Below are 56,653 nucleotides of genomic sequence, written 5' to 3' on the forward strand. Positions count from 1 at the left end.
TGTGCGGCCACTTCCAGACGGTGTCCTCCATACCTACTCGAATGTGCAGGCCGAGTGTGGCCGCGACCGTTGCGAGATAGATCGAGGCGCGCCCCGCCGCGCACACCAGGATCTTCGCTTCTGGATCCACGTCCCGGATGAGCGACGTGAAGCGCATGAGACCGTCGATCATCTGCCGGGGATTCTCCATCGGACTGCACCCCGGAAGCCCAGGAAGCACGCACCAAATCTGACCGGAGCCGAGCAGACCGCTGCGGAAAAGGTACCTGTCCGCGTTGTTCACATCGGCGTCCGTGTAGGTGGCGATGATTGGCGTAGACCCCGACTCGAGGATGAGCCGTGTCTTCTCCAGGAGCAGCGGCACCGGCTTTGCGAAGAGCGAATCTCCGTTGTAGACCGCGGTGGTGTTGACCGGGACACCATCGAGGATGTTGGCATTGAGGCAGCGCTTCATCTCGTCCCACTCGCCCTCCAGGGCGGTGACGTAGCATCCGTCAACGGACAGATCGGGGAACTCTTCACGCAATGGTTCAACCACGGCTTCGAAGCGCTCCTGGGAGAGGGTGTTGTATCCATTGTCGTCTCGCACATGAAGATGAATCGCGCTCGCCCCCTCGAGAAGACAGGCCCGCGCTTGCTCGCGAATCTCATCTACCGTGATGGGTTGATTTGGGTTCGCGTGCCTGGTGAAGAAGGCACCGGTGATAGCCGGCTGCACGATGATCTTGTCCGGGATGTCCCACGCGGGTTGGATTCCCCCGCTGTGGAACGCTGAGTTCTCGGGGTCGATGATCTCTGGGAGACCATACGGCTTCCAGATCATGCGACCCTTCGCCCGCTCGACGCCTTCGGCGACTCGACTCCAGTTGACGGTGTTCTCGGTCATAGGTTTCAGCCTCTCTTAGGTGCAATGGGGAGCAGCTCGGAGATGCCCAACGGACGTAGGGCATCTCCTATGTATTCGCCGTCGAGTATGTAGCGAAGTGGTTTCCCGTCATCGATCTCTTCGACGACGTGAGCCATCAGTCCAGGAAGCACTGACAAGACTGCGAACGCTACGGTCTGGTTCGCCGACCATCCGAGGTCCCAGCCCACGGCAGCCATGCCGCCGTCGATGTTGATCGGAATGCCTGTCTTGCCCGTGGAAGCGACGAACGCGATCAGCAAGGCGCGATACTGCGCTATCCCCTCGCCCGCGAGGTCCAGCTCTTCGGCGAGGTCGAAGATGATCTCTGCCCGAAAGTCGCTGGACTTGTGGACAGGGTGCCCGAAGCCTGGCAGGCGACGGCGATCGCTGGCGTACTCGGCGACGATGAGTTCGGCAGCCCCCTTCGCATCCAGACCGTGCTCCGCTCGCAGCATCTGCGCGTGGGACAGGAGTGCGTACGAATGCTCGGGAGAGAGGGTGTTGCTCCCCGCTGCAAGAAGCCCTCCGGCGGTCGCTGGAATCATCTGCGGATTGCCGGACGCGATGTACCGCGCCGCTGTGATGGTGGAGGCCACCCAGCCGTGATCGAGCAGACTGGTGAGGATCGCATCGCACAGTCGCGTCTCTGCGGCCGACGGCAGCCGGCCCAGAAGCGACAGAAATGCGCCCTCGGTGTATGTGAGGCTGCGCATCACGTCCTCGAGCGAGTAGCCCCGAAGGTTTACGACGCCGGCGGTCACCTCACTGACCCGGGTCCGAAACTCAGACATCCTTCGCTCCTCTCTGCAGGACACTTGCCACGCAGCTACCCCAAGGCGTCATCGCAGCGCACCGCCGGCATCGATCCTGGTCCGCAGGAGTGTGAGCTCGGCTCGAGTGGGACCGTCCGTGATCGGGACGCTGTCCGGGATCGCGAACTCGAATCCCGTGCGCTGAACGATTTCGTCGACCTCGACGCCGGCGTGTCGGGATTTGAGGCGCGCGCGACGGGTGTTCTCGTCGAAGTCGAAGATGCAGAGGGGTGTCAGGATCGATGTCGGACCAGGATTCTGAAGTCCGAGACTCTCTCGAAGGTCACGCTCCCCGCGTCCGTATCCGAGCGCCGAGACGTAGTCGACCCGCTCGACGAGTGTGCGCGGATCGTGCGACATCGTGACGAGATGCCATGTCCCTACCTGGACCGTGGCGTTGCATGTGCCGATCGCGCCGGGACCACGGAACCGGAGTTTCCGATAGTCGTCGCCGATGCCGATCAGATTGGAATTGCCGTACGCATCGATCTGCAGGCCCCCGCAGAAGAAGACGCCGTTGGCACGATGGCGCTGGTTGTTGAGGAGCTGATCGTGTTGGTAGTACGCCTCCGCCCAGCGCATCGCGCGCACGTCGGTGATGAACTCGAACTCGTCAATGACCGGCTCATCGCGGAGGTAGGCCTTCGTCATCGCGATCATCACGGTCATGTTGGGACCATGAGTGAGATGTGCGAGGAGTGCGCCGGCACGAGGGACCGGGAGATTCGCTCCCACCTCGACCCATTGCCCGTCGAGCAGGCCATGGGCGATCGCGGCCGCCATTATCTCGTGTGGTGCGGCGACATCAGTCTCGGCGCCGAAATCAGTCTCAACCGTGGTTTGCATGTGCGTGTCCTCAGTACTCGTGGAGTGTCAGGAGGCGTTCGATGCCTACACGGGATAGGTATTCCGAATGCGTGGGCGCAGTGAACACATAGGTCTCGAGGTAGCTGTCGAGGTCGCGGCGCTCGCCGGTCTTGAGCCAGCTGGTCGCAGCTCCCAGGTACTCGCCGATGTGCTCAGTGTCCGGGCCGTAGTGGCCGTCGGCCGAATAGGGGTGCGCGCCGTATGGCGCGCGGACGATCCCGGTCGCGCCCCCGATCGAGGTCGCCAGAGGATTCGCCCGGATCTGTTCGGTCGATACGACGTTCTCCACCGACACGAATGTCTTGCTGGATGCCGCGTGGATCGCCGTGTCGCCGTAGCGCGTGCCGTTGTGCTGGACATTTCCGTAGGCGTCGCTGACAGATGCATGCAGCAGGGCGACATCGATCTCAATGGCCGGGATCGCCAGCAGAAGCTCAGAATTGATGGGGTCGCGGAACTCCTTGAGCGCTGGATTGACTCTCGGAAAGTCCGTTCCGACTCCCGCACGCCAAGGGTTGAAAGGGAGGCGCTGGGCTGACGCGCGCAAGCCCGCGTAGAAGTGCGCCTCGTCGAGTTCGAACACTCGGATGAGGCCCTCCTGAGCCGACTTGCGGAACGCCGGTCCGATTCCCGCCAACCCCTCCGCCCCGACATAGGGGGATACGACCTCCGATACACATCCGGCAGCGATAAGGAGGTCGACCTCCAGGCCCGAGGATGCGGCGCCGACCACTCTGAGCTGGCGTCGACCGTCGAGGATGAGCTGTCGTACCAGGCTCATCGGATGACCGGAGTTGATGAAACCGCCGACTCCGACGGTCATGCCGTCCGCAACGCTGGCTGCCGCATCGGCCACACTCAGGATGCGACTCTTCCGCTCATGCACGACATTCACATCGCTCATCGCCCAGGGCTCCAGACATCCTCGTGCGCTCGACGATGGTCGGTGAAGTACCACCGCGGATGCCCGTGGATCGTCTGACCACCATCGATCGCGATGGCTGCTCCGGTGATGAATGAAGCGTCATCGGAGAGGAGAAAAGTGACGAGTGCTGCGATGTCCTCGGGTCTTCCCAGCCTCCCAACCGGTGTGTCTGACAGCAGCGCTGCCCGGAACGCATCACCATCGTCGCCGGACAGCATCGGACCCGTCATCGCCGTCTCGACCACTCCGGGCATGACACTGTTGACGCGGATCCGGTGATTGCCCAGCTCGGACGCCATGCCGCTGGCGAGCATCCGCAGGCCCGACTTGGTGGCGCAGTAGGCCGACAGGAGGTCGGTGTGCTGGATAGCGCCAGAGGAGGCATTGATCACGATCGCTCCGCCCATAGCGCGCTCCACCATTGCGCGTGCAACGACCTGACAGATGTTGAACGTTCCGGTGAGGTTGACGTCGACGTGCCGGCTCCATTCGCTGAGCGGCTGCTCGAGGAAGGTCGCGAACTTCCCATATCCGGCGTTGGCGAAAAGCGCATCCACTGCGCCGAGCTCTGCGACGATCTTCAACACGCCACTCTCAACCGCATCGCGGTCCGTCTGATCGATAGCGACCGAGAGGACTGCCTGGCCGCTGGCCTCGTGGCAGAGCCGAATCGTCTCGTCGAGGAACTCGGCTTTGCGATCGACCAGCGCGACCGTCGCGCCTTCCGAGACGAGTCGGATCGCGGTGGTCTGCCCGATGTCGCCGGCAGCACCGGTCACAATGGCCGTACGGCCGGTGAATCTAGTCATTGGGCTGTGTATCCCCCATCGAGATGGATGACGTTCCCGGTGAGAAACGCCGACGCGCCTGCGGCGAGGTAGACGACGGTTGACCCGATCTCCTCGGGCTCTGGAACACGCCTCTGTGGCACACGTCGGAGAAGCGCCTCCCGCGCGGACTCATGCGTGAGCACTTCTGCAGGCATGTCGGTGTTGAAGTACCCCGGAGCTATTGCGTTGACGCGAACGTGCTGTGGCGCGAGTTCGACAGCGAGCGCACGAGTAAGGCTCTCGACTGCGCCTTTGCTCGCGCTGTACGCAGCCTGATTCCGAACCCCCGCTGTTGCGGCGAGCGAGGAGATGTTTATGATCGTTCGCTGCCCAGGATGTGATTGGCGAATGAGTGCTCGCGAAGTCAGGAAGACGCCTCGAAGATTGGTCGCGATGACTGCGTCCCACCGCTCGACGGAGACATCCGAGAGCGCAGCCTGATCGGCGATGGCGGCATTGTTGACGAGTACGTCGACGGGACCGCGCTCGGACTGGATCCAGTCGAATAGTCCCTCGACTTCCGATTCCTGTGCGACATCGGCGACGCGGGCCAGGGCGGTGCCGCCGGACGTCTCGATCTGTTCGACGACTGCGGCGAGCGCGGACTCGGACCGACCCGCGAGGACGACGATCGCACCCGCTTCAGCGAGCGCGGCAGCAGCCGCAGCTCCGAGCCCTCGGCCCCCTCCCGTGACGATGGCCGTGCGGCCGCTAAGACTGAACTGCTCCGGAAGGCTCACAGTCTTGCCCCCATCGAACGAGCGATGATGATCTTCTGAATCTCCGAGGATCCGCCTCCGATTTCCAGGTACTTGCAGTCCCGGTAGTGGCGCGAGACGGCGAATTCGTCCGTGAACCCGTATCCCCCGAAGATCTGGACGCCCTCGCGCGCCGCACTGACGTAGGAAGTCGTCGCGTGGAGCTTTGCTATCGATCCCGCGATCGCGGCCCCTGAGTCGCCGGCATCCACGAGTGCTGCCGCGCGCTGGACGAGCGCGCGTCCGGCGTCCAGCGCTACGCGTATATCGACGAGCTTCTCGGCCACCAACTGGTGACTCGCGAGGGACTTGCCGAATGAACGTCGCGCCAGGGCGTAGTCGGTGCAGCGGCGAAGGATGTCAGCATGTGCGCCGACACTGATTGCGGCAAGACAGACTCGTTCAATGGCGAGCCCGTCGAGAACCACATTCCAGCCACTGTCCAGTTCACCCAGCACGTCGTCGTCGGGCACGAAGACCGACTGAAGGAACACTTCTGAGAGATCTATTCCCCTCAAGCCCATCTTGGAGAGCTTCCGAATCTCGACCCCATCAGCTGTTGGATCCACGAGGAGAGTTGTGATGCCCTCCCGCTTGCCGGAGCCCGTCGATGTGCGCACGGCCGTGATGATCACGTCCGCGATCGCGGCACCGGTGATGAACACCTTCTGGCCGGTGACCGACCAACCGCCTTGGACTTTCGTCGCCTTGGTCACGAGCGCGGCGGCGTCGGATCCGGAGTCGGGCTCCGTGAGTGCGAAGGCGACGAGGGAGCCATCTTGCGCTATTCCGCGTAGCCAGCGCTCCTTTTGACTTGTGGTGCCATGTTCGGCGATCGCGAATCCGCCGAGCAGCCACATCGAGAAGAACGCCTGCGCTACGACGAGGCTGTGCTCGGCGAGAGTCTCCAGTACGACTGCGATGTCGCTGACGCTGGCCGCGGAGCCACCGTGCTCCTCGGGTACGACCATGGTGGCCCATCCCTGTTCGCGCAGTGCCGACATGACCCTCTCCGGGTACGCGGCTTCGGCGTCAACCCGCTTGAGATACTCGTCATCGATCAAGGCACCGCACAGCTCATCAAGCGCAGACGCCATGTCGGCCTGTTCGGCGGTCCATAGCGAGTCGGTCAGCGGCACCCTTGCCTCCTCGTCACGACGCCCATATGGCTAGAGCGTATGTCGACTCTTCCATCGTGCTCGCCCTTTGTCAACTCATGAGTCAACAACTGTACTTCTGGTCATATGTGAACTCAGAGAGCCAGTGCCGCCTTGATCTGCGCCAGCTCGTCGAAAACAGACCGCGGCAACAAGTACCCCTGGTTGTCCTCGATCGAAGGGAGGTTGGCTGCGATGTCCTCGGGTCCCGGTGCGGCCGTTGACGCCACCCATCCGGTGGTGAGACCTGTGATCACCTCGGAGTACCGTCCCCCAGCTGCCGAGTACACGCGGCCCGTTCGGTCACACTCCTTGCTGGCCAGGAACACCACCATCGGAACGACGGATTCCGGTCCGAGCCGCTGCACAAACTCTCCGAGCACATCCTCCGTCATGCGCGTGCGCGCGACCGGCGCAACGACATTTGACGCTATGCCATACCGTTCGCCTTCGATCGCGAGCACTCGTGAAAGTCCGAGCAATCCCGCTTTGGCGGCGGCGTAGTTCGACTGGCCGAAGTTTCCGAACAGGCCGGCGTTCGAGGTCGCATAGACGACCCGCCCGTAGCCCTGAGGTCGCATGATCTTCAGCGCCGCGCGCGTCATGTGAAACGCTCCTCCGAGGTGAACGTCGACGACCCCCTGCCATTCGTCCGTCGTCATGTTGTGGAGCGCTCGATCGCGGAGAATCCCCGCGTTGTTCACCAGCGCATCGAGACGGCCGAACTCATTCACAGCCGTCTCGACGATGGCGTCCGCGCCAGCCTCTGTGACGACTGACTCGTACGACGCCACGGCCTTGCCGCCGAGCGATCGGATGAGCTCAACGACCTGGTCGGCAACCGCGGGCTCGCCGTCGCTGCCGTCGACGGCGGAGCCTGGATCGTTCACCACCACCGCCGCTCCGCGGCTGGCGAATTCGAGTGCATAGCTTCTGCCAAGCCCTGCGCCGGACCCCGTGATCACCACGACTTGACCTTCGAACCGTACGCCCACCGTTGCCTCCTAATACTCCGCGTGACAGGGGATTACTCGGTGCGTTCGATGATCGTGACGTTCGCCTGGCCGCCGCCCTGACACATCGTCACAAGTCCGAACCGGAGGTCTGCGCGTTCGAGTTCCTCCAGCAGGTCGATGATGATGCGCGCACCGGTTGCCCCCAACGGGTGTCCGAGAGCGATTGCCCCGCCATTGACATTCACCTTGTCGTGCGGGATTTGCAGTTCGCGCATCCAAGCGATCACGACGGGTGCGAACGCCTCGTTGGCCTCGAAGAGGTCGATGTCCGTCACATCCAGCCCCGCCCGCTCGAGAGCACGCGCGGTCGCGGCAATGGGTGCGGTGAGCATCATGACCGGGTCATCCGCGAGGACCGTGAGCTGCCTGATCTTCGCCCGCGGTTTGAGATCGTGTCGCTCGACGCCGGATGGTGCCGCAATGAGGATCGCGGCTGCGGCGTCGGAGATCTGACTGGATACGGCTGCCGTCACAGTTCCTCCGTCGCGAAGCGGCTGCAGGGCGGCCATCTTCTCGAGAGTGGTGTCCCGACGAGGCCCTTCATCAGTATCGAAAGATCCGTATGCGACGATCTGCGAGCTGAATCGCCCTCCGTCGATTGCACGGATGGCGCGGGCGTGGCTTTCCAGCGCGTACTCCTCCATCGTTGTCCGGGAGATGTCCCATTTCTGAGCGATCATCTCCGCGGCCCGAAACTGCGAGATCTCCTGGTTCCCGTAGCGCCGCTGCCATCCATCGCTCGTCGAGAGAGCGTCAGGATGTCCGAATTGCTCACCCAGGTAGGAGGAGGCCATCATCGGCACCGTGCTCATGTTCTGGGTTCCGCCCGCGACGACCAGGTCCGCGGTACCGCTGAGGACGGCTTGGGCAGCGAAGTGGACGGCCTGTTGAGACGATCCGCATTGACGATCGAGGGTGACTCCCGGCACGCTCTCCGGAAGACCCGCAGCAAGCCAGCTTGTCCGTGCGACGTTCGCCGCCTGAGACCCGATCGGATCGAGGCAACCGAAGATCACGTCGTCGACGGCCCGTGGGTCGATGCCGGTGCGTTCGACGAGGGCGGACAGGACATGTCCGCCAACATCAGCGGAGTGCGTCTGTGCGAGCGCGCCACCCCGCTTCCCCACGGCAGTGCGTACTCCATCGATGAGGTACGCCTCACGCGATCGAAGCTCCACGTCGTCCTCCTCAGCGCAGATTACAGAACTGACTGCTGAGTCGGTACTCTACCATTGGGTCACTGCTCGGAGCGCGCACCGAATACAGCCCGACCTCCAACGGAGCACGAGCGGAGTGATGCGACCCTCGTGGCGGTCAGGCCTGTATCGGCGATGTAATCGGAAGTACCAGGCGCATCAGCGTGGATGTTATGTCTTCAACGACGACAGCACCGCGCTTGCCGCCCAGCTTGTCGCTGTACCAGGTTGGTACGAGGTTCATTCCACCTTGCAGAGCCATTCGTGCGATCCGCTCGTCAGCGACCTGGAACTCTCCCGCGACCACTCCCTCGTGGATGACATCGCGGAAGATTTTGCCGTGATCGCGCTGTGCCTGCAGCACCGTTTCGGCGATGGCCGGCGGCCAATCAAGCGGCTGAACGAAGAGCCTTGCGACCTCGACGGCCTCCACGGCGATGAGGTTCACTTGGGTGCGAATGAGCTGCGCCAGTCGTTCTGTCGGAGTTCCGTCAGATGCGGCTGCTTCCTGGAGCCTCTGCTGGACATAACTCGCGCAGGATTCGAGGGTCGCCGTGACGAGCGCCTCTTTGCCGTCGAAGTAGTGGTAGATCGAGGCCTTGGAGAGGTCCATACGTTCCGCGATCTCGTCGAGGCTGGCCATGTGATAGCCGTTCTCCGAGATCACCTGCGCGGTGTAGGACATCATGTCGCTGAGCTTGCGCCCCCGACGTCGCTGCTGCCGGTTGACTGAGGTGCTGTCCGGGGCCCCCGACCACAGCGTAGGGACGCTCGACTCCGCCATGTGCTACTCATCTCGTCGAGGAGCCCTTACGACTCCGATGATCGTGTGGACAGCCTACCGTGAGCCATCCGGTGATTCGAATACCGCACGCCGGGACGGGAATTGACCGGCCGGGCATCGCGAGTGGACAGCGATGTTTAGCGTGCTCCATACTACTGGCAAGTCAGAATACGAACACGACGTTAGGTTGGCTGGTGACGAGTGCGGTGAGCGCGGAAATGGCTGCGGCGATCGGCTCCGTCTACCTGCGGGACCAGAGCTATCCCGTCTCCGCGTCCGACATACGCCGTTGGGCGATCGCCGTTCACTGGCCGGACGGTCCTCCGGCTCGGTTCCTGAGTCGAACCGTCGAGAAGCTGGTAGCGCCAGAAGAGTTCAATCCGTTCGCCTGGGCAGTAGCATCACGATCTCCCGATCCAGAGGAGTTCGGATTGCGGGAGGACGAGATGATCGCAGCTGATTGCCAGGAGAGGCTACTGGGAATCTCTCCGCCCGCGATGTCCACGGGGCTGTTCGGCGCTTACTCGGTCTCCTACGGCGTCCCGATATGCGAAGGCGACTCGATCGCGAGTCAGTCTTCCCTGCGAGGCTACTCGGAGCGTGAGAGCCGAAGGGGACTCTTGTTGACGACCACCCTCGAGGACCGCTGGATCAATCAGCGCGGAGAGTTCGTCAAGTCGGTCGTACGCGAGATCGTTAGGTACTGAGCAGCCGATGACCAGCGGAGGTCATTTCGACGCGGTGAGCGTGGGCACGCGGATCGGTCCGATGCGGCGCAGTACCGGGCTCGCCGAGTGGAATCGCTACGCGGCGATCAATGACGAATTCATGCCCATGCACATGGATGACCGAGCCGCGCAGGTCGCCGGGATGTCGGCAGCGTTCGGTCAGGGAAATCTGCAGATCTCATACCTTCACACCCTGCTCAGAGATTGGCTCAATGAATCGGGTCAGATTTCTCGCCTGACTGCGCGCTTTCTCAAGCCGATGTTCGCGGGCACAGTGACTGTAGCCGCCAGCGTCGCGGGGGTGAGATCGAGCGCTGCGAAGGACGAGATCGACCTTGACCTCACGATCTCAGACGAGGACGACATCGTGCTCACTGTTGGGTCGGCCACCGTCACAGTGCCGGCATCTGGGTCGTCCCGAGATTAATCACCGCGTCATGGCGATCGGCCTTGGCTCTAGGCGATGCGCCGTGGGTTCTCGAGCAGAGCCGCGAGAACCCACGGCATCCCTCACTTGGCGGGATCGAACGGGATGAGTCCGAGCTCGATCGCTCTGATCTGGAGCGCAAGGGCATGCGAGTAGTAGCGGGCAATCGCGACGAAACCGGTAGCGAACCAGAGACCCGGCTGTCCGGAACGGCGCCAAGTCTCGCTGTACTCACCGTCCTCGGCGAGGCCGTACACCTTCGTGACCTTCTCCGCGGACGCGCCCAGGAGGGTCTTGATGCTGTCGAACAGCGGTTCGTAACCCGTCGCGAAGATGATCGCGTCGGCATCGAGTTCGGTCCCGTCTGATAGCACGATGCTCCGCCGCTTGGCTGATGCGATGGTGACGCCATTCTGTACGGCGATCGACCCATCGGCGATCAGCTCCGACGCTCCGCAGTTGATTTGGTAGCTGTCGCGCCCTTCGAAGAGGTGCTTGCCGATGAGCCCCGTCCCGTCAGGGCCCCATTCCAGCTTGAAGCCATGAGCCTCCAGCCCGTCCAGAAGTTCCTTGTCGATCTCCTTGGCTTGAGCGACGAGCGACTTATTGAGGTCCCACGTTGTCTGCAGAGGCATCGAGTGGAACACCATGTCGGCGAACTCGATGGGGATTTCGCTGTCCGGACCGAAGATGCCGTACCACAGCTCGGTGAAGGTCGTGAAGTTGATCACGTAGGTAGCGCTGCGCTGCAGCATGGTGACCTCGGCGCCATGCTCGTGAAGGTCGTGCGCGATCTCGTGCCCGCTGACGCCTGAGCCGACGACGATCACCTTCTTGCCTTCGAAATCAGCGCCGCCCTGAAACTCCCCTGAGTGCTCCACGACACCCGTGAAGGATTCGAGCTTGTCTACGTGGGGGATCCTAGGCTTTCCGTTCAGCCCGGTGGCGAACACGACATGCCGCGGGTGGAGGGTTCGCAGGGTTCCATCCGGTCGACGCAGTCGAAGGTTCCAGCGCTGCTTCGGCTCATCGAAGGCGATGTCCACGATTGACGTCCCCGGCCAGACGGCGAGGTCCATCGCGTTCGCGTACGACTCCAGATGGTCGGCGAACTTGTCCTTCGGCGTGTGCTCCGTCCAGGAGGGAGGGAACGGGTAGTAGGCCAAATGGTCGGCGTTCATCAGGCTGTGCAAGGCCAGCGACTGGTAGCGGGTCCGCCAAGTGTCGCCCACGCGCGCGACCTTATCGATGACCAACGTGGGAACCCCGAGCACCTTCAGTTGAGCAGCGACGGACAGCCCGTTGTGGCCCGCGCCGACGACGACGACGGATGGATCAGTGCTGCTGAATGCACTCTCCTCCGTCCGATCAGCGCTCCAACGTGTGCGCCCCGGAACATAGCCATGCACTTTGCCCTGGACACGATTCCGTCCGGTTGCCTTCGGATGGTCGATGAGATCCTCGGCCTGCGTCAGGACAGTGCTCGCACGCCAGACGCCATCCTCATTCTCATCGAGTCGCGCATACCCGCGCGCGACACGGTCCTGGGTCTCGAAGTCGAAGAACACGAGTACGCCGCCGAAGAAGCTCTGAGGCAGCTGGCGCTTTGTGATGGCGATGTTCCTCGGTCGAGCGGTCGATCTCAACGCCGCCAGCCCATCGACGATCGCGTCGCGGCCGACGTAATTCGTAAACTCCCAGCTCAACGCGAGGACGTCGCGCCAGGTCGCGTTCTCTCCGATGACGTCTTCGGCTCCGACGCCCTCTTCGAGAAAGTGCGTCAGATCTTCGAGCCAGCTCGCCCCCAACTGGACGGCGGTCAGCTCCTCTTCGAGCAGTGTTGCAGTTGTCATTTCTATCCCTTCGATCGGTGATGATTCGTTGCCAGAGGTTGATCGGCCGGTGGCGTGGCCTCGGCGATCGCGCCGGTGCGGTCCTCGATCTGACCGGCTGCGACTCCAGCCATGTAGCCTCCGTCGACCCACAGGACCTGTCCCGTCAGATAGGCCGCATCGTCGCTGCCCGCGAAAGCCATCACGGTCGCCTGCTCCTGTGGGAGCGCCGGGCGGCCGAGCGGGAGTGGAATCGACTCGAGGAAGGCGTCGCCACGCGCTGCTCGCGTGGCGGCCAGGATAGGCGTGTCCGTGACTCCTGGCGCAACGCAGTTGATGCGGACTCCTCGGGCAGCGAGGCGGACGGCACGCTCAATCGTGTACCACACGACGGCGTCCTTCGATAAGGCATACCCGCTGCCGAGCCGCGCCGCGTTGCGATCACACCACGCCAGTCCCTCGGCACGACCATCACTCGCGAGAAGGCCCGCGAGCAGTTCGCGCCTCGAGGCGAAACGCGACGCGGCTGTTGAGGCTGTCGTTACGACGGCACCGCCCGGCCGCATTCCCGCGACGACGATCTCGGTCAGTTCACGCATCCCGAGGAAGTTGATAGAAATCACGGACGCAGGGGGCAGAGCACCTGTCACGCCGGCGACGTTGAACAGTCGATCTACGCCGTGCTGCGTCAGCACTTCAGCCCCATGTCTCGTCGACCTCTGGTCGGCCAGATCGATCTCGATGAACTCGTTGACGGCGCCTGTCGCCGGCGGGTTACGATCCAGACCGATCACTGTGGCGCCTCTGTCGCGGAGGACCACCGCGAGAGCCTGACCGATCCCCGATGAACAACCCGTGACGGCAACCTTTCTCCCGGCGTAGCTGAAACCGGAACCCGCTCGGCTCGACGCAGTCATCGGATCGTCTCATCAACCCGACGCCCAGCGTCGTCACCACGGAGAGCATCCATCGCCGCGATGTAGCCCCAAGTCAGGCCGGGTCCGATGGTTCCGCCTGCGCCCCCGTACGCCTTGCCGGTCACGCCGGCCATGACATTCCCTGCGGCGTAGAGGCCCGGCAGAGGACCTCCGTCGATTCGCTGCACGCGCCCATGTTCATCAGTCTGCGGGCCGCCCTTGGTGCCCATCGATCCGATGGTGAGCCGAACTGCGTAGAAGGGAGCACTCTCGAGCGGGCCGAGAGTCTGCCCGGCCGTCGTCGGGGCGGAACGGTCGCCCCACCATCCGTCATACGCGCTGGAGCCGCGACCGAACTGAGGATCAGCGCCCGCGACTGCCTGAGCGTTCCATTCCTCCACCGTCCGGAGTAGTCCGTTCGGCTCTACGCCGATCTTGACCGCCAAGTCTTGAAGGCTGTCGCTCGCGTGCATCCAGTCCGGGAGTCTCTCACCGGCGTGATACCCGAAACTTCCGTACTTCACAAGGTGCTCGTGGTCGAATACCAGCCAGCCTGGATCGTTGACGTATCCATGGACCGGATCGAGGACGTGGAAGGGACCACCCATCGAGTTGTAATCCCCTGCCTCGTTCATGAAGCGGCGACCCAGGCGGTTGACGACGATACTGCGTGGCCGGGTGCGCTCAAGCCGGATGCTGCGGCTGCGCTGGTGGCCGCCGAACTCGTCGCCGGGGATCTGCACGACGGGCACCCACCAGGCCTCGCCCATGTTTCCGAGCGCAGCGCCCTGCTGCATTGCCATCCGCAGGCCATCCCCCGTGTTGAGCGGTGGAGAGACGGGGCCGCGCATAGGGCCGCGCAGGAACGCTCGAACGAGGCCGGCATCCCACTCGAAACCACCCGAAGCGAGGATGACCCCCCGGCGCGCTCGCACGCGCTCGTCCCGTCCGCCGGCGCTGACCACGACGCCGACAATGGCGCCGTCCACCTCGACGAGCTCGACCACGCGCGCGCTCACTTGCGGCTCAACACCCATGTCGAGCAGACCTCGGAGCAGGGCGGCAACCAGGGCGGCGCCGCCCACGACCACGCGGCCGTCGGGCGGAACATCATCTTCTGAGCTGTAGCGAGCGCGGGTCTCGGCGTCGAAGCCCACGTTGCTCCAGTCGGCCGGAAAGCTGGTGACGCTGTCGGCCCAACCGTCGAGTGCGGTGAGGTCGAACGGCACCGATCGCAGCGATCGTCCGCCACCCGGTTTGCCGCCAGGGAGTTCCGGCTTGTAGTCAGGGAACCCCTCGGCCACCGCGAGCCGAAGCGGCGAGTGCGCCTCGAGGTAGCGCATGGCCTCTGGTGCGCGGCGAACGAAGGTGCCGACGAGGACGTCGTCCATCTGGCCGAGCGATTGTGCACGCAGATAGGCCAGTGCGTCCTCGACAGGCAGATCGAGATCAGGCTCCCGGTCGTGGGCGGGAACCCAGATGACTCCACCCGACACCGCAGTTGTGCCACCTACGCTGTCGGCCTTTTCGAGCAGTTCGACAGTGGCGCCGAGGCTAGCGGCGGTGAGGGCAGCGGCCAGGCCGGCACCTCCGGAGCCCACGACGACTATGTCGGCTTCGCGGTCCCAACCGACCTCGACGGTGCGGTCCATGGCCTGCTCCTTTGCGGGTTTGAGCCGTGGTCGGCCCCAAGACTTTTATTTCATACTCTTACTCAGGTTTCAACAGTCAACGCGTGAGTCAACAAATTGAAAGATGGGTACGCCGGATCCCTGTCCGCACCGCGGCGACGAGCCGGACGAATGAAGGGGTTCGTCTCATGCTCTATTTGATCGCGATTGGATTGATCGGCGACCCGACTGCGCCCGTGACCCGGAGGGGCGGTGCGACGAGCATGAACTCATAGACACCATCGTCGGCGCAGTCGGCAGAGAGGGCTTCGAGGTCCCAGTACTCGCCGAGCATCAGGCCCATGTCCCTCAAGCAGAGCATGTGCATCGGACAGATGGTCCCTTCGACCGCCACCTGAATGTCCTCGACTTGCAGATGGTCCGCGGCAATGGCCGCAATCTCGTGCTCGTGCAGCCATCTCGCGCAAGTCCAGTCGAGCCCAGCCGTGAAGAACGACCTGTCTCGCGTTCGCTTGTACTCCCCCGCCCAGCCGGTGTTCAGCAGAATGATGTCTCCCGAACGCACTTCGACTCCCTGCGCATCGGCCATCTCGTCGAGCTCGTGCGGGAGAATCGGATCGCCGAGCGGCACGAACCGTTCTTTCCTTCGATGTGCGACTGCATCGAGGAGGATTCCTCGTGAGGTGATTCCCTTGACATCGACCTTGTCGATCCCGCAATAGAACGCACCTCGGCTAGTGACGGAATCAGCCGGAAAGCCGTTGTAGAGCTTCTCGTCGTAGTAGACGTGCGATAGCGCGTCCCACTGCGTCGCCGCTTGCAAGGGCATCACGATCATGTCGTCGTTGAAGCGGAATGGCCCGGGAAACAGCTCAGCGAGCTGGGTCGCCATCGTGTTCCTGGGCCAGTCCTGGGTGTACTGCAGCAGCGTCTCCGCGTCTCCCCCGTCCACCGTCATGGTGTGGATCGGGTTGGTGCGGAACTCGAAGGCGCCTTGGGGGCCACCCGAGCTGAAGTCGATACCGAGAGCGAATTGCTTGCCTGTGCGGACGAGCTTCGCCGCATCGCGGACGATTTCCGGTGTGATGAAGTTCAGTGTGCCGAGTTCGTCATCGTCGCCCCATCTGCCCCAGTTGCGAACTTCCTGCGCGAGGGTATGGAAGTCTTCAAGAGTAGCCATTTCATCTCCCTGTTGATCGTGCGACGCTGCGGACGCGGTCTGGTTTCCGTCACGCGTAGAGGTAGCGCGGGTCGACGAGGTCGAATTGGCTAAGTGGGAAGTCGGGCTCGGGAAGATCCGTTCCGAGCTCTCGCGGGCTGAGCGTGATGTCGAACTGGAAATTGAAGGTGATCCGCTGCTCAGCGATCAGCCAGCGCCCGTCGACCTTCTTCATGCGATTGACGTAGGTGCCTCCGTGCATGCTCGGCTCGCCCTCCCAAGGCACGAAGTAGGCGAGCAGCCGACATGTCAGCAACGCCGTGTCGCGATCGTCGGATTCATACGTCACGTAGAGCCCCGTCGCGTAGTGCATGATCATCTTCTGACCGCCGACGAGGTATTCGTAACTCGCTCGAAGAGAGTCCCGGCCGATGAAGGTGCCTCTGCCGTTGATCTGGACTGCGTCGTCGGTGAAGCAGTCCAGCGCGCCTTCGATGTCGTGCGCGTCGTACGTATTGTGATATCGGCGCAGTACTGCCTTGATCTCGAGATCGTCCTCGAGTCGCTGAACGCGGTCTTCGAGCGTTGTGCCGACGTCGAGAGCCTTGATGTCGGCGTGAGCCTGGGTGTTGGCCGGAGTCCAGAAGCCCTCTGACCAGCTGCGCAGATCCTCTTCAAATCCCATCGGTATCAGTTCCTTTCGTGCCGCTGAGCATCCGCGAGTGGGTTCTCACGGACAGATGACATGGCGTCGTCACGCAGACGACGCTTCAGGATCTTCCCGTTGTTCGATTTCGGCAGCTCAGTGACGAACTCGATTTCCGTCGGGCATTTGTAGACCGCCAGTCGCTCGCGCACGAAGCTCGTGAGTTCTGCGACGGTGACACTGGGCACGTCGGAGCGCGTGCTCACGTACGCGCGGACTGTTTCGCCGCGATAGGGATGCGGAATCCCAACGACGGCGACTTCGCGAACATCCGGATGCTGGTAGAGCACGTCTTCAACTTCGCGCGGCACGACGTTCCAGCCGGAAGCGATGATGATGTCCTTGATCCGGTCGACGAGGAAGAACCATCCGATGCTGCTCATCCTGACGAGATCGCCGGTGCGCAGCCACCCGTCCACGAACGCCGCTTCAGTCGCGTCTTCGTTTCTCCAGTAGCCTCTGACCACCTGCGGGCCGCGGATGACCAGTTCCCCCAGCTCTCCGACCTGGACGTCCGCGCCCGTGGTATCGACGATGCGGGCATCGGTTCCAGGCACCGGCACACCGATCGCGAGCGCGCCGGTCTCGGGGTCGACCGGGATACTGGCGCCGACGGGTGCAAGATGTGTCGGGCCCGTTGCTTCGGTGAGTCCGTACGCCGTGCGAATCTCGCCGCCGAACCTCTCCCGCCATCGACTGACCAGCGTGGGGGGTACGGGGGCGCCGCCACAGTAGGTCTTCGTGAGCGACGAGAGGTCCTCAGGTGTGAGGAGCGGGTCATCCAGTAGAGCGATGTACAGGGTCGGTGGGGCGACGACGAATGTGGGACGATGCTCGATGATCGCGTCTCGGATGACTCCGTGCTGGAAGCGATAGTGAAGGACATAGCAGGCGCCGGCAGCGAGGGTGGCGACGAGGCCCGTGATGAGTCCGGTGGTCCCGCTCATCGGAGCGAGACCCAAGATGCGGTCGGTCGACACGAGTGGAACCCAGTTCCGGTATGTGTCCCCCGCGTACGCAGCAGCCGCGTGATGGTTCACCGCCCCCTTTGCACGCCCCGTCGTGCCGGACGTGTAGGTGATGAATGCCACGTCAGATGGCTGAATCTCGGCCCGCGCGAAACTCGCTTTCCGATGAGTCTCGATCTCTCGCCCCAGCGAAGGCAACACACCGGGTCCGGGAACTGACGGCAGCACTCGGTCGTCGGCTCTGCGCTGGTAGTCATCCGGCGAAGCGGCAAACGCGAGGACGTGAGGGCGGAGCTCCAGGACCTCGGCGGCAATGTCTTCTCCGCTCCCGGTCTCGACAATCAGCACCGCCAGTCCGGCGTCGTCCACGACGAATGCGAGTTCATCTACGCGGTACATCGGGTTGATCGGAACGACCGCCATCCCCAGGTACCAAGCAGCAAGGACGGCGATCACGAAATGAGGAGTGTTCTGGAGGCAGATGCCGAGTCGGTCTCCGTGCACGAGTCCACGTTGTGAGAGTGCAGCGGCCAACGCTCGGGCTTCATCGTCTAAGGACTTGTAGGTGAGCGTGCCATCGAAGTACGAGATCGCTTCGGCATCAGGGTTGCTCCGAAGGCTGGCCTGGAAGAGCTCCATCGCGTTTCGGATGCCGGTCCGCAGCCCGTGCTCGACGCCTTCGGGATACAGCGCGTACCAGGGCGCAGCGATCCCGGGCATCACGACTCCTTCGTCCTTCGATGGATACCATGCATCCGTCACGCAAATCTTATCATGATTCATTTATCCACCCGCTAGTCATTTTTTGATCTTAAGTTGGAATGACACCAACGCGGCGGCAATGGCGATAGCCAAAGCCTGGACGATTAGCTGCATGGACGAGGGGGCGCCGATGGCATAGAGGAACTGGACCAACAGTGTGAGAAACGCAGCCGCAACGACCGTGCCTATGACTGATCCCTTGCCGCCGCTGAGTGACGTGCCTCCGACGACGACGGCGGCGACCGAGGAGAAGAGATACGTGTTGCCGATCCCGACTCCCGGAGTACGGAGGTAGCCCACCAGTGCAACGCCGGCCAGAGCGAAGCAGAATCCCGCCGCGACGTACGCGCCGAAGATGTACCTGGAGGTCGGAATGCCGGAGACCTTCGTGGCTCGAGGAGACGCGCCGGTGGCGACGAACCAGCGCCCGCCGACCGTGAACCGAAGGTAGACGAACACCGCCGCGATCGGGATGGCGAGTACGAGCAGCAGGTTCGGGATCCCGAGCGTGCGCGCGACCGCGAAGTCCGCGAGCGCATCCGGGGCTGCGGTATTGCGTCCCGCAGTGACCGTGAAGAACGCACCGAGAGCCAGCGCGTTCGCGGCCAGACTCACGATGATCGGCGTGATCTTCAGCCACGTCACCGCGAGGCCGATGATGCAACCCATCGCTGTCCCCGCGGCCAGCGCGCAAACGGCGGCGAGCGGGAGCATTTCGTCGGAGCCATCGGAGAGGTTCGTGACGAGCGCGGCGGCGAGGGCGACGTTCCCTGGCACGCTGAGATCGATGCCGCGCTGCTGAATCACCAGCATCTGGCCGATCGAGACGAGAGCGAGGACCGCCCAGACCGGCGCGAGCGTGAGAAGCGAGCTGGGTTGGACGACGCTTGGTGCCCAGATGAGGCATGCCACCACGAGGACGAGCATTGTCGCCAGCAGACCAGGAAGAGCGCCTCTCGTGAGTGCGCGTGTGGCCGCAAGGGTGGGCGGGGCGATCTGCTCTGCGTCAACCACTGGCACTCGTTGCTCCCCCCTCATGCTGTCGTCCTCGCGCGGCTGAAGAGTCCGGCTGCAAGCAGCGTGGTCGCCCCGATCAGGTAGTACTGCCACGCGTCACCTAGGCGAAGGAATGCGATCGACGAGTTGACGGTCTGGATTAGCAGCGCCCCCAGAGCCGCTCCCACGAAGGAAGCCCTACCTCCGAAGATGCTTGCGCCCCCAAGGACGACGGCGGTGATGGATGTCAAGGTGTAGTTGATTCCCGCCGTGGGGTCTCCGGTCCCGACCTGCGCCATGAGCATGTAGGCAGCGAGCATCGTGAGCAGTGCGCTGAGGAGGTATGCCAGTAGCCGTACGCGTCGAGGTCGCACCCCAAGTCGAAGAGCAGAGTGATCGTCCGACCCGACAGCTCGCGCGGAGACTCCGAGAATCGTTCGCTTCAAAGAGACCTGGAGTGCAACCGCAAGGATGACCGCGACTATCGCGGCGACGGGCGCGAACCCGATCTTCCACTTCACGATGTCGGTGACGATCGGGTTGATATCGCCCTCGACCGTCGGTCGCAGAAGCAGCGAAATCCCCTGAAGTCCTATGAACGTCACAAGAGTGGCGATGACCGGCTGAAGGCCCACACGCAGAGTAAGGAACGCGTTCGTCGCCCCGACCGCCAAGGCGGCCAATGCGACCACTCCAACCCCGAACAGCACCCCGATGCCGTCGGTTTCACTGTTCAGCACAAAGGTGCCCACGACAAGAAGGAATCCCATGAGGGGACCTACCGACAGGTCGAAGCCGCCGACGAGCATGACCACCTGCTGACCGAGCGCCACAAGGCACAGTGCTGCGAACAGCGTCAGTATGCTCGCGATGCTCCGCTCGGACAGGAATCTATCGTTCGAGCTCTGCGTGAAGATGGTCAGCGCAGCGATGGCGATGATGAGTCCAAAGCTCGCTGCGTACTCGTGCCGAGAGATGCGCGACCATACTGATGTACGCCCTGTTGCCCTGACTGTGCGCTCGGATGCAGCCGACAGCACCGCCGCTGCGATCTTCTCCGGGTCAACATCGGTGCCGGAGAGTTCGGCGACGACATGGCCCCTGGACAGCACCAGAATGCGATCCGCGAGTTGAGCGAGCTCCTCGAGGTCGGTCGACGCGACGAGGACTGCTGCACCATCGCGTGCAGCTCCGTGAAGCAGCGCGTACACGTCCTGCCGTGCGCCGATATCGACACCCTGGGTGGGCTCGTCGGCGAGAAGAACTCGTGGCGACTGCTCAAGCGTCCGACCGAACACGACCTTCTGCTGATTGCCCCCCGAGAGTGTCTCAATAGGCGTCTCGGGGCTCGTCGCCTTTATCCTCAGGTCGCGCCAAGCCCGAGAAACTATGCGCGCCTCCGCTCCGCGGTCGACGAACGTCCGCCAGAAGGCAGGTGGGCCGGAGAGCGTGAGGTTCTCTCGCACGCTCAACCCGCGGACGATGCCTTCATTGCGTCGGTCGCCTGGGATGAGTCGCACTCCTGCACGTGCCGCACTGGCGGTACCACCGAGCCTCAGCGATCTGCCATCGATCGTGACGCTGCCCTTGGCACCCTGAAGCCCGGCCAGGGCAGCAAGGATCTCCCGCTGGCCATGACCATCGATGCCGGCGAGTCCCACTATCTCGCCGGCACGCACCTTGAAGCTGACGTTCGTGAGCGCGGCGTTCTCAAGCTTGCTCACTTCCAGTCGGAACGGCCGCTCATCGTCCGCGTCGGAGGATCGGACGCCCAGAGACTTATCCTCACCACTCGAACTCAGCTCGCGACCGACGACGAGTCGGACGATCTCATCCGTAGTGAGGTCCGTGGTTATGAACGTTCCCTCGCACACTCCATCACGCATGACGCTGATGCGGTCGGAGATCTCTCGCACATCCCCAATGCGATGCGAGATGTAGACGACGGAGCTACCGCTGGCGACCAGGGCGCGGATGCCCGCGAACAGTCGTGTGGTGCCGATGGCGTCAAGGTGCTCGGTGGGTTCGTCGAGGACAAGGACTTGGGGCTGGGACGCGAAGGCTCGGGCGATCTCCACCAGGCAACGACGATCCGGCGGGAGATCCTCCACCAGGTCATGGGGTGAGATCGCAGACCCTACCCATGGCTCGAGAATGCCGGCACTCCACTCTGCGACCGCTGTCCACGAGGGCCGGGATTGAGCCGGGGTAGCGAGAAGAATGTTCTCTGCGACGGAGAGTGCCGGGACAAGTGCCGGTTCCTGATGCACCACCACGATCCCGAGGTCGCGGGCGACCAATGGGCTCATCTCGGTCACCTCATCGCCAGCGACGAGGATGCGCCCCTGCTCAGGTCGGAGTTCTCCGGCCGCGACAGCCATGAGCGTCGACTTGCCCGCTCCATTCTCGCCAATCAGGGCGTGAACCTCGCCAGGACGAACTTCGATCGACACGTTGTCGAGTGCTCGAACGCCTGGGAACACTTTCGTGACATCTACCAGTTCGAGCAGAGTGGATGGCATGTCGAGCGAGCCGTTGTCAGTCTGGCTATCACTCATGGTGTGCTGGTCTCCCGTGACGCGTCGTTCGATGGGTGCGGAGGCGTTCCTGGGCTTGAGGTCTGCGCTGCGTTTGCCCGCGCCGTCGAGCCGAGCGTCCGGCTACCGAGTGCTTCACTCGGCAGCCGGACTCGACTCCTACTGCAGGTACTCGAGCAGCTGCTCCTTAGTGAGATCGGTGTCCATGTACGCACCATCCGGGAGTTCCGGATCGCAGGGAGGAACATCACCGGCTGACGTGTCGTAGAACTGGACGAGCTTCTCGCCCTCGAAGGGTCCAGGGTCACCCCCGGTGACTTCCGCCACCGCGACGCGTACACCGTACTGCGGCTGACGCCAGTTCCCTTCCAGAGCCTGGGCCTGGAAGTCGGGGTTCGCAGCCTGGATGTCGGGGACCGAACAGTTGAACAGGTTGTCGGTCGAGGTCGCCGTGACTGGAACGAACGGGCGACCAGCCGCCTCGAACGCGCGCGCCGCGCTGAGGGTGCCACCACCGAAGTCGTTGGCGATTCCGTCGATCTGCGGGTACTTGGCGAGCATTGCCGCGGTCATCTGCTGAATCATCGCAGGGTCCCAGTTTGCGGCGAGGTAGCCGTCCTCCAGAATCGTGACATCGGGATAGTTCGCCGCGAGTTCAGCCTGGAAGCCCTCGAAGATGCCGTTGGTGAAGTTGTTGTTCTCGAAACCGCCGACGAAGAGCACATCGCCCTCGCCACCGATCTGCTCCGCGAGCCACTGAGCCTGCTGGCGACCCATGTCCTCCAGGTCGAACTTGACAGATGCGAAGTAGTCCTCGCCGGGATCACCACCTGGATCTGCGGCGTAGAACACCACCGTCACGCCTGCGTCCGTGGCGGCCTGGACCGCCGGGAGTTCCGCTTCACCAAAGTCGGCTACGCCGAGAATGATGTCGACGCCCTGCGCGACAAGACTGTCGATCCCTGCGATCGTCTTCTGGGGGTCGCCTTGCCCGTTCGAGTAGATGACATCCGTCACCGCAGGACAGAGATTCAGTTCCTCCTGGACGACCGCGTTGAAAATCTGGCGAGCCGTGTTTCCACCGAATCCGTCGGTCACACCGACGACGATGTCATCGGCTTCCTCACCACACCACGCGGGACGGTCGCCTGCATCTGCACCAGGCGTCTCCACGCCGGTACCTCCCGTATTGCCGCTGCATGCGCTGAGCGCTAATGCGGCAATGAACAGGGCCGTGAACGCCTGCGTGCGGCGTCCGACGGCCGAATTCCAAATCTTCATGTGATCTGCCCCTTTTCTCATCGGGTATGAGGGGTCCGTCTTCGACACGGCCTCGTCGCCCCGTCGGCGCATCCTTGCGTCGATTGTGCAGGCGTAAATCTACCTGCGGTTCTCTTCTTAGTCAACAAGTAGATCTTTGACTCATGGGTCAATTCTCACGGTCCGGTCGATCAAACGTGAGAGATCGGACGGCGAAGCGCCATCCGCCGGCGGTCCTGGAGAGCAGATCCTCGTACACGCCGGTGGTGAGCAAGGCTGGGGGCATCTTGCGAGAACCTGGTCGAACTGTCATCAGCGCGGCCCGCCCGCGCAGTCCCTCCGCGACAACCGACAACTCGATGTTCGAGATGAAGTGTCGTTCACTTCCGGCGGAGGTCTCGATGTACCTCTTGACGAATGCGGCCAACTCGAAACGCCCCGTGTAGGTGACATTCGCCGAGGGAATCGAGAGCTGCCCGTCGGGCGCGTAGCACTCGAGCCACCCATCGACGTCGCCCGCGTCGACGGTTCGGTTGTAGCGCGCATAGAGATTGAGTGCGTCGAAGTGATCTGCCGGTGTGAACTCCATGGCGGGATCCTTTCAGGACTGTGGAAATCGGATTGAAGTCGATGCAGGCTCTCCGTGCGACTGCTCGGCCGGGTGATGACCCACGACTGAGTGTTCGTTCCCGGGAGGCGTGCGGGGGCGTATCGCTCAGGCATTTGCAAGGCCGCCGTCAATGGACAGCATCGCGCCGTTGATCATTCGAGCATCGTCGGAAAGGAGGAACACGATAAGACCCGCGACCTCATCCGCAGTGCCGGGGCCCTCGATGACACCTGGTCGCCCCACTAACGACACGCCCTTCCTGTTTGCGATATCGAGCATCGGTGTATCCACGGGCCCCGGGAGTATTGCATTGCATCGCACTCCGTTCGATGCATATTGGAAGGCTATTGACCTCGTCAGGCCGAGGACGGCCGCCTTGCTGGTCGGGTACGCGGTGCTCGCCATGCCCTTCAGCGCGGACACCGACGCCACATTCACGATCGCGCCGCGTGAGGCACTGAGATGCGGAATCGATGCCTTGCAGGCGAGGAACGTTCCTCTCACGTTGACGCGCTGAACGAGATCGAAGTCCTCCACTGAAACCGACTCGATTCCCCCCCGATCGCCATCGACGGTAATCCCAGCGCAATTGATCAGAGCATCGAGACGACCGAACCGACCGACCACGCGGGAGATGAGCTGACTGGCAGTCGCTTCCTCACCTATGTCGCCCGAGACCGTTACGACATCGGCGTAGGTTGCGAGCTCGTCGGCCTCTAGCCGGAGCTGGTCTTCTCGGATGTCGGTCAGGCCGAGCGAGCATGACTGCCGAGAGAGCCTCGCGGCCACCGCCCGTCCTATACCCGAACCCGCCCCGGTGATAATCGCAACGCGCTCTGACATGTTTCCCCCTTCCGCGCGGCCAACGGCGACGCTGGCAACGTCTGTCAAGTCGGCAGGGATCGTCGACTTGCTATCTTACGGGTTGGTAATCGACTTGAGAATCAAACCCGAGCGTTTTCGATCTGACGACGGGACCAGTTCCATTCCGCCGACGCCCTAGAAATTCAGCACACGCCCGCGGACATCGGTCGGTCCAGACCGACTATCGAGATCGGTCTATAGCACTGCGGGCTGCGGCGATGAGGTCTGGAACACCGGCCCGAAGCTGCGGGCCGAACAGGTCTCCCGGCCGTTTCTCGACAAGCCAGCGGGTGAAGATCTCTTCGCAGAACACCGCCGACTTCCAGTATGCGAATGCTTCGTACCAGGCGAGGTGCGAGACATCCAGGGCACTCCGACTCGCGTAGTACTCGACAAGTTCTGCCCGGGTGGGGAAACCCGGCTCGCACGTCACCGGGGTCAGGTCCATCACTGTAGGCGGGCGGTCATCAGCTGAGTACGTCGCGGCGAAATACCCGAGGTCCGCGAGGGGGTCTCCCAGCGTCGCCATTTCCCAGTCAAGGATCCCGCACGCTCGAGCGGGAGCCGCACGGTAATACATGAGGTTCCCGAGCCGGTAGTCGCCGTGCACAATTGACAATCGTTGGGACACTGGGCGATGGCGGTCCAGCCATCCGCCGACCTCCGCGAATTCAGGTAGTTCGCGACGGGTGATCCGCCCCCACAGTGTGTGGAACAGGGCGACCTGGCGTTCAAGATACCCGCTGGTCTTCCCAAACTGTGCCAGTGCGGTTGCCGAGACGTCTAACGCGTGAAGGCTGGCGAGTTCGTCCATTGCCGACTGGACGACCGCACGCCGTGAGGTCGGATCGTGGGCCCAACACGGCAGCTCGTCCGTCAAGACGATGCCGTCCAGGAATTCCATCAGGTAGAAGGGGACGCCCAGCACCGCGTCGTCTTCACAGATGGCGATGACCCGCGGCACGGGCACGCCTTTAGCGTGCAGAGCTTGGAGAAGTCGCGCCTCCCGAACCATGTTGTGGGCGGAGGCAGGGTAGGGGGGACGTGGACCGCGGCGGAGAACGACGTTGTGTCCTGAGCGTTGGAGAAGGTAGTTGATGTTCGAGTGGCCGTCGCCGATGCGGTCCCATCGGATCGGTCCGGAACCGATGCCCACCTGGTCAAGGAATCGTTCGGTCTCGTCGATGATGAGAAGCGGAGGCATACTGAATGACTCCGCCTCCTGTCGCGTGTGAGCCACGTCCGCGAGTTCAACTCCGGTCATAGCTCTGTTCCCCGATCCGGTCGAGTCGTGAAGCTCCGGCGGCGACCTGCCGATCGCGGGCCGCGACCTTCCGTCTGGCGATCGCCCATTTGTGCGTCTCGTTGGAGCCGTCATAGATGCGGAACGGCCGCACCTCGTTCAGGTACTGCGCGAGTGGGAGCCCGTCTGAGACTCCGTCCCCGCCACACAGCTGGATGGCACGATCGATGACACGGAACACTGCTTCTGAGCAGTACGTCTTCGCTACGGACGAGAGGGCTGTGCCCTCTTTCGGATTCGACGCGAGCAAGGTTGCGGTGCGCTGGATGATGGCATCAGATGTCTCAACGTCGATGACGGACTCCGCGAGAAGGTTCTGGGCAATGCCCAGGTCCTGGAGTCTGGAGCCGAACAACTCCCGCGCACTGGCCCGATCCAGGGCGATGTCCAGGGCGCGGCGCGCAAGTCCCAACCAACGCATGCAATGTGTGAGCCGTGCGGGGCCGAGCCGGACCTGGGCGTAGCGGAACCCGAGCCCGGGCCCGCCAAGCACCGCATCGTCTGAAACGAAGCAATCGTCGAAGTACACGTGCGGGTGTCCTCCCTCGATCGTGCGGTCGATGGTGTGGATCTGCTCGCCGACCCGCACCCCCGGGTTCGACATCTCCACCAGAAGCATCGTCGATCCCGCAGTTACGCTGTCCGCGGCGTCATTGCGGGCCATCACGATCGCGAAACTGGCGCCGATCGCCCCACTGATGAATCTCTTGTGCCCGTCGATGACCCACCCACCGTCTACCTTGCGCGCTTCGGTCTGCAGCGCGGCTGGGTCTGAACCGGCGCCAGGATGGGGTTCGGTCATTGGGAAGCAGGAGCGCACATCGCCGCGCGCCAGCGGCCCCAGGTAGCGGTCCTGTTGGGCGGGTGTCGCGATTGCTTCCAGCATCCGCATGTTGCCCTCGTCGGGGGCCATGCAGTTCAACACGGACGGGCCGATTGGCGAGTATCCCGCCGCCTGGAACACCGGCGACCAGTGCTCGATCGGCAAGCCAAGACCGCCGTACTGTTTCGGGGCGTGGGGTGCGAACACGCCGGCGTGTTTGGCACGCCGCATGAGGTCAGCCCTGTGGGCCGAATCAAGGTACTCCCCCGGGCGTGGTTCGCTCGGCATCACCTCTTCGCGGATGAACGCTTCTGTCCGTGAGGTCAGGTCCTCGACCTGCGCGCTGCTGAATTGCTCGGTCATCGCCTCACTCACAGCCGCTCGATGATTGTCACGTTCGCCAACCCGCCGGCCTCGCACACGGCCTGCAGCCCGTATCTGCCGCCCGTGTCTTCGAGGTAGTTGAGCATGGTGGTCATGAGGCGTGTGCCCGACGCTCCCAGCGGGTGTCCGAGGGCGATCGCTCCGCCGCGCGGATTCAGCTTTTCCGGGTCGGCGTCGAGCTCGGCAGCCCACGCGAGAGGGACTGACGCGAACGCCTCGTTCACCTCGTAAGCATCGAAGTCCTCGATTCGCATTCCGGACTTACGCAGGATGAGCTGTGTCGCCACAATCGGGCCGGTCAGCATGATCTCAGGGTCGGAGCCCCGGACGGCGAAGCGGTGAAATCGCGCGCGGGGTTTGAGGCCCAACTCGCGTGCACGTTCGCTGCTCATGATCAGCATTCCCGATGCGCCGTCGGTCAATGGTGAGGAGTTTCCTGCGGTGATGTTCCACGAGATCTCCGGATAGGAACGCGTGTACTCGTCGCTTAGGAAAGCCGCCGGCAACGCTGCGAGTCCTGCTACGGAAGTGCCGGACCGGATCGTTTGGTCCCGGTTGTGGAGCGAGCCATCCGAGAGGGTGATCGGCAGAATCTCTCCGGAGAACTGACCTGCTTGCTGGGCGGACTCAGCGCGGCGGTGTGATTGGGCGGCGAAGCCGTCCAGATCATCCCGATCAAATCCCCACCGGGCGGCGACAAGTTCCGCGCCGATCCCCTGCGGTGGCAGGCTGGGGTACCGTGCGGTCAACGGCTGTGTCGGGTTCCCGTCGCGGGAGCTTGCCCCCATCGGTACCCGGCTCATCGATTCCACGCCGCAGGCGATCGCGATGTCGTAGGCGCCCGCCTGAATGCCTTGAGCGACGAAATGTGCTGCCTGCTGGCTCGAACCGCATTGGCGGTCAACTGTTGTCCCTGGCACTTCCTCCGGGAACCCTGCCGCCAGCACGGCCGTTCGGGCGATATTGATTCCCTGATCGCCGACCTGACTGACGCACCCCGCAACAACATCGTCAATCATCGTCGGGTCGATCCCGGAGCGTTCGACCAGCCCAGACAGCACGGATGCGAGCAGGTCGGCGGGGTGGATGCCGGACAGCGCCCCGCCGGGCTTTCCTCTACCCGATGCTGTCCGAACAGCATCGATGATCACCGCGTCATGCATGTCCCACCCGTCCTTTCGTGGCATCGTCCTCGGGCGGACGGGGCGTCGGATCCAGCAGCGCGCGAAGCGCCTTCTTGTCGTGTTTTCCTGTTGTGGTGCGGGGAATTGACGCGACTTCGTCGAACGTGTCCGGGACCCACCACTTGGGCACCCGCTGCACAAGGAACTCACGCAACGACGCGTGGTCCAGGGCTCTCGCGACCACCACGAAGGCGTGTGGACGTTCCGTCCATCGCGTGTCCGGCCGGCCGACAACGACGACCTCGATGACGTCGGGGTGCTCCTGGATCGCCTGTTCGAGGTCGACTGAGGAAATCCACTCGCCGCCGGACTTGATCATGTCTTTCGCCCGATCCACCAACGTCACCCACCCTTCTGGGTCGACCGTTCCGATGTCTCCCGTGCGCAACCATCCGTCGCCGAACCGGTCTGCGACGGTGGTCGGCTCCAGGCCGTAGTACCCGGAGGCGACGACGGGACCGCGCACCTCGATCTCGCCTCGGGCGACCCCGTCGTGAGGTGCGACCTCCCCCGCATCGTTGAGGAGGCGGATTTCATAGAACGGGCTCACCCGACCGGCGATTACCTGCCGACGGAGGTTGTCCTCGGGGGACGATCGCGGGTCCGTGTTGGCCACCGCCACCCCGGGCAAGGTTTCGGTCATGCCCCACCCAGAAATCACCTCGACGTCGTAGTCGTCGGCCATGCGACGAACCAGAGCTGCTGGCACCTGACTGCCGCCGAGGATCAGCTTCCGCAGAGTCGTCAACGATCGTTTCGCGGCGGCGGCGTCGCCGCTCTCATCGAATGCTCGGATCAGGTCGGTCCAGATGGTCGGAACCCCGCTGGACCAGGTGACCTTGTGTTCCGGGATCATTTTCGCCAAGGCGGCCGGCTGAAGGAAACGGCCGGGCATGATCAACTCCGCCCCGGACAGCACAGCGATGAACGGCAACCCCCATCCCATTGCATGGAACAGGGAGACAGTCGCGAGAACAACATCGTGTTTGGCGACGCCGAACACGTCGACCCCGACCATGATCAGCGAGTGCAGCGCAATGGAGCGGTGTGAGTAGAGCACCCCTTTCGGGTCGCCCGTCGTCCCGGATGTGTAGCAGAGCGCGGCGGGGGACCTCTCATCGAGGAGCGGGAGTCGGTAGTCTCCCGCGCTTTCGTTCACCAGGTCGTCGTAGCGGATCACGTCGCGGTCAGTGGCGGGCAGGTCGCCGTCTCCGATCACGACGATCAGTTCGATCTGAGGAATCCGTTCGAGCAGTCGGAAGATCTGCGGCGCGAGCACATCGTCCACGATGAGGACACGGTCATGGGCGTGCCGCGCCATCCAGATGATCTGCTCGTCGTGGAGCCGGAGATTGATCGTGTGCAGTACCGCGCCCATGCTCATCACACCGAGGTACACCTCCATGTGCGCGGCGCTGTTCCACGCAAATGTCGCGACTCTGTCGCCCGGCACGACACCCCGTCGAAATAGGGCCGCTGCCAGACGCTCACTCCTGGCAGCGGCGTCAGCGAAGGTGACGGTCGTGAACTCGCCGTCCGCCCTCTGCACGGAGACGACCTTTGACCGGGGATGAACATTGCGCATCCGCCACAAGAAGTGCTGCGTGGTGAGGGGAAAATCCATCATCATGCCGAGCTGTTCCGACGTCATCGTTGACTCCCTGATGCCATAACGAGATGGGAACCGTGTGGGGGGTTCACCGCGGCGCCATTCGGATTGCGCCGTCCAGGCGAATCGTCTCCCCGTTGAGCATCGGATTCTCCACGATCGCTCTCACCAACTGCGCGTACTCCGCCGGGTCCCCCAGACGGGACGGAAATGGCACCTGCTGGCCCAGTTCTGCACGTACCTCGTCAGGCAGTTCCCCGAGCAGCGGCGTCTCGAACAGCCCGGGTGCGATGGTCACGACGCGGATGGCGTGTCGAGCGAATTCGCGGGCGATGGGAAGTGTCATGCTCACGATTGCTCCCTTGGACGCCGCGTAGGACGCTTGCCCGATCTGCCCGTCGAACGCGGCGACCGATGCCGTGTTGACCACGACGCCACGCTCCTCGCCCCGCAACTCGTTGCCGATCATCGCCCCGCCAGCAAGTCGCACCACGTTGAATGTGCCGATCAAGTTCACGCGGATCACGCGCTCGAAGGCGGCCAGCTCCTGCGCGCCGTGTTTGGAGACGACCAGTGCCGGGTCACCGATTCCCGCACAGTTGACAACAACGCACAGATCGTTGCGCACATTGGCGTGCGCGACGGCCGCAGCCACCGCATCACTGTCCAGCACATCGGCCGCGACGAACTCGATCGATGCCGCGTCACCCGCCTCGCGAACGCGGGCAATGGAGCCGGAAAGGTCCATGACGACCACCCTCGCACCCGCCGCTGAGAATTGTTGCGCGGTCGCCCACCCCAGTCCGGACGCGCCGCCGCTGACCAGCACGGTTCTGCTTTTTACCTTCACTGCTTGCTCCTTGGTGTGTTGCGGCGAGTGATCCCAAGGGCCCTCGGTGACGCGTGGAATGCGGTGAGGAGATGCCGACTCACTCGACCTGTTGGAAGGCGGGAGATGCCCGCACGTTCGCTGACTGTCACGTCAATCCGCCCATCGAGGATCGCGTTTCTCCGCGAACGCCTGCATCCCTTCGCGGCCCTCGTCGCTCGGGAAGGTGGCGGCCGTGATTGATGAGCTCACTGCCCAATCGGTGTGCGCACGCCAGTCCTCACCCCACACCGATCCGTCCGTGGCCGCCTGATGCACCGCCCGCTTGGCGGCTCTGACCGCTCTGGGCGCATTGGAGCTCACCAGGTTGGCCATCGACATGGCAGCGTCCAGCACATCCGTCGGCGGCACGACGCGGTTGACCAGCCCCCACTCGAGCGCCTGCGTTGCGGTGATAGGAGTGCCTGTGAGCACCAGCTCCAGCGCGCGGCGCATCCCGATGAGGTGATGCAGCCGCACCGCGCCGCCTGCTGCAGCGAACAATCCCCAGCGCACCTCAGGAAGCCCGAACACCGCGGCGTCCGATGCCACCACCAGGTCGCACGCCAGCGTGATTTCCAGCCCACCGCCCAGCGCTGCGCCGTTGACTGCTGCGACGAGTGGCTTGTCGCACCATTGGCGTACGACCCCTGCCAGGTCCCATTCGGGATGCTCCGGAGAGTGCACAGACTGGGCGATCAGCCCCTTCGACAGGGCTTTGAGGTCCGCCCCCGACGAGAAGACGCTCCCTTGTCCGGTGATGACTATCGCGCGAACTGCTGGGTCGCCCGCCGCCTGCGCCAGAGCTTCGCCCAGCGCTGTTGACAAGCCCGAATCGATGGCATTCCGCGCATGCATGCGATTTAACGTGAGCACGGCAACGTGTCCACGTACTTCCGTGAGCACGAGCGTGGAGTGGTCCGCATCGGCGGGGTGAGTCATCGCGGCTCCTCTGCGAGCTACTTACTTATCGCTCGCTAATCTAGCTGAGGCGGTGGCGCTGGGCAAGCGCGAAGGGGTTCGCTAGGGTGATTGCGGAGTCGCTTCCACTGAGCGAGCGTTTGCTAAGCCCGACCGGTCGCTCGCGCCGACTCGCCACACACTTGAGGACCACATGAGCTGGCAACACTTTCCCGAGCAACACCTGCCGGACATCCTCGACTCCGCGCTAGCCGAGTTCGTGGCCCACGGCTACGACGCGACGTCTGTGCGCACGATCGCTAAACGCGTGGGCGTGACAGTGCCCGCCCTGTACTACCACTACGAGAACAAGCAGGCCATTCTTACCGCGCTGCTCACTCGAGCGATGGACATCCTCGAGGCTCACGTCTACGACGCGGTCGCGGACACTCCGAACGTCCCCAACGAACGCTTCGCAGTTGTGGTGGAAGCCATCGTTCTCTACATCACGAACCACCGGGATCTGGCGTTCCTTGACCGTGAGATTCGCAGCCTGACGCCTGAGAATCATCGCCAATACGCGGACCGTCGAGATCGGATCGAAGCCCTATTGACGCGCAGCGTTCTGGCGGGCTGTGAGACCGGTCAGTTCCACACGTCCCTCCCTCGGGAGGCGAGCAGAGCGATTCTGAGCATGTGCCTCGGCGTGGCGACGTGGTACAGCGCGAACGGCCCGCTCACGCCGGCCGAGGTTGCACAACGCTACGTCACGATCGCTTTGGACGCGGTGCGATATGTCGACGAACGAGCCTGAGGCCGCTGACCTCCCCGCGGCCGGGCGGATTGGAGAGCCGGCGCTCGTGATCAGTCCAGTCTCATGAACGCCTTGTCCACGTTCGCGACTCCATCGGCGCTCAACACGGTCCCCACGTTCCGGGTGCCCGCCTCGTTGAGTCGGCGCATCATGACGTACTGCGCAGTCCCATCAGGGTTGCGGGTGATCCGGTACTGCGTTCGGGGATCCACATACACCTGTTTGATCCATGCGATCGGCTCCCCCAGTCGCATGCCCTGCTTGAGGGTCGCATTGGGACCCAGTCGAGGATCGTTCGGGTCCCCATCCACCTGTACCAGCCGGTAGGGCACCCAGCGAGCCGCCCCGAACGTGCACTCATACGCCATATGCACGCTGAGGTCGTCACCGATGTCTACGCGGATGCGGTAGATCTGCAGATCCCCTTCGTGCCGAATGTTGAGCTCCTGTCCTTTGAGGAGCTCGGGCACCCATTCCTGCGTCGCCTCGTCCCAGACCGTCGACTCGTCGAGCACCATCCCCCACCGACCGTCGAATCCGCTGGGGTCGAAGTCGTCCAGCTCGTACACCTGCGTGAAGGTCATCCTTGCCGCCCTTTCATCGTCATTGATTGCATCTGCGGGGCTGATGGAAAAGCAGCCACCGAAATCGGTTCAAGATGAGGAGGATCCGTATTGCCGCCACGGGGCGGAAAGGCCACCGCCAAGGGGTGGAGGTCTCCCCCGATCAGTCCGTGCGGAGCACATACGTTGAACGATCGCTCACTACGTTCCTAACCGATCTCTCCTTCGACTGCAACGACGTTCTAGATACTGGCAGGAACAAACCGCCACCCCTAGGCGTCTTGACCCAAGTCGGGTAGGTTATTGAACGCTCACTAAGGAAGGGTCCATGGTGTCAAAAGATCTCGCGTACATCATCGCCGGAAAACAGCAACTATCGTCGGTGACCGCCTCGCCCCCCGCTCACCCGTTGCCGGGACACGTAGTGGTGGAGATCCGATACACCGGCATCTGCGGTTCTGACATCGAGGCGTACCAGCTGGGTTTCGATTATCACCCCACTTTGGCAGGACATGAGTGGACGGGTGTGATCAGCGCAATCGGCGAGGGCGTCGAGGGTCTCGCCGTGGGAGACCGGGTCGCGCGGACCTGCCAGCCGCCCTGCGGAACCTGCAAAATGTGCCGGCACGGCCAATACGAACTGTGCCTCAACCGCTCGCTCTCCACGCGTCCCACCGCGCCCGCGCATGGCGGATACGCCAAGTACATTCCCGTGCCCGCCGCCTCCGTGACGCCGCTGCCGGATACCGTGTCGTTCGAAGCTGGCGCGATCGTCGAGCCGGCCACCGTCGCCGTGCACGCCGTCCTGCGCGCTACGCCGCGTCTGGGCGATACCGCCGTCGTTTTTGGTGGCGGTATCGTCGGCCTGACGGCGCTGCAACTGGCCAAGCGCGCTGGAGCTCTCAACGTGATCCTCGTCGATCCCACCGAGGAACGCCGACAGCTAGGGGCGACCCTTGGCGCGGATCACACCTTCGCTCCCGACGACCCAGGTCTTGTTGCGACGGTGGAAGCGCTAACCGATCAGCGCGGGGCAGACATCGTCTACGAATGCGCCGGCCGCAAGGCTGCCATTGAACTGGGTACGACGCTTCTTCGCCCCGGCGGCCAGCTCATGCTGGTCGGGACCCCGTTCACGTCGATCGAGCTATTTCCAGCCGCGTGGCTGGGCAAGCAGATTGATGTGCGCACCTCCCTCGCTCACACCCGAGAAGAGTTCGAGCTGACGGTAGAGCTCCTGTCGCGCGGGTGGATTCAAACGGACACACTCACGTTCGAGGTGCGCGGTCTGTCCGAGATCGAAGCGGTCTTCGCTGATCTCCAGAAGGGCGCACCAGCGGTCAAGACGCTGATCGATCCGACGCGCTGATCACCTGATGGGCGGCTCGCCGAGAGTTCCCGGCGAGCCGCCCGCCCACGTCCGCGCTAATCCTCGGTGATCGTGATGACCTTCGCCGGGCAGATCGCCGCCCCGGCACGAGCTTGGCGCTGCAGTTCCGGATCTTCTGGTGCGTAGTCCATCACCACGACGATCCCGTCTTCGTCGCGCTGGTCATAGATGTCCGCGCCGGTCATGACGCAGTTGCCCGCGGCAATGCACCGGCTCTCATCGATCTGGATCTTCACTGCACCACTCCTTTTGTCAATGTCTGCTCAAGAGACCGTTCGAACGAGTCGTTCAGGTCCCGCCGATGCTGGGCGAGTTGCGGGCCGAATCCTCGGGAAAAGAAGCCAGTCAACGCGCCGTCCCGCCGCCCGACGAGACCCCACTTGCCGTCCTCGAGAGCGCCCCACGAGAACTCGAATGCATCCTCCATCGCGACCAGTCCGAACGACTGCAGCTTGAAGTCGTACTGATCGGTCCAAAAGAACGGCACCGGCGCGTACGGCTTTGTGGAACCCGTGAGTGTACGCGCGAGATGGTCGGCGCCTTCGGTCGCGTTGGAGCGTGTCTCCATCCGCATTCGCCGCTGATACACAGGGTGGTACCCATTGGCGATGTCCCCCACGGCGTACACGTCCTCAGCAGCCCGCTGGAACTGGTCCACGACCACCCCATTGTCCAGCTCGAGCCCGCTGCCCTCCAGCCATCCGACGTTGGGCGCTGCGCCAACAGAGACAAGCACGACGTCGACGGGGACGAGTGACCCGTCGGAGAGGTGCAGCGCTGCAACCGATGGGCCGTCGACGACGACGTCTGTGCAGACCGCGTTGAGATGCAGCTTGACTCCGTGATCGCGGTGCTGCTGCAGAAGCCACTCGGAAAGCACAGGGGTGATCCGATTCGCAAGCGGCTGGGCCGTCGGCTCGACCACGGTGACATCGACGCCCAGACGGACGGCACTGGAGGCCACTTCAAGACCGATAAGTCCGCCGCCGACGATGCCCAGCCGAGCGCCCGCACCCAGCCGCCGCTGCAGTTCGACGCCGTCGTCCCAGGTTCGCAAAGTGATTACGTTGTCGAACCCGTCGAACTGCGGAAGGGTGCGTGAGGACGCGCCCGTTGCGATAATCGCGGTCTCGTACTCGATCTGCTGACCGTCGGCGAGCACTATGCGTTTCCGTTCGATGTCCAGCGAGGACGCTGGAGCGCCGAGGATCAAATCGATCTGTGCTTCGGAGATTTCCTCCGCGGTGGCCAGAGCGATGTCCTCGGCAACGTGTGTCCCCCAGAGCACCCCCTTGGACAACGGTGGCCGGTCATAGGGGAGCGTGAGCTCGTCACCGATCAGAGTGATGGTTCCGGCGTATCCGTGGGCGCGGAGTCCGAGCGCTACGCCGATACCCGATGCGGACGCCCCCACAACGACGATTCCCCCCGGACGGGTCTCCTGGTTTGCAGTCAGCATCATGCGCGCTCCCAACGGACCACAACTTCCGGCGCACCCTTGAGCAATCGCCGCTCCCGCCATCCCTCTGATGGCTGGACGTTCTCGAAACGCTCGTAGCGCTGCAGGACGGTCTTCAGGGCGAGGCTGATCTCCATCCGCGCCAGCTGTGCACCCGGGCATGCGTGTGGGCCATAACCGAACGCCAGGTGCGGGTTGGGGTTCTCTCGATCCATGTCGAACGCGGTGGGATTGGGGAACGCGGCAGGGTCGAAGTGCGCTGCGAGCAGGTTCCCGCCGACAGCCTCCCCCTCCCTTATGTGCACGCCGCCCAGGTCTGTGTCCTCCGCCGCGACTCGGCCACGAGCCACACCAATGCCCACGCTGACGAGCCGGAACAGTTCCTCGAACGCACGCGGGAAGGACTCGGGCTCCTGGCGGAGGCGTTGGTACAGCTCCGGCTCGTAGGAAAGCCATTCGAGCATCCCGTTGAGCATCGCCCCCGTGGCGTCGTGCGCTGCAGCCAGAAGCGTCGTCCCCAGCGAGCGGAGCTCGTCTGCGGTCCACAACCCGTCGGCAGTGTCCTGGATCATGGCGCTCATGAGATCGTCGCCGGGATTGCGCACCTTCTCCTCGTAGAGCTCACTGAAGAACCTCGACTGAATCGTGTACGCCTCGATCACGTCCTCCATGGTCTTGGCGCGGGAGTCGACGATCAGGTAACAGGATTCGATGAAGTCGCGATCGGTGATCGTGGGGGTGCCGAGCATCGCGCACAGGACATGCAGGGGAACCAGGCGGGCGAAGATCGTCGTGATGTCCGCCGGGGCCCCCTGCGCCTCAAAGTCGTCCAAGCCTGCGTCAATGAACTCTTGCGTTCTCGCCCGCATCGCGTTCACCCGTTTGACAGTGAGGTGCTTCATCAGCACAGCTCGCTTGGCTTGATGCTTCGCCCCGTCGTATTGCAGGAACGACGGGTTGCCGGCGTTGCTCGCCTCAATCTGACGGATACGTGGGTAATCCGACATGCTCATCATCTTCTCGATGCTGAACGTCGGGTCGTTGTAGAACTTTCGCGCGAGGTCGTACGTGGTGGTCATCCACCCTTCCCCGCCGAAGGGGAAGTCGACGCGAACCACCTCACCCTGCTCACGCAAGACGTCGTAGTCCCGCTGGGTCTGCGCCCAGTTCACGAGGTTCTGCTGAGCTTGCAACTTGTAGGCAGACATTGCACCTACCGCCCTTCTGGTCTGTTAGATCGGAGATCCGGGTACGCCGGATCGGAGAATCACATGCAAGTCGTCAAGTGCCGTGGCAAGGGGGTAGTTCCCGCCGAACAGCGCCACACCGGCCTCAGTGAGTCGTGGGCGGAGGGTGGCACCGTCGGGAGTGAGGCGAAGGACTTCCACGTCGGCGATCACCATCCGCTCGGCATCCCCCCCAGGATCGATCACACACAGCGAGCCCACGCTGGGTGTGATGTTCAAGGACGGCGCCAGCAGAGGAACGTCCAGCGCCCCGCCATGTCCGGAGAAGCGGATCGATTCCTGTGACCGCCACGTGAAGGTCGCACCCTCGAAAGTCGCCTCGCCCGGCAAGCCGTAAAGCCCAGACCCCAGGAGCCGCACACCGCCGGAAACATCACACGCCCCATCGGAGAGACCAGCGACGTACCGGCAGAAGGACTCCTTCACGCCCCATGACAGGACGGCGAAAACGGCCGGCGCTTCAATCAACGGAGCGGAAATCATCGGAAGCACCCTTGCCTACCTAGCGTTCGTTCAGTCAAGCGTTTCACACCCGCGGCTAAGAGAACAAGCGCTGACGAAGAACCGGGCAGTGTGAGACGCACATTGGTATCCCTTGTGCCACTATCGTGAGCGAACGCTAAGTAACCCAGGAGGAAAGACCAATGACGCTCAGCCGGAGTGCACTGATCACCGGAGCCTCGCGAGGCATCGGCGCTTCGATCGCCGACGTCCTCGCGGCGCGGGGATATCACCTCACCGTGTCGGCACGGACCCAGTCGGATGTTGACCGCGTCGCCGCACGCCTTGAGGATTCGTACGGGATCAGTGCGCACGGCGTTGCTGCTGACCTCAGTCAGCCGTCCGAGCTGGACCAGCTCGTCGCCGCGCACGCGGCGCGCTTCCCGCGAATGGACGCGCTGGTCCTCAATGCCGGCATGGGAAGCCTGGGGAGCATCGAGAAGCTCGACTCCGAGCGAGTACAGCAGATCTTCCAGGTGAATTTCGGCTCCGCGGTGCAATTGTTCCAAGCCTCGCTGCCGTACTTGCGTGCCGCCGCAGACCTCTCCCCCGGGAGCGGAGCGCGCGTGATCGCGCTCGCCTCCATCCTTGGCGTGTATCCGCAACCCAAGCTTGGCGCCTACGCGGCGTCGAAAGCGGCTCTGCGCTCGCTGGTGGAGAGCATCAATCTCGAGCACAGCGAGTCGGGTATCGGTGCGACCGCAGTCTGCCCGGCGTATGTGGCGACGGATATGACGGCGTGGCTGAAAGACACCGTGCACCCTGAAGCGATGATCCGCCCAGACGACATCGCCCACCTGGTGGGCGCGCTGGTCGCCCTGTCGCCGCGCGCGGTCGTGAACGAAATCGTCGTGTCGCGCGCCGGTACCGACGGCCGGATTGCCTGAGGCCCCTGACCTCGTCACGAGACTGCAGCTCCCAGCAGCAGCTCTACGGCGTCCAGCTCCGTCCCGACGGCATAGTTGCCGTCGAATAGCGCCACGCCTTCCGGTGCCAGCCGAGGTGAGACCGGCGAGCCGGCGGAGTTGAACACGGGCCCAGTTCCACGGGCGATGGTGATCCGTGGATGATCTGGCGTGCCGGCAGCGTCGATCGCGAACGAGTCTCCATCGATCTGCACTTCCAGTTGCGCGATCTGGACGCGCAGGAGACCGCCGTGCCCTTCGAACCTGACTGTGCCACCGAATTCGATGACGACGGGGTCGATGCTGCGGATGCGCACGACGGGGAAGGCGTACCGTCCGTCATCGAGCGAGTACGCACCATCCGTCGCGGAGATCGACCCGTCGGGGAGCTCTGCCACGTACCGACGGAAGCCTGATTTGATCCCCCAACGAAGCTCCCCGACGAATTCGCCCGTTGCTACATCCATCTTTCCGCCGCCTGCCTGTTCGTCCTTCGATATCGACTAGCGCGCTGAGCCGGGTGCACGGATCACGTGGATGTTGCTGAACTCGTGGAGCCCATCGAGACCGTTCTCCGTGCCCAAGCCGCTCCATTTGACGCCGCCGAAGGGTTGGTAAGGCGCCACCTGCAGATGCCCATTGATCCACGTCGTGCCCGCCTCGATGCGGGCGGCGACGGCCGCGCCCCGCGCCGGATCCGAGGTCCACACCGAAGAGCCCAGGCCATACTTGGAGTCGTTTGCCCGGGCGACGGCCTCGTCCAGATCGTCATAAACGAGCACCGGCAGGACGGGTCCGAACTGCTCCTCAGCCACGACCGGCATGTCGTCACGTACGTCCACGAGCACGGTCGGCTCGAAGAAGTAGCCCGCCCGCGACTCGGGCAGCCCGCCGGTGACGGCGCGAGCTCCACCGTCAAGCGCGTCCTGCACCAGCCGTGTGACGCGCTCGAACTGGGGGGCGTTGTTGATCGGACCGAGGTTGACGCCCTCTTCGAAGCCGTCACCGACGCGCGCGAACTGAGCGTTCGCCGCAAGCACATCGACGATGGGCCCGGCCAGGCTCCGCGGAACGTAGAGGCGCTTGACGGCCATGCAGATCTGCCCCGAGTTGGCCATAGCGCTCCAGAAGATGCCGGTAGCCACGGCTTGCGGGTCGGCATCATCCAGCACGATGGCTGGGTCGTTGCCGCCCAGCTCGAGGGTCACTCGCTTGAGGTCGTCGGCGGCTGCCGCGGCCACCCGCTTGCCAGTCGCGGTGGAGCCGGTGAAGCTGATCTTGCGAATGCCCGGATGCGACGCGAGCTTAGCCCCCAGCGGGTCGCGGCCCGTCACCACATTCAGGACGCCTTCCGGCAGGACCGGCGCAAGGATCTCCACGAGCTTCAGCGACGAGAGCGGGGTGTACGGGGAGGGCTTGAGCACGACGGTGTTGCCGGCACGCAGCGCAGGGGCAATCTTCCAAATCGCCAGCGCGATGGGGAAGTTCCATGGGGTGATGGCGGCCACGGGCCCGAGAGGACGACGGTGCACCTCGACGCGCGCGATGGCATCGTCATGGATCACCAGCACGGGGTCGTCGATCTCTGCGAAATGCTCGAACCACTCAATCGCCGACTGGATCTCGAGGCGGGAGTCTCCCACCGTCTTACCCTGTTCACGCGTGATGATCGGCGCGAGGTCCTCCGTCGATGCGCGCAACGCGGATGCGGCCGCCCGCAGATACTGCCGGCGCGCGTCGTCGTCGACGCGCCAAGACGTGAAAGCCCTCGCCGCGCGTGCGACAGCGGCGTCGAGCTCCTCATCCGTGCAGTCCGGCGCATCCGCGAAGGGCAGACCATTCGCAGGATTGACGACCTCGAAGGTTCTGGTACTCGCCAGATTCTCCGGGGTGCTGGGTGCCACAGTGCTCATTCGACCATCTCCATCTGTCTCATCGTCGGGCTCATTGGAGGACTGCAAGGAATATACCCGACGATGATCGTCGGGTATAGCCCGTGAAAGCTATTGCCGACGATGTTAGTCGGTATTAGAGTGGCGCGAGCGACGTGCGTTGCGCGTACACCCGTGGGAAGCCAAAGGAGGCACCCTTGACCCTGCCTGACACCGCCACGACAGATCGCCCTTTCAGCGAGGTGGACGTGTCGAGTCCACAGTTCTGGGCGCAGCAGTTTGAGGAGCGTGACGCATCATTCGCCGCACTCCGGCGAACCGGGGGGCTGACGTGGCATGAACCCCTCCAAGTGCACTACGGCATACCCGAGGCAGGGTTCTGGGCGGCGACGCGCGCCGAGGACATCGCAGCAATCAGTGACAACCGCGAATCGTTCACCTCCACCCAGGGGGTGGGTCTTGCACCGATGCCGAAGGAAGCGCAGCAGCCCACCGCGTTCTTCCTGATGATGGACCCGCCCGAGCACACCTTCTTTCGTCGCCTCGTGACCTCCGCCTTCACCCCGAAGGCCGTCGCGCGCATGCGTGGGGTCATCGACGCCAACGCCACTGAGATCGTGGACGGCCTCATCGATCAGGGCGAGTTCGACTTCGTGGACGCGTGCTCGTCATTGCTGCCGATGAGAACCGTGTCCGACATGATCGGCATCGCACACAGCGATCGAGAGACGATTCGCGCGGCGGCTCACGCGATGTTCGCGGGTCTTTCGCCCGAGCAGATCGCTGCAGGCGAAGATCCCGCCGCATACTTCTTCAGCAACCTGACCACGATCACGACGGCGGCCGCCGAGCTCGCGCGCGACCGTCGCGCCAATCCCAAAGATGACCTGATGTCGAACATCGTTCAGGCCGAGGTCGATGGACAGCGCCTCACCGATGAGCAGATCGGCGCGTTCATGGTGCTGCTGTCAACGGCCGGGAACGACACCACGAAGCAGACCACGTCCATCTCCGCCTGGGCGCTCGCCCAGAGGCCCGATCAGCAGCGCTGGCTGATGGAAGACTTCGATGGCCGGATCAACACGGCTATCGAAGAGTTCGTCCGCTTCTCCTCCCCCGTCATCGCCTTCGCGCGGTTCGCGAAGGAAGACGTCCAAGTGGGCGACGTCACCGTTCGCGCGGGTGAGAAGGTGGGGCTGTTCTACTGCTCGGTCAACCGCGATGAGACGCTGTTCGAGCGTCCGGGCGAGTTGATCCTGGACAGATTCCCCAACCCGCACATGGCCTTTGGCGGCGGCGGAGCGCATTACTGCCTCGGCAATCAGGTCGCTAAGCAGCAATTGCGCTCGATCTTCTCCGAGATGCTCACGCGCATTCCGACCATCGAGTTCGGCGAGCCTGAGTGGATTCGTCACAACAGCTTCGTCAACGGCATTGAGCGAATGCCGGCAAGGATTCGCTGACGTCCTCACAGGAAACGGCCCTCGCTCACCGGTGGTGAGCGAGGGCCGTTTCTCGATGGTCAGAAGGAGATTGCTCCGCTGGCATACGCGGCAGTGAAGCCGCCATCAGCTTGGATATCTTGACCGGTCACCCAACCGAAATCGGCACTCAACACGGCCGAGAGTACCGGCGCGATATCCTCCACCGTCCCGTGACGTCCGACCACAGTGCGCACGCCATCCAGCGCCGCTTTCCCCATCGACTGCTCGAAATCGCCGAGGATCGGCGTCTCCACGGGGCCCGGGCTTACGGTGTTGATCCTGATCCCATGCTGCGTCCACAACGGGTACGCCCACCGTTTGGCAAAGATGATGCTCGCCTCTTTCGACGTGCTGTACATCGGATACGCGGCACCGTCGTATCCGCCGGCCCAGTCGAGTCCGGCCTCGAAAGACGGCGTCGACAGCAGCCCCTCCAATGCCGTCGTTCGACTCTGCCACGCGCCGCCTGCGGTGGATGCGACTACCACAACCGCGCCGCCGCCTCGGATACGCGGAACGATCCCCTCGAGGAGATGGCGCATCGCGAGGAAGTTGACCGCGAGCACGTCCTTGTCGGGCCAGGTGCCTGGCAGGCCCGCCACATAGGCGACACCGTCCACATCCTGGTCTGCGAGTTCACTCAGCGCGCCATCGATCGCGGCGCGGTCACGAAGGTCCACCTTGATGTGGTGGGTACCATGCGAGGATTCCGCCCGATCGAGGACGGTCACTTCAGTATCGTCGGCTATCAGTCGCGATACGAGAGCGGCACCGATGCCGGACGCACCTCCTACGACGACCACTTTGTCGTTCACTGCCACGTTTCCACCTTTCACTGGGGACGATCAGTGAAAGCATATTACCGACGGGCATCGTCGGTAATCCAAGAAGGGTTTATTCGTTTCTCCCCGGGTGCTGCACGTAGTCGCGAAGCAGGACGCTCTCGTCCTCTCGATAGCCGGCGCCACGAAGCAGAAGGTCCACCAACCCTGCGATGTACGCCGTGGAGGTCGCCAGCATGCGCGGGAACAGGCTGGGTGGGGTTGCCAGAACGTGCATCATGACTCCGCCAACGAGTGCATCCAGCAAAGACGTCCCGGCGGACACGTCCGCGACGACCCCCATGGAGATGGCGCTCCGAACGATGCCGCGGGCACGCCGAATCTGCGGCAACGACGCTCCGTCATGAAAGGCTTCGAGCAGATCGTTGTTTCGAGGGGCCTCGATGCGCAACCGCAAGAAGTCAAAGCCGTTAGCCGCCGTGTACATCGCGAAGTAGTCGTGGGCGACGGCGATCAAATACTCGCGCAGCGTCGCCGTGTCCTCCAAAGCATCCTCACGTGTATGGATAGCGGTAACAGAAGCCATCACTGCGACGAGGAGCTCAGCCCGGCTGCTGTATCGGCGGTAAAGAGCATCCTTGCTCACACGCGCGCGCTTGGCGACGACGTCGAAATTGAATCCCGACCAGCCGCGCTCCGCATAGACCTCGCGAGCCTCGGCGAGAATGCGATCACTGACATCGCCGTCACGGGGCCTGCCCTGTCGTCGCGACGAACTAGCCCTGGTGTCCACAGACGCAGACTATCGGGCACCAGGACATCGGGCATCAGCGTCGGGCGCCCCCAGCGGCCAGGACCTCCGCTTCCTGCAGCTCGGAAGCAACCAGCCCAACAAACGTCTCTCCCATTCGCCGTGCCATCACCTCCGGTTCCCCCGCGACCGTCATACGCTCGACGATCGCGTTGAGGACGGCCAGCAGAATGCGCGCAAGCTCGTCCGCTCGAGGACCCTCAAGGATCGACAGCTCCTCCACCAGCCACGCCAAACTGGCGCTTTGCCCATCCTCGAGCGGCACCTTTACACTCGGACTTTCGCTCAGCAGGATGCGTCGCTGCGCGGCGGCGAACCGGGGATGGGAAGCGTACGCAGCGGTGACGACGTCGATCTTCCACTGCAATCGCCCCGCAGCCCCGTCCACCGACGTCGGCGCAGCCGCAAGGTGGGTGATAATCCACTCCCCCAGTACTTCGGCGTACAGCTGCTCCTTCGAAGGGAAGTAGCGGTACAAAGTACCCAAAGCAACGCCAGCACTTTTTCCGACCTCCCGCATCTGAACTGCCTCGAACGGGCGGTCATCGAGCAGTTCTCGTGCGGTGTCGAGGATCGTGCGGCGTCGCGCCCGCTGCCCAGCCGGCAGTCCCTCCGCACGGGACGCAGAGGCGGGGGGATGGAGTACGGAGTCTGTGCCGTCACGCATCGCACCATTGTGGCAAGGAACGTCGCCGTGGCCGGGACCTTGAAACTAGAACTTGGTTCTACTAATGTGGCGGTCGTGAGCAGCCTGCTGGCGCCTCCATCTCCCGTCGACGCAGACGCGCGGGCTCTCGGCAGAATCGCCCAGGGCCCCGTCAACAGCGGCCCAGACAATGTCTACGGGTTTGCCGAAACTCGCCCGAGCGCGGTTGCGCTCATCGATGCCCGATCTGGCGAGGTACTGACCTACGGCGGCCTGGGGGCGAGAGCCAACGCCATTGCCAACGCACTCCTCGCTGCGGGAGCGCAGGCGGGTGACGTGCTGGCGAGTATCCAGCGGAATTCGTTCGCGCAGTGGGAGCTGGTCACCGCCGCGTTTCAGATCGGTCTGCGCGTCGTGCCGATTGCCTCCACCTCCACCCGCGAAGAGTTCGAATGGATCCTCCAAGACTGCGCCCCCTCGATTGTTGTCGTGGACGCGCCGATCGTCCCGCACGTGGAAGGCGTGCTTCCCGTGACGGTGGCCACACGCATCGTCGTCGGCGGAGTCCAGCCCGGCTGGGTGGCGTTCGATCAGATGCGGCAGTCGGCGGATATCGGGTCGCCGCGCGCACGACAGGCCGGAATTTTCATGCATTACACCGCTGGAACGACGGGGCGACCCAAAGCGGTCCATCGTGCAATGGCGCACACTCCTCCTGAGCTGGTCGCCCACCGGATCGCCGAGACGTACACTCGCACCTTCCATCTGCCGACCGATGGCGTAGCGCTCCTGTGCTCTCCGGCGCACCATGCTGCGCCCGGCAATTTTGTGTGGGCCATGCTCAATGTGGGGTACCCCGTCGTGATCCTTGACCGATTCGACGCAAAAGCTGTCCTGAGCGCCATCAGAACCCACGGGATCACCACCTTGAGTGTGGTGCCCACGCACGTCTACCGCCTCCTTCAAGCCCTTGACCAGGGCCGGGGAGGGAACTGTGAACTGCTTTCCCTGCGCACGATCCTGGTCGCGGGCGCCGCCTTTCCCGCACATATCAAAGCCCACGCATTGGCACGGCTAGGTCCAATCGTGTGGGAGCTGTACGCGGCGACGGAGGCGTTTATCTGCGCGATCAGCCCTGAGGACGCGCTAACCCATCCGGGCAGTGTCGGGAAGCCAAATCACGTTCGTATCCTGAACGCCAAGGGGAGCCGTGTTCCGAGAGGAGAGATCGGCACCGTTTGGTTTCGCCTATCGTCAGCGACTCGATTTCATTACACGTCACAGTCGGCGACGGCGGCCCGGGTGCGGTATGCAACCTGCGGAGACCTCGGTTTCCTAGACGTCGATGGATTTCTTCATCTGACTGACCGGCGCGTTGACATCATCACCAGCGGTGGAATCAACATCTCCCCCCGGGAAGTGGAAGATGTGCTGTCGGATATGCCAGCAACGGTCGAGGCCATTGTCGTCGGTGTTCCTGACGAGGAATGGGGTCGGCGCGTTGTGGCGGTCGTCGAGCTCTACCCCAAATCTGACATAGACACGGCTGAGAGCGCGCTTCGGGCACAATGCACGGAACGGTTGTCGTCGGCCAAGCATCCCCGGCAATACATATTCGTGGACGAGTTGCCTAGGTCAGCGATCGGCAAGCCGGACCGGCAGAAGGCGGTTGAGGTGGCATCAAATCACCCTTCGCTCGCCTCCCGCACCTGACTTCAGTAAAGCTTCGCGCGAGACGGCGGCCGGAGAAGACCTCGGCCCGCCGCTCATGAGTGCCCCGTCCTAGTTACTGGCGGAAGCGATGAACCGGCCAACCACTTGCCAGCGGCGCTCGTCTCCAGGTTCCACGGGGACTCGAGTACCCGCCGACCATGTGGCAGCCGATCTAGTGGCGGGTAGTGGACTTGTGATCTTCGCCTTGTTCGTCGAGTTCACCTGGGCTTTCGCGAGCAGATTGCGCCGCTCCCTGCCAACTGCCGCGCATACAACGTTGCCGGAGCATGCTGCCTTCGCGAACACCATCGGCGTCGTCGCGATTCGCCTGATGCCGATGTAACAAGCACACGATTCCGTCCAGGTTCCAGCTCAAATCGATTCTCCGTCGATGCGGAAGCTCACCCGAGTAATCCGTTCGGGGATGCTACGGGTGAGCATGAGGTGCGACTGGACGGCTCCGGCGGCGATGACCGCAGTCGTCGACGACGAGGCGATCATAGTGGTGGACATGGCACCTACTCCCGATCTATCCGTAGATGAGGGCGCCGAAAGCGGCGCGTTTGGAAAACGTGGTCTGCGTCCTCGACACAGCCGGCACCGAGGCCGTGGGCGATCATTGCGGCCGCGCAACAGAGCTGCCTCTACGGATAGAGCGGTGAGCGCGCCAAGGATCTCCTGGAACGTAATCGTGGTCGTGGTCGCTCCCTCTGCGGGGGATCGGTTGGGTGGGTGACCGCGATGGTGGCGGCGTCGAGATCGGACTCGGTGGCGATCTGCCAGGGCGAGTTTGGGCCCCGAAGGAGATCGCACAGATCAACGATCGGAGAGGGTCGGATCTCCGTGGTGATCGTGAGCGTGAGCGACGTGGGCGCATTCTTTTGTTGTATCTCTGTCCGTTGCTAGCGGTACTCGGTTGGATAGGTGTGTCAAGAGAGTGAGGTTGCCTCGAGGTCTTCCCCCATGTCGGCATAGAGGTGTATATTAGTAACTGTCAGAGATACTAATACGGAGGCCCACGATGACTGCTCGAATGACACTCAGCCCGGAGGAACGGAAGGCGCGCGCCGAGGCGCTTCACGAGACGATCACCGCCCAGGTCGAGCAGCTCCGCGACTCTGAGCAGTGGACTCAGTTCCTGCGTTACGCGCGCAGCTTCCACCGATACTCGCTCAGCAATCTCTGCCTCATCTGGGCCCAGTTCGAGGCGCTCAAAGAGGCAGGCCTCACAGGTGACGCCACCTCGTCCTCACAGGTCGCCGGCTTCCGGAAGTGGCAGGAGCTGGGTCGCCAGGTGCGTCGAGGAACAAAAGCGATCCGCATCTTCGGGTACGCGCAGAAGCGCATCGACACCCCCGATGACGACGATTCTGACAGCAAAGCTCGGATGGTGACCTGGTTTCCCGTCCTGAGCGTCTTCGACATCTCTCAGACAGATCCCATCCCGGGACACCCGGAGATTCCGCAGAACCCCGTCAAGCAGCTGACCGGCGACGTCGACCTCGGGATCGTCGAAGACCTCACCGACTACATGAAGGAGCAGGGGTGGACCGTGGGCCGCGAGCGCATGCAGGAGGGGATGAACGGTTACGCATCTGGCCCGCGGAAGCACATCGCCTTGTCGGACTCGATCTCCCCCGCCCAGTCCGCAAAGACGATGATCCACGAGGTGTGCCATTACGTCCTCGGGCACACCGACGAGGAGTGCGACTACGTGGCTCACCGCGGCACGTGCGAAGTGGAAGCAGAGTCCGCCGCCTACGTCGCCCTCGGCATTCTCGGACTCGATTCGGCGGATTACTCGGCCGGATACATCACGGGGTGGGCAGAGCGGGCAGATGCGGACGTCATGCGGGAAACGGCAAAGCGCGTCCTGAATGCCGCCCAGCGCATCTCGGAGATCCTCAGTCCGGCGCCGGCGGCCGCACACGAGCTCGCCGCCTGAACGTGCGCCATGTCGTTGGAGCGCCGCAGAGTGATGCTGACTATTCGGGTCGGTTCACGTATGGCACCCGGGTGGATGCGGCCGGCGTCAGCTGGGAAGTGTGTGACGTTCGCTCAATCGAAACCACCACGGTGGCCAGGGAGATCCGAGGCAGGTTGCGCCCCATCGACGCAGTGACCGGCGAGCGGTTGACTAGCGTGCGCATCGGGCGCGCACAGCGCGAGATGGTCTACGTCGATCTGACCGTCTATCCCGATGGGGAGATCTCCGCCTACGCGGCCGCCCGGACCTACAGCATCCCGCTGACCGAGCGGCAGCGTCAGCTCATTCTCGAAGACCACGCCTCGTTGATTTCTACCTACTCCCGTGAACGCCCTGCAGCGACTCGACCGGTTCATTTCCACGATCGCAGCTGAGGCGGGGCGCGCCGGCGCCCGCACGATCAGCTCTGCCCTCCGCCGCACCCTCGAGGCACACCTCGGTGAGCTGCCGAGCCATGAAGAGGCCGACCGGCATCGGGTAGCAATCCTCGGACAGGCCCGTGCATAGTTCCGTGTGCGCCTGCACTGCCTCCTCACCCACACCTGACCGGTACAAGCGGCGATTCCGGATGCTCAACCGAGTCGGTACACGCGCCTAACTCGGCGCCCATGGTCACTCACCAGCCTTACCCGTCCGGCGTCGTTGAGTGGGCCGACGTATGTCAGTGGATCGCGACAAACCGCCCCGACCTCGACGCCAAACTGCGGGACGGTCTCCCCGACCATCAGGACGACGGGCCAGCAGCTACCACGCCTCCGCGAGCGCCCGCCTAAGCGCGTACACCCCCTATTACCTGGTGCCGTCGACTTTCCACAAGCCGCCCATTCCTGTAGAATAGTAACTGAGAGAGATACATTTAGAAGGGAGTTGAGCGAGATGGAGAACAGCACAGCGATGCAGGTGATGAAAATCCTGCACCGGAAGGCGAACCCCACGGCAACCACCCGAGGCACCCCCTCCGAGGAGGCGATGCGCCTGAACAAGTCCCGCACGCTAGCGCTGGCAAACGTCACCGCGATGCTCAGCAAGATCAACCGCGCAGCCCTCACTGAGGACGCGAAGGCGGTCCAGGAGATGACCGACGACGCACAGATCCTCCTCGATGCCGCCACCGGCTTCCAGGAACTCATCGACGACATCCCCAACGGCCGCAAACTCGCCGCCTGACATGGGCCGCCGAGTCGCAGCCACCATTGCCACCGTCAGCGTCGCATGCGCTGCCGGTGCAATGTGGCTAATGGCGTCGGGCCAGGTCGCGTCACCCGCGGTAAGCATGGTGCCCGATCCCGATCTCCTACCACTTGTGCAAGCCGGCTACGCATCCCTAGATGAGACCGGCTCCTACTCCTTCGACCAAGAGCGCATCGATCACCAGATCGAACTGTTGCCACCATCCGACGGCGTCGTCCTGAGCACTTATGAGCGCGACAATTTCGGCCAACGCTGGGCCGATACAGACCGAAACGGCTGCGATACCCGCAACGACATCCTCCGGATCTGGATGACAGACACGACATTCAAGCCCGGAACGCACGACTGCGTCGTTCTTACCGGCATGCTCGCAGATCCCTTTGGCGGCGCGACGATCACCTTCACGCGCGGTCAAGGCACCAGCGAGGCAGTCCAAATCGATCACCTCTGGCCATTGTCAGCTGCTTGGCAGCGTGGAGCAGATACCTGGACCTACGAGAGGCGACTGCAGTTCGCGAACGACCCGCTCAACCTGACGCCCGTCGACGGCCCGCTCAATCAGTCCAAAGGCGATAGCGGGCCCGAATGGATGCCGCCGAACGCCGGCTACCGCTGCACTTACGCCGCTCGAATGGTTCTCGTCGCCACCGGCTATCAGCTGGAACTGACATCAGGAGACCGACGCGCGCTCGAGACAGCACTCCGCAACTGCGCGTGATCACGATCACCGGCTCGGAACTACTCCCCGACTCGCCGACCGAGCGGAATGGACTACGAAGCTCCTGGTGCACGCGTCCGCCACTCTCGCCGGCAGACAACGGGTGAGCGACTACCGCGACCTGTGCACGTGTCGACGGGGTGGAGTAATCTCCTCTGAGACGCCCGGTAGCGGTGCGGCGGTTGAGAAGCAGTATCTCTGACAAGTGCTCCTTCCCATCTCCCGCTTCACCCACCGGGCGTCTTCTACGCCCCTCAGCTTCCCTGCTGGCCCGCGACCAGCGCCCGGGTATTGTCGGCACGGAGCCGCTGCCGCGTATCCGTCGTTGAAGGGGTGAGCATGTCTGCTGTTGTTCCGCGAATCGACGTGGACCTCGAGGACGTTGAGTGCATCGTGAAGATCACCCGACCACTGGTCGGAGTACCGGACTCCGTGATCTGGACGGAATTGCCTTCGGGTGTTGCGAAGGTCTCCACTGACGCGACGTTGTACATCTTCGATGAAGATGACGATGGGAAGCCGGAGCGTCGTGTCATCGCGCGTGCTTCCGCGTACACCATCGACCTCGCCCGGGTGGGTGATGTGGTCGACGCTTTCGATCAGGTAGGTGGCGAAGCATCCGAGATTGCCGAGTTGATACTCGGTAGCGACAACATCTTCGACATGCTCGACGCCAGTGACCCGCTCGTCGGTGAGCAGGTGTCGCAACTCGTGATCGTCGAACACGTCTCTGTGTTGGAACCGTATCGGGGTCAGCGTCTTGGTCCGCGTCTGCTCACGACGCTGGTGGAGACGGTGACCGGCACTGGGGACGGAACGCTCATCGTGCTCCGCGCGCAACCGGTGCCGTGGGAGCACCTCTCCGAGATCGAGTTTGCGACGCTCGCGAAAGAAGATCGCTACGTCGTACGAGAGTGTTGGATTCGCGCACTTCCACGACAACATCTATTGGCGGCACAATGCGTTCATAGGGACCGAGAACCTCGAGGCCTGAGTCACGTGCTCGCGCATCGGGAACTCGCCGAACGCCCAGCTCAGCGCCTCGCACACCCTTGCGGGCGGCTACTGCTGCGCAGCTAGGTAGTCAGGATCTCGTGCCACTGTGTCCCGCAGCTGCGTGGCGGTGCCCATGAGTGGGTGGCTATCCCACCCGGTCGACTCGAGCATCTCAACTGCGTCCTCGAAAGACCTCTCGGCCTCATACGGGGCCCACAATCGTTCGGGATCGCCGAGCGGACGTCGGGTGGCCACTTGTTGCCAGGAGATCCCGCTCAGGATGGCGAACTTCACCGCGAGAACGTGAAGGTTGTACTGCTTCGCGTCCTTCAAATGAGGTGCGATTGCGCCTGGGTCTTGGGCGCCCTTCCATCTCGCCACATGTTCGCGAACGCGGCTTCCAGGCGCGGCTGCACTTCTGACTTGTCTTGCAGAGTCCACCAAAGGTAGGAGTAGAGCTCCTCGACCACGCTGGCAGCCTCCATTTGCGCAGCTGCCCGGAGCTGCTCCGAAAGCGCTAGCAGTGTCGGCCTGATGAATGCGCCAGCCATGAATCAGAGACCTAGGTGGCCGATCGGGCTGGGGCGGCGCGGTCAGCCGGCCATTGTCGAGCTCCAACCCAAATGGTATAGTTAGTAACTGTCAGAGATACTAACTAGTTGGGAGTGAGACCATGGCTACAGTGCTCGTCTCCAAGGACACGATCGATCTGCTTGTTTCTGCCCTGATGATCCTGGGTCTCAGTCCGGACCCTGCCAAGCCGTTGCCGACTGGAACGCTCGGCGTGACGCATTTCGCTGACGGGATCGGCCGCGAGCTCAGCGACGCGAACCTTGACGCGGTGAGCTTGGCGGAGGGCACGAACCTGCCTCGGTCGACGTACCGGTGGCAGCCGATTCTGGAGATCAGCCTGAGCTATCTCCTGCAGCCGGCGGTGGCGCTGCAGGTCGAAGTGGCGCGCCGGCACTATGTGCGCAACTGCGCGTCACACCCCGGGTGGGAACTGTCGCAAGCGCGCCAGATCGTCGCTCGATTGGGCGAGAGCCTCCGTAAAGGACCTCTGCTGAGATGGCCACGCGCAGGCCACGGTGAGCTGCAAGGCCTTCGGAACTATGAGCCGGCGTGGACCCGTGAGATCGGCTTTGCTGGTCTGCAAGCGAAGGCCGATGCATGAGCGGGCTGCCACGGACCCCCGGCCGGCTTCCTGAAGACCTCCAGCGCCGCTTGTCGGTCCAGCTCTCTGTGGTCGCAGTTCTCGCCCTGACCACAGCGGGAGGGCTGCTGGAGATTCTGGTGGCGCCGATCCTTGACCGGATCCTCATGACTGCGCTGGCTGCGGGGCTGGTGTGGCTCGTGATCGCCGCCGCAGTGGGGTTCTTCCGCGAAGACTGATATGACCAGGCAGACCGTGAGCTGGATCCAGCACGCCGAGGTCGTCGTCACCGTCGACATCGAACTCAACGAACTCGCCGCCTGGGCTGCGAAGAGCGCGTATGTTCGCGCCCTGGTGGGCACCGACGCCACGTCTGCCGACGTCATGCAGGTGCAGCGACTCCTGGAGTCGAATGGCCACGTGCGCGACGCTCTGATCCGCCTGTGGGTGACCAGTAGGGCGACGGAGAACGGCTGAGAGGCACCGAAGGGTGGTCTCTCAGCCGTTCATGCGCATCAGGCGAGACGAGCGACTGGCGGAGAGGCGATATTCAAGGTTGCGTTATTGCACTTTGCGTGAGGCGATGAGCACCCCGTCTTAGTTGCAGGCGGAGGCGATGAACCCGGCCAGCCCCTTGTCGGCGGCGCTCGTCTCCAGGTTCCACGGGGACTTGAGGGCGCCGCCGACCATGTGGCAGCCGATCTGGCTACGGGTAGTGGACTTATTGATCTTCGCCTTATTCGTCGAGTTCACCTGGGCGTTCGCGAGCTCAGATTGCGCCGCTCCCTGCCAAGCTGCCGCGCATACAACGTTGCCGGGGCATGCAGCCTTCGCGAACACTGTCGGCGTCATCGCGATTCGCGTGATGCCGCTGTACCAAGCCCACGACTCCGTCCAGGTTCCACCCAGCCACGGGTCCGCCACGACCGGGTAGGCGTTCGAAGCGTCGTGTACGACATGCTGTACGAGGGCGTTGCCATCGACGGTATAGGAAGTACTCACCGCGACACCGTTGCCGTCCACAGCCCACGGGGCGAGGATCGCGTACAGGATGCCGCCGTCGGCGGCGGTCACTGCCGCGCCACCACCATCGACGGGTTCGAGCGTGGCACCAGCGGGCAGATCCAGCTCATAGCGGTACTCCGTCGGGCTCGACGACCCGTCAATGACGGAGATCAGCTGTACCGAACCGTCATCCTTCACCACCGGCACTGCCGTCGACCCGTCACCGCCGTCAAAGCCAACGAGGCCACCTCCGATCGTGGCTGCATCGGCCGCCGTGCCAGGAAGAGTCACCTCGATCTCCACGGCACCGGAATCGATCACCACAGGGTCCGCGGAGTTCTCCGGGACGGTCACTCTCACTGACGCTGGATCCGCATTGCTAGAGAGGACATCGGGCGCCTGGTCAGTCTGAGCTGTCACCGCCAGAGCAGCCAGAACGTCGCCGCCGTCGTCTTCGCTTGCAGCAGCAGCCGTTGCGCCCAACGACGCTAGAAGGAGACCTCCAACTGCCGTAGCGACCACTCCGACGCGCAGTCGTTTCATCATCACGAACCAACCCCTTATTTCTCGTGCTCGCCAGATCTCGGCGAGCATTTTCGTCCCCGGATTGGTGACCGGGGAGGGCGAACCCAGCATCACTCTAATGAATCGAAACTCCGGTACTCCATATATTCTCGTAGCTCGGAATATAGAAGTGATATCATCTGGCCATGAGCGTCACTGATCTGCAGTTCGCGGTCCTGTCCTCGCTAGCGTCAGGCCGCCGGCATGGTTACGGTCTGCTGCGCGACGCAGAAGAACAGCTCGAGAAGCCCCTGCCTGTCGCTACCGCGTACGCGGCGCTGGAGGTCATGGTCAGCAAGGGGTGGATCATCACCGACGGTGAGGAAGTAGTACAGAGCCGCACCCGCCGCTACTACGTCCTCTCCCCCGCGGGGTCGCAGACCCTGGAGGCTCGCGCGGACCAGTTGGAAGCGCAGGCTCGCCTCGCGCACCAGCGACTCCGAGATGCACCCGGGAAGGCGGCCACCGCATGAGCACCCTCGAGCAGGATGTCGAACGGATGCTGCGGTGGTACCCGCGTCGCTGGCGTCAACAGCACGGTGACACACTGATCGGCCTGCACATGGACCGCGCCGAGGAAGCTGGCGACGACGCCAAGCTCAGCCCCGAGGATCAGGCGGCGATTCGCGCGGCCGGACTATTCGAGCGCACGCGCCACACCCTCCCCATCGTCACCTCCGCGCTCGGGACCGCAGCCATTGCGGTCGGATACATCCTCGCGCTCGGAGGCAACAACGCCGTCGGAAACCCGTTGTGGCTCTTCGTCGGCCCACTCCTGCTGAGCCTCTCGCTGTGGACCCTCCGCGCCTCCCGCGACGGCAGGTGGAGTGTCCAAACGGTTGTTCCTGCACTCGCCTCCGCGTTCGCTGCACTGGCACTCCTAACGACCATGAACATTGCCATCCTCCGGGACGGCACCGGAGTCACTCCGAGCGTCGGAAGCCTGTGGACGATTGGTGCTCTCAGTGCAGCCTTCATCGGCATCGCTGTCGCCGTTGCCGCCGCTCCGAGCTTCCAGCGCGGTGGGATGTCCAAAGACTGGGCGCTCACCGTCGGATTCGCCGCCGGCTTCTTCGGCGCACTTCCGCTCTACCTCGGCCTGCTCGCCGGAATCGTCGCCGCAGCAGCCGGCTGTGTCTTAATCTGGTTCACCATTCGCTCAGCCCGTCGAGGAAGCGGTGCCGCCATGTTCGGCGGAGAGCAACGCGAACTCGCCTGACCACCAAACTCTCTCGCCGGCACTCGGTGCCCATCAGACCGATGCGAGCGACTCTAGGCACACGATAGGTCCCGCCTGACCTTCTGCCGGCGGGGCCCTATCGCTGTATTTCAGGAGAGCCGTTTAGCAAGTTCGTCGATCTTGTCGGGCCGGAAGCCCGACCAGTGATCTTCATCGGTGATGACGACGGGTGCCTGCAGGTAGCCGAGCTCTTTCACCATCTCGAGCGCGGCCGGGTCCTGCGAGACGTCGGCGATCTCGTAGTCGATGCCCTTGTCGTCGAGCGCACGGTAGGTCGCGTTGCACTGGACGCAGGATTTTTGGCTGTACAGAAGAATCTGCTGATCAGAAGAGTGTCTAGTACATCTCAACCCAGTAGAGATGTTGCGTCCAGCGCATCACTACCGGATTCTCAGACCTCCTGCGTCCGGCCGCGCGGCGTTTCTACTTATCCGACACCAGCAGCAACTCGAAGGGTTCGCCGTCCTGCGTGCCGACGTTCAACGACTCTGAGGGCAATCCGCTCGTGTCGCCGATAAGCAAGTTCGGGGTCACAGCCGTGAGTCCAGCATCTACTAAGACACTGTTCTCGAGGACTACCGCATCGGGAAGGAGATAGCTCTCGGACGTCACGAACTCTCCGGAGTCCAACCGAGAACCGATACTCAGCGGCACTCCAGTTTCTTTGAACACTTCGGGGTCGGTGCAGGAAGAGGCAGTGAGACCAGTCGCGCGGATCGTTGTGATTAGGCAGACGTTTCCGGCCGCGTCCAAGCCCACCAAGTGGTCACCCACATCGTCGGATGCGACTTCGACGAGGCTAGATACATCGATTCCGCCATCGCCCATTTCGGCGTATACGGACTCGTCAGCCACCGAAGCCGCCGATCCTGCATACAAGACGCTTAGTGGCAAGACACCGGCCGACGCCGCCGAGGTTGCGATGAGGACGCTTGCTCCTATTGAAAGTGCTGCGCCAGCGGCTGCGCCGCCAGCGATCCAGAATCTCTTTCTCATCATTTCCTCCTCGTTATGGGGTGAACCTGAAGCAATCGAGGCCGCCCGTGCTTCCGTTTGTGCTGGACCATCTGCACTGAACCCGACTGTTCGCATAGGAGGAGCTGTACGGTCCTATGCTCACGTACGAGAGTGCTCCTCCCTCGGCGTAGGCGATCGTGCCGCTTCCTTGGAGGAGCGTCACTCGCAGCGTGCCTCCGACGCAGCAGGGCAGGGCGTATCCCTGTCCGCCGACGTGAGTTCCCAGAACGCTTGTCACCGAGCCGCCGTTAGTAACTGACGTGTTGTAAGAAAACTGCACACTCGAATACGCCCAGGCTGCGGTGGGCGCCGCTAGTAACAGGACCGCTGCGATCACTCCACCGGAAACGACTACACGCCTTCTCATGGCGTGTACCTCCAGCAGGTCAGGTACTGCGGACCTTGATTTCCCGTCGTATCTGTCCAGTAGCACTGGCTTCTACTGAGAGTGCGAGCGGGATGAACCATGGAGACGTTCGTTCCGTAGGCTGACGCGGATGCTTGATCCGTCACGCCGCCCTGGTTGACCGTCCGGATGTGTTGGAATACCGCGCTGTTCTCCACCGATATCTGTGCGCGACCGCCAGTGTGCGTTCCCTGCGGGCTGGAGACTGGATAGCTCGGGCCGACTCCTACGCCGCTCGCGTATTGAATGGTCGCCGCGTATGCCGGCATAGCCACACCCAAAGCGACAATTAGACCCGCAACGACAGCAGCCGAAATTTTAGCCGATCTCATCTGTCCCCTAAGAAGAGTGGTACTCATTTACATCCACCACGCCGGCGATGTGTATGTGGGAGGCAGCACATCAACTGAACGGAGCTGCCGCTCATCCTCTTCACGGGGAGGGTCCCC

The 56,653-nt window shown here is 63.3% G+C and carries 58 protein-coding genes (1 of these 58 running past the window's edge); 17 read left to right on the forward strand and 41 right to left on the reverse strand.

Features of this window, described 5'->3' with window-relative positions:
* The 10 genes from F6B43_RS16150 to F6B43_RS16195 all read right to left on the reverse strand — a co-directional run.
* Positions 1-886, reverse strand: the 5' portion of a protein-coding gene (locus F6B43_RS16150; RefSeq protein ID WP_150450036.1) for a 3-keto-5-aminohexanoate cleavage protein. 137 nt of this gene lie to the left of the window's left edge; 886 of the gene's 1,023 nt are visible here — the first part of the coding sequence; it begins with the start codon at positions 884-886; its stop codon lies beyond the left edge, outside the window.
* Positions 887-891: 5 nt separating this feature from the next.
* Positions 892-1,698, reverse strand: coding sequence for a citrate/2-methylcitrate synthase (locus F6B43_RS16155; protein ID WP_170285697.1), 807 nt, complete (start codon positions 1,696-1,698; stop codon positions 892-894).
* A 48-nt stretch (positions 1,699-1,746) separates the two neighbouring features.
* Positions 1,747-2,565, reverse strand: a complete 819-nt coding sequence (locus F6B43_RS16160; RefSeq protein WP_150450038.1) for a CoA-transferase — start codon at positions 2,563-2,565, stop codon at positions 1,747-1,749.
* A 10-nt stretch (positions 2,566-2,575) separates the two neighbouring features.
* Positions 2,576-3,490, reverse strand: coding sequence for a CoA transferase subunit A (locus F6B43_RS16165; protein ID WP_150450039.1), 915 nt, complete (start codon positions 3,488-3,490; stop codon positions 2,576-2,578).
* The gene (locus tag F6B43_RS16170; RefSeq protein WP_150450040.1) at positions 3,487-4,320 is read right to left on the reverse strand and encodes an SDR family NAD(P)-dependent oxidoreductase; all 834 of its coding nucleotides are present in this window, start codon (positions 4,318-4,320) and stop codon (positions 3,487-3,489) included. The genes F6B43_RS16165 and F6B43_RS16170 overlap by 4 nt, the downstream gene beginning before the upstream one ends.
* Positions 4,317-5,081 (reverse strand): SDR family NAD(P)-dependent oxidoreductase, encoded by a 765-nt coding sequence (locus F6B43_RS16175; RefSeq protein ID WP_170285698.1) that lies wholly within the window; start codon positions 5,079-5,081, stop codon positions 4,317-4,319. Before F6B43_RS16175 ends, F6B43_RS16170 begins: the two co-directional genes overlap by 4 nt.
* Positions 5,078-6,238 (reverse strand): acyl-CoA dehydrogenase family protein, encoded by a 1,161-nt coding sequence (locus F6B43_RS16180; RefSeq protein ID WP_150450042.1) that lies wholly within the window; start codon positions 6,236-6,238, stop codon positions 5,078-5,080. Before F6B43_RS16180 ends, F6B43_RS16175 begins: the two co-directional genes overlap by 4 nt.
* 113 nt (positions 6,239-6,351) lie before the next feature.
* Positions 6,352-7,251: an SDR family NAD(P)-dependent oxidoreductase gene (locus F6B43_RS16185; RefSeq protein ID WP_150450043.1), complete on the reverse strand. Its 900-nt coding sequence runs from the start codon at positions 7,249-7,251 to the stop codon at positions 6,352-6,354.
* Between the two features lie 32 nt (positions 7,252-7,283).
* Entirely contained in the window at positions 7,284-8,450 is a 1,167-nt protein-coding gene (locus tag F6B43_RS16190; protein WP_150450044.1) for an acetyl-CoA C-acetyltransferase, read from the reverse strand.
* Between the two features lie 136 nt (positions 8,451-8,586).
* The gene (locus F6B43_RS16195) at positions 8,587-9,252 is read right to left on the reverse strand and encodes a TetR/AcrR family transcriptional regulator (protein ID WP_150450045.1); all 666 of its coding nucleotides are present in this window, start codon (positions 9,250-9,252) and stop codon (positions 8,587-8,589) included.
* Between the two features lie 194 nt (positions 9,253-9,446).
* On the opposite strand from F6B43_RS16195, the gene F6B43_RS16200 reads away from it, so the two are divergent.
* Together F6B43_RS16200 and F6B43_RS16205 are read left to right on the forward strand one after the other, a co-directional pair.
* Positions 9,447-9,959: an FAS1-like dehydratase domain-containing protein gene (locus tag F6B43_RS16200; RefSeq protein WP_150450046.1), complete on the forward strand. Its 513-nt coding sequence runs from the start codon at positions 9,447-9,449 to the stop codon at positions 9,957-9,959.
* Positions 9,960-9,966: 7 nt separating this feature from the next.
* The gene (locus tag F6B43_RS16205) at positions 9,967-10,407 is read left to right on the forward strand and encodes a MaoC family dehydratase (RefSeq protein WP_150450047.1); all 441 of its coding nucleotides are present in this window, start codon (positions 9,967-9,969) and stop codon (positions 10,405-10,407) included.
* A gap of 83 nt (positions 10,408-10,490) precedes the next feature.
* On the opposite strand, the gene F6B43_RS16210 is transcribed toward F6B43_RS16205, so the two are convergent.
* From F6B43_RS16210 to F6B43_RS16290, 17 genes are all read right to left on the reverse strand, one after another.
* Complete coding sequence (locus tag F6B43_RS16210) at positions 10,491-12,260, reverse strand: flavin-containing monooxygenase (RefSeq protein ID WP_150450048.1); 1,770 nt, start codon at positions 12,258-12,260, stop codon at positions 10,491-10,493.
* A 2-nt stretch (positions 12,261-12,262) separates the two neighbouring features.
* Positions 12,263-13,156, reverse strand: a complete 894-nt coding sequence (locus tag F6B43_RS16215) for a coniferyl-alcohol dehydrogenase (RefSeq protein WP_150450049.1) — start codon at positions 13,154-13,156, stop codon at positions 12,263-12,265.
* The gene (locus F6B43_RS16220) at positions 13,153-14,808 is read right to left on the reverse strand and encodes an FAD-dependent oxidoreductase (protein ID WP_150450050.1); all 1,656 of its coding nucleotides are present in this window, start codon (positions 14,806-14,808) and stop codon (positions 13,153-13,155) included. Before F6B43_RS16220 ends, F6B43_RS16215 begins: the two co-directional genes overlap by 4 nt.
* Before the next feature lie 172 nt (positions 14,809-14,980).
* A complete protein-coding gene (locus tag F6B43_RS16225; protein ID WP_150450051.1) occupies positions 14,981-15,967 on the reverse strand; it encodes a cyclase family protein in 987 nt (328 codons plus the stop codon).
* Positions 15,968-16,016: 49 nt separating this feature from the next.
* Positions 16,017-16,631 (reverse strand): nuclear transport factor 2 family protein, encoded by a 615-nt coding sequence (locus F6B43_RS16230; protein WP_150450052.1) that lies wholly within the window; start codon positions 16,629-16,631, stop codon positions 16,017-16,019.
* A gap of 5 nt (positions 16,632-16,636) precedes the next feature.
* Entirely contained in the window at positions 16,637-18,340 is a 1,704-nt protein-coding gene (locus F6B43_RS16235) for a class I adenylate-forming enzyme family protein (protein WP_170285699.1), read from the reverse strand.
* 78 nt (positions 18,341-18,418) lie between these two features.
* A complete protein-coding gene (locus F6B43_RS16240; protein ID WP_170285700.1) occupies positions 18,419-19,396 on the reverse strand; it encodes an ABC transporter permease in 978 nt (325 codons plus the stop codon).
* A gap of 20 nt (positions 19,397-19,416) precedes the next feature.
* Positions 19,417-21,936, reverse strand: a complete 2,520-nt coding sequence (locus tag F6B43_RS16245) for an ATP-binding cassette domain-containing protein (protein WP_150450055.1) — start codon at positions 21,934-21,936, stop codon at positions 19,417-19,419.
* Between the two features lie 138 nt (positions 21,937-22,074).
* Positions 22,075-23,196 carry a substrate-binding domain-containing protein gene (locus tag F6B43_RS16250; protein ID WP_170285701.1) on the reverse strand — a complete coding sequence of 374 codons (1,122 nt, stop codon included), beginning with the start codon at positions 23,194-23,196 and terminating at the stop codon, positions 22,075-22,077.
* A 148-nt stretch (positions 23,197-23,344) separates the two neighbouring features.
* Complete coding sequence (locus F6B43_RS16255) at positions 23,345-23,764, reverse strand: nuclear transport factor 2 family protein (RefSeq protein WP_150450057.1); 420 nt, start codon at positions 23,762-23,764, stop codon at positions 23,345-23,347.
* 126 nt (positions 23,765-23,890) lie between these two features.
* Complete coding sequence (locus F6B43_RS16260) at positions 23,891-24,628, reverse strand: SDR family NAD(P)-dependent oxidoreductase (RefSeq protein WP_150450058.1); 738 nt, start codon at positions 24,626-24,628, stop codon at positions 23,891-23,893.
* 202 nt (positions 24,629-24,830) lie between these two features.
* Positions 24,831-25,853, reverse strand: coding sequence for a phosphotransferase family protein (locus tag F6B43_RS16265; protein WP_170285702.1), 1,023 nt, complete (start codon positions 25,851-25,853; stop codon positions 24,831-24,833).
* 46 nt (positions 25,854-25,899) lie between these two features.
* Positions 25,900-27,138: an acyl-CoA dehydrogenase family protein gene (locus F6B43_RS16270; protein WP_150450060.1), complete on the reverse strand. Its 1,239-nt coding sequence runs from the start codon at positions 27,136-27,138 to the stop codon at positions 25,900-25,902.
* Between the two features lie 8 nt (positions 27,139-27,146).
* The gene (locus F6B43_RS16275; RefSeq protein ID WP_150450061.1) at positions 27,147-28,322 is read right to left on the reverse strand and encodes a thiolase family protein; all 1,176 of its coding nucleotides are present in this window, start codon (positions 28,320-28,322) and stop codon (positions 27,147-27,149) included.
* Positions 28,315-29,994, reverse strand: coding sequence for a long-chain-fatty-acid--CoA ligase (locus tag F6B43_RS16280; protein ID WP_150450062.1), 1,680 nt, complete (start codon positions 29,992-29,994; stop codon positions 28,315-28,317). Before F6B43_RS16280 ends, F6B43_RS16275 begins: the two co-directional genes overlap by 8 nt.
* A 46-nt stretch (positions 29,995-30,040) precedes the next feature.
* Positions 30,041-30,802 carry an SDR family NAD(P)-dependent oxidoreductase gene (locus tag F6B43_RS16285; protein ID WP_150450063.1) on the reverse strand — a complete coding sequence of 254 codons (762 nt, stop codon included), beginning with the start codon at positions 30,800-30,802 and terminating at the stop codon, positions 30,041-30,043.
* A 132-nt stretch (positions 30,803-30,934) separates the two neighbouring features.
* Complete coding sequence (locus tag F6B43_RS16290) at positions 30,935-31,762, reverse strand: enoyl-CoA hydratase/isomerase family protein (protein ID WP_150450064.1); 828 nt, start codon at positions 31,760-31,762, stop codon at positions 30,935-30,937.
* A gap of 172 nt (positions 31,763-31,934) precedes the next feature.
* On the opposite strand from F6B43_RS16290, the gene F6B43_RS16295 reads away from it, so the two are divergent.
* Positions 31,935-32,534 (forward strand): TetR/AcrR family transcriptional regulator, encoded by a 600-nt coding sequence (locus F6B43_RS16295; protein ID WP_150450065.1) that lies wholly within the window; start codon positions 31,935-31,937, stop codon positions 32,532-32,534.
* 50 nt (positions 32,535-32,584) lie between these two features.
* On the opposite strand, the gene F6B43_RS16300 is transcribed toward F6B43_RS16295, so the two are convergent.
* Positions 32,585-33,118 (reverse strand): hypothetical protein, encoded by a 534-nt coding sequence (locus tag F6B43_RS16300; RefSeq protein WP_150450066.1) that lies wholly within the window; start codon positions 33,116-33,118, stop codon positions 32,585-32,587.
* A 307-nt stretch (positions 33,119-33,425) separates the two neighbouring features.
* Here F6B43_RS16300 and F6B43_RS16305 point away from each other — a divergent pair, with 307 nt between their 5' ends.
* Positions 33,426-34,466, forward strand: coding sequence for a zinc-dependent alcohol dehydrogenase (locus F6B43_RS16305; RefSeq protein WP_150450067.1), 1,041 nt, complete (start codon positions 33,426-33,428; stop codon positions 34,464-34,466).
* 56 nt (positions 34,467-34,522) lie between these two features.
* Here the strand turns inward: F6B43_RS16305 and F6B43_RS16310 are convergent, their stop codons facing one another.
* The 4 genes from F6B43_RS16310 to F6B43_RS16325 are packed head-to-tail and all read right to left on the reverse strand — an operon-like array spanning position 34,523 to position 37,676.
* Complete coding sequence (locus F6B43_RS16310) at positions 34,523-34,723, reverse strand: ferredoxin (RefSeq protein ID WP_150450068.1); 201 nt, start codon at positions 34,721-34,723, stop codon at positions 34,523-34,525.
* Positions 34,720-36,009, reverse strand: coding sequence for an NAD(P)/FAD-dependent oxidoreductase (locus F6B43_RS16315; protein ID WP_170285703.1), 1,290 nt, complete (start codon positions 36,007-36,009; stop codon positions 34,720-34,722). Before F6B43_RS16315 ends, F6B43_RS16310 begins: the two co-directional genes overlap by 4 nt.
* Positions 35,946-37,154, reverse strand: coding sequence for a cytochrome P450 (locus F6B43_RS16320; RefSeq protein ID WP_150450070.1), 1,209 nt, complete (start codon positions 37,152-37,154; stop codon positions 35,946-35,948). The genes F6B43_RS16315 and F6B43_RS16320 overlap by 64 nt, the downstream gene beginning before the upstream one ends.
* A gap of 24 nt (positions 37,155-37,178) precedes the next feature.
* The gene (locus F6B43_RS16325) at positions 37,179-37,676 is read right to left on the reverse strand and encodes an HtaA domain-containing protein (RefSeq protein WP_150450071.1); all 498 of its coding nucleotides are present in this window, start codon (positions 37,674-37,676) and stop codon (positions 37,179-37,181) included.
* A gap of 161 nt (positions 37,677-37,837) precedes the next feature.
* Here F6B43_RS16325 and F6B43_RS16330 point away from each other — a divergent pair, with 161 nt between their 5' ends.
* Entirely contained in the window at positions 37,838-38,581 is a 744-nt protein-coding gene (locus F6B43_RS16330) for an SDR family NAD(P)-dependent oxidoreductase (RefSeq protein WP_150450072.1), read from the forward strand.
* Positions 38,582-38,595: 14 nt separating this feature from the next.
* On the opposite strand, the gene F6B43_RS16335 is transcribed toward F6B43_RS16330, so the two are convergent.
* Together F6B43_RS16335 and F6B43_RS16340 are read right to left on the reverse strand one after the other, a co-directional pair.
* Complete coding sequence (locus F6B43_RS16335) at positions 38,596-39,066, reverse strand: HtaA domain-containing protein (RefSeq protein WP_150450073.1); 471 nt, start codon at positions 39,064-39,066, stop codon at positions 38,596-38,598.
* A 36-nt stretch (positions 39,067-39,102) separates the two neighbouring features.
* The gene (locus F6B43_RS16340; protein WP_246160014.1) at positions 39,103-40,503 is read right to left on the reverse strand and encodes an aldehyde dehydrogenase family protein; all 1,401 of its coding nucleotides are present in this window, start codon (positions 40,501-40,503) and stop codon (positions 39,103-39,105) included.
* A 230-nt stretch (positions 40,504-40,733) separates the two neighbouring features.
* Between F6B43_RS16340 and F6B43_RS16345 the strand changes: the two genes are divergently transcribed.
* Positions 40,734-41,954, forward strand: coding sequence for a cytochrome P450 (locus tag F6B43_RS16345; RefSeq protein WP_211368178.1), 1,221 nt, complete (start codon positions 40,734-40,736; stop codon positions 41,952-41,954).
* 59 nt (positions 41,955-42,013) lie between these two features.
* On the opposite strand, the gene F6B43_RS16350 is transcribed toward F6B43_RS16345, so the two are convergent.
* The 3 genes from F6B43_RS16350 to F6B43_RS19770 form a co-directional block, all read right to left on the reverse strand.
* Positions 42,014-42,796 (reverse strand): SDR family oxidoreductase, encoded by a 783-nt coding sequence (locus F6B43_RS16350; protein WP_150450075.1) that lies wholly within the window; start codon positions 42,794-42,796, stop codon positions 42,014-42,016.
* 73 nt (positions 42,797-42,869) lie between these two features.
* On the reverse strand, positions 42,870-43,550 hold the full coding sequence (locus tag F6B43_RS16355; RefSeq protein ID WP_150450076.1) for a TetR/AcrR family transcriptional regulator: 681 nt from the start codon (positions 43,548-43,550) through the stop codon (positions 42,870-42,872).
* Between the two features lie 34 nt (positions 43,551-43,584).
* Positions 43,585-44,235, reverse strand: coding sequence for a TetR family transcriptional regulator (locus F6B43_RS19770; protein ID WP_211368179.1), 651 nt, complete (start codon positions 44,233-44,235; stop codon positions 43,585-43,587).
* Between the two features lie 75 nt (positions 44,236-44,310).
* On the opposite strand from F6B43_RS19770, the gene F6B43_RS16365 reads away from it, so the two are divergent.
* Entirely contained in the window at positions 44,311-45,927 is a 1,617-nt protein-coding gene (locus F6B43_RS16365; RefSeq protein ID WP_170285704.1) for an AMP-binding protein, read from the forward strand.
* A 372-nt stretch (positions 45,928-46,299) separates the two neighbouring features.
* On the opposite strand, the gene F6B43_RS19655 is transcribed toward F6B43_RS16365, so the two are convergent.
* On the reverse strand, positions 46,300-46,440 hold the full coding sequence (locus F6B43_RS19655) for a hypothetical protein (protein ID WP_170285705.1): 141 nt from the start codon (positions 46,438-46,440) through the stop codon (positions 46,300-46,302).
* 508 nt (positions 46,441-46,948) lie between these two features.
* Between F6B43_RS19655 and F6B43_RS16370 the strand changes: the two genes are divergently transcribed.
* The 8 genes from F6B43_RS16370 to F6B43_RS16405 all read left to right on the forward strand — a co-directional run bounded on the left by F6B43_RS16370 (position 46,949) and on the right by F6B43_RS16405 (position 52,449).
* Entirely contained in the window at positions 46,949-47,872 is a 924-nt protein-coding gene (locus F6B43_RS16370; protein ID WP_150450078.1) for an ArdC family protein, read from the forward strand.
* Between the two features lie 71 nt (positions 47,873-47,943).
* Positions 47,944-48,288, forward strand: a complete 345-nt coding sequence (locus tag F6B43_RS16375; protein ID WP_150450079.1) for a hypothetical protein — start codon at positions 47,944-47,946, stop codon at positions 48,286-48,288.
* Between the two features lie 493 nt (positions 48,289-48,781).
* Positions 48,782-49,081 carry a hypothetical protein gene (locus F6B43_RS16380; RefSeq protein ID WP_150450080.1) on the forward strand — a complete coding sequence of 100 codons (300 nt, stop codon included), beginning with the start codon at positions 48,782-48,784 and terminating at the stop codon, positions 49,079-49,081.
* A 1-nt stretch (position 49,082) separates the two neighbouring features.
* A complete protein-coding gene (locus F6B43_RS16385; RefSeq protein WP_246160015.1) occupies positions 49,083-49,823 on the forward strand; it encodes an HNH endonuclease family protein in 741 nt (246 codons plus the stop codon).
* Positions 49,824-50,162: 339 nt separating this feature from the next.
* On the forward strand, positions 50,163-50,903 hold the full coding sequence (locus tag F6B43_RS16390) for a hypothetical protein (RefSeq protein WP_150450081.1): 741 nt from the start codon (positions 50,163-50,165) through the stop codon (positions 50,901-50,903).
* A 589-nt stretch (positions 50,904-51,492) separates the two neighbouring features.
* Positions 51,493-51,993 (forward strand): hypothetical protein, encoded by a 501-nt coding sequence (locus tag F6B43_RS16395; protein ID WP_150450082.1) that lies wholly within the window; start codon positions 51,493-51,495, stop codon positions 51,991-51,993.
* Positions 51,990-52,211, forward strand: a complete 222-nt coding sequence (locus tag F6B43_RS16400) for a hypothetical protein (protein WP_150450083.1) — start codon at positions 51,990-51,992, stop codon at positions 52,209-52,211. Before F6B43_RS16395 ends, F6B43_RS16400 begins: the two co-directional genes overlap by 4 nt.
* A 1-nt stretch (position 52,212) precedes the next feature.
* A complete protein-coding gene (locus F6B43_RS16405) occupies positions 52,213-52,449 on the forward strand; it encodes a hypothetical protein (RefSeq protein ID WP_150450084.1) in 237 nt (78 codons plus the stop codon).
* Positions 52,450-52,569: 120 nt separating this feature from the next.
* Here F6B43_RS16405 and F6B43_RS16410 read toward each other — a convergent pair whose 3' ends face one another.
* Positions 52,570-53,571: a hypothetical protein gene (locus F6B43_RS16410; protein WP_150450085.1), complete on the reverse strand. Its 1,002-nt coding sequence runs from the start codon at positions 53,569-53,571 to the stop codon at positions 52,570-52,572.
* A gap of 116 nt (positions 53,572-53,687) precedes the next feature.
* Here F6B43_RS16410 and F6B43_RS16415 point away from each other — a divergent pair, with 116 nt between their 5' ends.
* On the forward strand, positions 53,688-54,014 hold the full coding sequence (locus F6B43_RS16415) for a PadR family transcriptional regulator (protein WP_150450086.1): 327 nt from the start codon (positions 53,688-53,690) through the stop codon (positions 54,012-54,014).
* On the forward strand, positions 54,011-54,760 hold the full coding sequence (locus F6B43_RS16420; RefSeq protein WP_150450087.1) for a hypothetical protein: 750 nt from the start codon (positions 54,011-54,013) through the stop codon (positions 54,758-54,760). Before F6B43_RS16415 ends, F6B43_RS16420 begins: the two co-directional genes overlap by 4 nt.
* Before the next feature lie 110 nt (positions 54,761-54,870).
* On the opposite strand, the gene nrdH is transcribed toward F6B43_RS16420, so the two are convergent.
* Both nrdH and F6B43_RS16430 read right to left on the reverse strand, forming a co-directional pair.
* Positions 54,871-55,131: a glutaredoxin-like protein NrdH gene (gene nrdH, locus F6B43_RS16425; RefSeq protein WP_246160016.1), complete on the reverse strand. Its 261-nt coding sequence runs from the start codon at positions 55,129-55,131 to the stop codon at positions 54,871-54,873.
* A 73-nt stretch (positions 55,132-55,204) separates the two neighbouring features.
* Positions 55,205-55,777 carry a hypothetical protein gene (locus F6B43_RS16430; protein ID WP_150450088.1) on the reverse strand — a complete coding sequence of 191 codons (573 nt, stop codon included), beginning with the start codon at positions 55,775-55,777 and terminating at the stop codon, positions 55,205-55,207.
* Positions 55,778-56,653: the final 876 nt, after the last annotated feature.

Source organism: Microbacterium rhizomatis (assembly GCF_008710745.1).
GTDB classification, from domain to species: Bacteria; Actinomycetota; Actinomycetes; order Actinomycetales; family Microbacteriaceae; genus Microbacterium; species Microbacterium rhizomatis.

What these genes read in the sequence shown, in the direction of transcription:
- F6B43_RS16155 (WP_170285697.1), bottom strand. Translation starts at nt 1,698, where the DNA reads ATGTCTGAGTTTCGGACCCGGGTCAGTGAGGTGACCGCCGGCGTCGTA.
- F6B43_RS16160 (WP_150450038.1), bottom strand. Translation starts at nt 2,565, where the DNA reads ATGCAAACCACGGTTGAGACTGATTTCGGCGCCGAGACTGATGTCGCC.
- F6B43_RS16165 (WP_150450039.1), bottom strand. Translation starts at nt 3,490, where the DNA reads ATGAGCGATGTGAATGTCGTGCATGAGCGGAAGAGTCGCATCCTGAGT.
- F6B43_RS16170 (WP_150450040.1), bottom strand. Translation starts at nt 4,320, where the DNA reads ATGACTAGATTCACCGGCCGTACGGCCATTGTGACCGGTGCTGCCGGC.
- F6B43_RS16195 (WP_150450045.1), bottom strand. Translation starts at nt 9,252, where the DNA reads ATGGCGGAGTCGAGCGTCCCTACGCTGTGGTCGGGGGCCCCGGACAGC.
- F6B43_RS16205 (WP_150450047.1), top strand. Translation starts at nt 9,967, where the DNA reads ATGACCAGCGGAGGTCATTTCGACGCGGTGAGCGTGGGCACGCGGATC.
- F6B43_RS16210 (WP_150450048.1), bottom strand. Translation starts at nt 12,260, where the DNA reads ATGACAACTGCAACACTGCTCGAAGAGGAGCTGACCGCCGTCCAGTTG.
- F6B43_RS16215 (WP_150450049.1), bottom strand. Translation starts at nt 13,156, where the DNA reads ATGACTGCGTCGAGCCGAGCGGGTTCCGGTTTCAGCTACGCCGGGAGA.
- F6B43_RS16220 (WP_150450050.1), bottom strand. Translation starts at nt 14,808, where the DNA reads ATGGACCGCACCGTCGAGGTCGGTTGGGACCGCGAAGCCGACATAGTC.
- F6B43_RS16225 (WP_150450051.1), bottom strand. Translation starts at nt 15,967, where the DNA reads ATGGCTACTCTTGAAGACTTCCATACCCTCGCGCAGGAAGTTCGCAAC.
- F6B43_RS16230 (WP_150450052.1), bottom strand. Translation starts at nt 16,631, where the DNA reads ATGGGATTTGAAGAGGATCTGCGCAGCTGGTCAGAGGGCTTCTGGACT.
- F6B43_RS16235 (WP_170285699.1), bottom strand. Translation starts at nt 18,340, where the DNA reads ATGCCCGGGATCGCTGCGCCCTGGTACGCGCTGTATCCCGAAGGCGTC.
- F6B43_RS16245 (WP_150450055.1), bottom strand. Translation starts at nt 21,936, where the DNA reads ATGAGTGATAGCCAGACTGACAACGGCTCGCTCGACATGCCATCCACT.
- F6B43_RS16250 (WP_170285701.1), bottom strand. Translation starts at nt 23,196, where the DNA reads ATGAAGATTTGGAATTCGGCCGTCGGACGCCGCACGCAGGCGTTCACG.
- F6B43_RS16255 (WP_150450057.1), bottom strand. Translation starts at nt 23,764, where the DNA reads ATGGAGTTCACACCGGCAGATCACTTCGACGCACTCAATCTCTATGCG.
- F6B43_RS16260 (WP_150450058.1), bottom strand. Translation starts at nt 24,628, where the DNA reads ATGTCAGAGCGCGTTGCGATTATCACCGGGGCGGGTTCGGGTATAGGA.
- F6B43_RS16265 (WP_170285702.1), bottom strand. Translation starts at nt 25,853, where the DNA reads ATGCCTCCGCTTCTCATCATCGACGAGACCGAACGATTCCTTGACCAG.
- F6B43_RS16270 (WP_150450060.1), bottom strand. Translation starts at nt 27,138, where the DNA reads ATGACCGAGCAATTCAGCAGCGCGCAGGTCGAGGACCTGACCTCACGG.
- F6B43_RS16275 (WP_150450061.1), bottom strand. Translation starts at nt 28,322, where the DNA reads ATGCATGACGCGGTGATCATCGATGCTGTTCGGACAGCATCGGGTAGA.
- F6B43_RS16280 (WP_150450062.1), bottom strand. Translation starts at nt 29,994, where the DNA reads ATGACGTCGGAACAGCTCGGCATGATGATGGATTTTCCCCTCACCACG.
- F6B43_RS16290 (WP_150450064.1), bottom strand. Translation starts at nt 31,762, where the DNA reads ATGACTCACCCCGCCGATGCGGACCACTCCACGCTCGTGCTCACGGAA.
- F6B43_RS16295 (WP_150450065.1), top strand. Translation starts at nt 31,935, where the DNA reads ATGAGCTGGCAACACTTTCCCGAGCAACACCTGCCGGACATCCTCGAC.
- F6B43_RS16300 (WP_150450066.1), bottom strand. Translation starts at nt 33,118, where the DNA reads ATGACCTTCACGCAGGTGTACGAGCTGGACGACTTCGACCCCAGCGGA.
- F6B43_RS16305 (WP_150450067.1), top strand. Translation starts at nt 33,426, where the DNA reads ATGGTGTCAAAAGATCTCGCGTACATCATCGCCGGAAAACAGCAACTA.
- F6B43_RS16315 (WP_170285703.1), bottom strand. Translation starts at nt 36,009, where the DNA reads ATGGCGGGAGCGGCGATTGCTCAAGGGTGCGCCGGAAGTTGTGGTCCG.
- F6B43_RS16320 (WP_150450070.1), bottom strand. Translation starts at nt 37,154, where the DNA reads ATGTCTGCCTACAAGTTGCAAGCTCAGCAGAACCTCGTGAACTGGGCG.
- F6B43_RS16325 (WP_150450071.1), bottom strand. Translation starts at nt 37,676, where the DNA reads ATGATTTCCGCTCCGTTGATTGAAGCGCCGGCCGTTTTCGCCGTCCTG.
- F6B43_RS16330 (WP_150450072.1), top strand. Translation starts at nt 37,838, where the DNA reads ATGACGCTCAGCCGGAGTGCACTGATCACCGGAGCCTCGCGAGGCATC.
- F6B43_RS16335 (WP_150450073.1), bottom strand. Translation starts at nt 39,066, where the DNA reads ATGGATGTAGCAACGGGCGAATTCGTCGGGGAGCTTCGTTGGGGGATC.
- F6B43_RS19770 (WP_211368179.1), bottom strand. Translation starts at nt 44,235, where the DNA reads ATGCGTGACGGCACAGACTCCGTACTCCATCCCCCCGCCTCTGCGTCC.
- F6B43_RS19655 (WP_170285705.1), bottom strand. Translation starts at nt 46,440, where the DNA reads ATGTCCACCACTATGATCGCCTCGTCGTCGACGACTGCGGTCATCGCC.
- F6B43_RS16370 (WP_150450078.1), top strand. Translation starts at nt 46,949, where the DNA reads ATGACTGCTCGAATGACACTCAGCCCGGAGGAACGGAAGGCGCGCGCC.
- F6B43_RS16385 (WP_246160015.1), top strand. Translation starts at nt 49,083, where the DNA reads ATGGGCCGCCGAGTCGCAGCCACCATTGCCACCGTCAGCGTCGCATGC.
- F6B43_RS16390 (WP_150450081.1), top strand. Translation starts at nt 50,163, where the DNA reads ATGTCTGCTGTTGTTCCGCGAATCGACGTGGACCTCGAGGACGTTGAG.
- F6B43_RS16395 (WP_150450082.1), top strand. Translation starts at nt 51,493, where the DNA reads ATGGCTACAGTGCTCGTCTCCAAGGACACGATCGATCTGCTTGTTTCT.
- F6B43_RS16400 (WP_150450083.1), top strand. Translation starts at nt 51,990, where the DNA reads ATGAGCGGGCTGCCACGGACCCCCGGCCGGCTTCCTGAAGACCTCCAG.
- F6B43_RS16405 (WP_150450084.1), top strand. Translation starts at nt 52,213, where the DNA reads ATGACCAGGCAGACCGTGAGCTGGATCCAGCACGCCGAGGTCGTCGTC.
- F6B43_RS16410 (WP_150450085.1), bottom strand. Translation starts at nt 53,571, where the DNA reads ATGCTCGCCGAGATCTGGCGAGCACGAGAAATAAGGGGTTGGTTCGTG.
- F6B43_RS16415 (WP_150450086.1), top strand. Translation starts at nt 53,688, where the DNA reads ATGAGCGTCACTGATCTGCAGTTCGCGGTCCTGTCCTCGCTAGCGTCA.
- F6B43_RS16420 (WP_150450087.1), top strand. Translation starts at nt 54,011, where the DNA reads ATGAGCACCCTCGAGCAGGATGTCGAACGGATGCTGCGGTGGTACCCG.
- F6B43_RS16430 (WP_150450088.1), bottom strand. Translation starts at nt 55,777, where the DNA reads ATGAGAAAGAGATTCTGGATCGCTGGCGGCGCAGCCGCTGGCGCAGCA.